The sequence below is a fragment of the Kiloniellales bacterium genome (assembly GCA_030064845.1).
GTDB lineage: Bacteria > Pseudomonadota > Alphaproteobacteria > Kiloniellales > JAKSDN01 > JASJEC01.
In genome coordinates this window covers 1-57029 of the sequence record JASJEC010000016.1, presented here as the reverse complement: position 1 = coordinate 57029, position 57029 = coordinate 1, and the positions used below count along the sequence as shown (strand labels likewise).

General features: G+C 67.8%; 50 protein-coding genes (1 of these 50 running past the window's edge). 20 read left to right on the top strand and 30 right to left on the bottom strand.

Translation table 11 applies throughout. From position 1 onward, the window contains the following. The 3 genes in view from QNJ67_08525 to cysE are tightly spaced (at most 43 nt apart) and all read right to left on the bottom strand, a layout consistent with a single transcriptional unit that may run on beyond the window. On the bottom strand, positions 1 to 967 hold the 5' portion of the coding sequence (locus QNJ67_08525; protein MDJ0609011.1) for a cysteine desulfurase family protein. It extends 152 nt beyond the left edge of the window; only the first 967 of its 1119 coding nucleotides appear in the window; it begins with the start codon at positions 965 to 967; the stop codon falls past the left edge of the window. A gap of 5 nt (positions 968 to 972) precedes the next feature. Continuing rightward, positions 973 to 1437, bottom strand: coding sequence for an Rrf2 family transcriptional regulator (locus tag QNJ67_08520; GenBank protein MDJ0609010.1), 465 nt, complete (start codon positions 1435 to 1437; stop codon positions 973 to 975). A gap of 43 nt (positions 1438 to 1480) precedes the next feature. Beyond that, entirely contained in the window at positions 1481 to 2251 is a 771-nt protein-coding gene (gene cysE / locus QNJ67_08515) for a serine O-acetyltransferase (GenBank protein ID MDJ0609009.1), read from the bottom strand. Between the two features lie 239 nt (positions 2252 to 2490). Between cysE and QNJ67_08510 the strand changes: the two genes are divergently transcribed. Next, on the top strand, positions 2491 to 3159 hold the full coding sequence (locus QNJ67_08510; protein ID MDJ0609008.1) for an alpha/beta hydrolase: 669 nt from the start codon (positions 2491 to 2493) through the stop codon (positions 3157 to 3159). A gap of 200 nt (positions 3160 to 3359) precedes the next feature. Then, complete coding sequence (locus tag QNJ67_08505) at positions 3360 to 4355, top strand: hypothetical protein (protein MDJ0609007.1); 996 nt, start codon at positions 3360 to 3362, stop codon at positions 4353 to 4355. On the opposite strand, the gene QNJ67_08500 is transcribed toward QNJ67_08505, so the two are convergent. The 5 genes from QNJ67_08500 to QNJ67_08480 all read right to left on the bottom strand — a co-directional run bounded on the left by QNJ67_08500 (position 4352) and on the right by QNJ67_08480 (position 10245). Continuing rightward, positions 4352 to 5662: a TRAP transporter large permease subunit gene (locus QNJ67_08500; GenBank protein ID MDJ0609006.1), complete on the bottom strand. Its 1311-nt coding sequence runs from the start codon at positions 5660 to 5662 to the stop codon at positions 4352 to 4354. The two genes, QNJ67_08505 and QNJ67_08500, sit on opposite strands and share 4 nt — an antisense overlap. Positions 5663 to 5671: 9 nt before the next feature. Beyond that, complete coding sequence (locus tag QNJ67_08495) at positions 5672 to 6205, bottom strand: TRAP transporter small permease (protein ID MDJ0609005.1); 534 nt, start codon at positions 6203 to 6205, stop codon at positions 5672 to 5674. A 72-nt stretch (positions 6206 to 6277) separates the two neighbouring features. Continuing rightward, entirely contained in the window at positions 6278 to 7279 is a 1002-nt protein-coding gene (locus tag QNJ67_08490) for a TRAP transporter substrate-binding protein (protein ID MDJ0609004.1), read from the bottom strand. Between the two features lie 31 nt (positions 7280 to 7310). Further along, positions 7311 to 8564, bottom strand: a complete 1254-nt coding sequence (locus tag QNJ67_08485) for an FAD-binding oxidoreductase (protein ID MDJ0609003.1) — start codon at positions 8562 to 8564, stop codon at positions 7311 to 7313. Between the two features lies 1 nt (position 8565). Further along, positions 8566 to 10245, bottom strand: a complete 1680-nt coding sequence (locus QNJ67_08480) for a thiamine pyrophosphate-binding protein (GenBank protein ID MDJ0609002.1) — start codon at positions 10243 to 10245, stop codon at positions 8566 to 8568. Positions 10246 to 10412: 167 nt separating this feature from the next. Here QNJ67_08480 and QNJ67_08475 point away from each other — a divergent pair, with 167 nt between their 5' ends. Beyond that, on the top strand, positions 10413 to 11180 hold the full coding sequence (locus QNJ67_08475; protein MDJ0609001.1) for an aspartate/glutamate racemase family protein: 768 nt from the start codon (positions 10413 to 10415) through the stop codon (positions 11178 to 11180). A 217-nt stretch (positions 11181 to 11397) separates the two neighbouring features. Next, positions 11398 to 12651: a tyrosine--tRNA ligase gene (tyrS, locus tag QNJ67_08470; GenBank protein ID MDJ0609000.1), complete on the top strand. Its 1254-nt coding sequence runs from the start codon at positions 11398 to 11400 to the stop codon at positions 12649 to 12651. A gap of 40 nt (positions 12652 to 12691) precedes the next feature. Here tyrS and QNJ67_08465 read toward each other — a convergent pair whose 3' ends face one another. Further along, positions 12692 to 16066: an AsmA-like C-terminal domain-containing protein gene (locus tag QNJ67_08465; GenBank protein MDJ0608999.1), complete on the bottom strand. Its 3375-nt coding sequence runs from the start codon at positions 16064 to 16066 to the stop codon at positions 12692 to 12694. A 249-nt stretch (positions 16067 to 16315) separates the two neighbouring features. Here QNJ67_08465 and QNJ67_08460 point away from each other — a divergent pair, with 249 nt between their 5' ends. From QNJ67_08460 to QNJ67_08445, 4 genes are all read left to right on the top strand, one after another. After that, positions 16316 to 19306, top strand: a complete 2991-nt coding sequence (locus tag QNJ67_08460) for a bifunctional [glutamine synthetase] adenylyltransferase/[glutamine synthetase]-adenylyl-L-tyrosine phosphorylase (protein ID MDJ0608998.1) — start codon at positions 16316 to 16318, stop codon at positions 19304 to 19306. Next, positions 19306 to 20469 carry a Xaa-Pro peptidase family protein gene (locus QNJ67_08455; protein ID MDJ0608997.1) on the top strand — a complete coding sequence of 388 codons (1164 nt, stop codon included), beginning with the start codon at positions 19306 to 19308 and terminating at the stop codon, positions 20467 to 20469. Before QNJ67_08460 ends, QNJ67_08455 begins: the two co-directional genes overlap by 1 nt. A gap of 129 nt (positions 20470 to 20598) precedes the next feature. Continuing rightward, positions 20599 to 21690 carry a Zn-dependent alcohol dehydrogenase gene (locus QNJ67_08450; protein MDJ0608996.1) on the top strand — a complete coding sequence of 364 codons (1092 nt, stop codon included), beginning with the start codon at positions 20599 to 20601 and terminating at the stop codon, positions 21688 to 21690. Between the two features lie 73 nt (positions 21691 to 21763). Then, positions 21764 to 23293, top strand: a complete 1530-nt coding sequence (locus QNJ67_08445) for a cryptochrome/photolyase family protein (protein MDJ0608995.1) — start codon at positions 21764 to 21766, stop codon at positions 23291 to 23293. On the opposite strand, the gene QNJ67_08440 is transcribed toward QNJ67_08445, so the two are convergent. Both QNJ67_08440 and QNJ67_08435 read right to left on the bottom strand, forming a co-directional pair. Further along, positions 23290 to 24480, bottom strand: coding sequence for a mandelate racemase/muconate lactonizing enzyme family protein (locus QNJ67_08440; GenBank protein ID MDJ0608994.1), 1191 nt, complete (start codon positions 24478 to 24480; stop codon positions 23290 to 23292). The genes QNJ67_08445 and QNJ67_08440 overlap by 4 nt on opposite strands. A gap of 152 nt (positions 24481 to 24632) precedes the next feature. Next, positions 24633 to 25586 carry an NAD(P)-dependent oxidoreductase gene (locus tag QNJ67_08435; GenBank protein MDJ0608993.1) on the bottom strand — a complete coding sequence of 318 codons (954 nt, stop codon included), beginning with the start codon at positions 25584 to 25586 and terminating at the stop codon, positions 24633 to 24635. Positions 25587 to 25808: 222 nt separating this feature from the next. On the opposite strand from QNJ67_08435, the gene bcp reads away from it, so the two are divergent. Further along, the gene (gene bcp / locus QNJ67_08430) at positions 25809 to 26273 is read left to right on the top strand and encodes a thioredoxin-dependent thiol peroxidase (protein MDJ0608992.1); all 465 of its coding nucleotides are present in this window, start codon (positions 25809 to 25811) and stop codon (positions 26271 to 26273) included. Positions 26274 to 26297: 24 nt separating this feature from the next. On the opposite strand, the gene QNJ67_08425 is transcribed toward bcp, so the two are convergent. From QNJ67_08425 to QNJ67_08410, 4 genes are all read right to left on the bottom strand, one after another. Beyond that, complete coding sequence (locus QNJ67_08425; protein ID MDJ0608991.1) at positions 26298 to 26726, bottom strand: DUF4399 domain-containing protein; 429 nt, start codon at positions 26724 to 26726, stop codon at positions 26298 to 26300. Positions 26727 to 26794: 68 nt separating this feature from the next. Next, the gene (locus tag QNJ67_08420) at positions 26795 to 27313 is read right to left on the bottom strand and encodes a GNAT family N-acetyltransferase (protein MDJ0608990.1); all 519 of its coding nucleotides are present in this window, start codon (positions 27311 to 27313) and stop codon (positions 26795 to 26797) included. A 4-nt stretch (positions 27314 to 27317) separates the two neighbouring features. After that, positions 27318 to 28925 carry a rhodanese-like domain-containing protein gene (locus QNJ67_08415; GenBank protein ID MDJ0608989.1) on the bottom strand — a complete coding sequence of 536 codons (1608 nt, stop codon included), beginning with the start codon at positions 28923 to 28925 and terminating at the stop codon, positions 27318 to 27320. Then, entirely contained in the window at positions 28922 to 29521 is a 600-nt protein-coding gene (locus QNJ67_08410) for a cysteine dioxygenase (GenBank protein ID MDJ0608988.1), read from the bottom strand. The genes QNJ67_08415 and QNJ67_08410 overlap by 4 nt, the downstream gene beginning before the upstream one ends. A gap of 79 nt (positions 29522 to 29600) precedes the next feature. On the opposite strand from QNJ67_08410, the gene QNJ67_08405 reads away from it, so the two are divergent. Then, positions 29601 to 30404, top strand: coding sequence for a ferritin-like domain-containing protein (locus tag QNJ67_08405; GenBank protein MDJ0608987.1), 804 nt, complete (start codon positions 29601 to 29603; stop codon positions 30402 to 30404). Beyond that, positions 30401 to 31339, top strand: coding sequence for a DMT family transporter (locus QNJ67_08400; protein MDJ0608986.1), 939 nt, complete (start codon positions 30401 to 30403; stop codon positions 31337 to 31339). The genes QNJ67_08405 and QNJ67_08400 overlap by 4 nt, the downstream gene beginning before the upstream one ends. Before the next feature lie 3 nt (positions 31340 to 31342). Here the strand turns inward: QNJ67_08400 and QNJ67_08395 are convergent, their stop codons facing one another. The 4 genes from QNJ67_08395 to QNJ67_08380 form a co-directional block, all read right to left on the bottom strand. Next, complete coding sequence (locus QNJ67_08395) at positions 31343 to 32029, bottom strand: hypothetical protein (GenBank protein ID MDJ0608985.1); 687 nt, start codon at positions 32027 to 32029, stop codon at positions 31343 to 31345. 135 nt (positions 32030 to 32164) lie between these two features. After that, positions 32165 to 33299 (bottom strand): peptide chain release factor 2 gene (prfB, locus tag QNJ67_08390; protein ID MDJ0608984.1). Its coding sequence is split into 2 segments (ribosomal slippage): positions 32165 to 33229 and positions 33231 to 33299, totalling 1134 coding nucleotides; the frame shifts between segments, so codons are not numbered across the junction. Between the two features lie 64 nt (positions 33300 to 33363). Further along, positions 33364 to 35805: a penicillin-binding protein 1A gene (locus QNJ67_08385; protein MDJ0608983.1), complete on the bottom strand. Its 2442-nt coding sequence runs from the start codon at positions 35803 to 35805 to the stop codon at positions 33364 to 33366. A gap of 90 nt (positions 35806 to 35895) precedes the next feature. Next, a complete protein-coding gene (locus QNJ67_08380) occupies positions 35896 to 37098 on the bottom strand; it encodes an N-acetylmuramoyl-L-alanine amidase (GenBank protein ID MDJ0608982.1) in 1203 nt (400 codons plus the stop codon). Positions 37099 to 37699: 601 nt separating this feature from the next. Here QNJ67_08380 and QNJ67_08375 point away from each other — a divergent pair. Further along, positions 37700 to 40321, top strand: coding sequence for an Rne/Rng family ribonuclease (locus tag QNJ67_08375; protein MDJ0608981.1), 2622 nt, complete (start codon positions 37700 to 37702; stop codon positions 40319 to 40321). Positions 40322 to 40324: 3 nt separating this feature from the next. Here the strand turns inward: QNJ67_08375 and QNJ67_08370 are convergent, their stop codons facing one another. Both QNJ67_08370 and QNJ67_08365 read right to left on the bottom strand, forming a co-directional pair. Then, entirely contained in the window at positions 40325 to 41479 is a 1155-nt protein-coding gene (locus QNJ67_08370) for a pyridoxal phosphate-dependent aminotransferase (GenBank protein MDJ0608980.1), read from the bottom strand. 22 nt (positions 41480 to 41501) lie between these two features. After that, positions 41502 to 43070 (bottom strand): gamma-glutamyltransferase, encoded by a 1569-nt coding sequence (locus QNJ67_08365; protein ID MDJ0608979.1) that lies wholly within the window; start codon positions 43068 to 43070, stop codon positions 41502 to 41504. 85 nt (positions 43071 to 43155) lie between these two features. Here QNJ67_08365 and QNJ67_08360 point away from each other — a divergent pair, with 85 nt between their 5' ends. The 6 genes from QNJ67_08360 to aat all read left to right on the top strand — a co-directional run bounded on the left by QNJ67_08360 (position 43156) and on the right by aat (position 48532). Beyond that, a complete protein-coding gene (locus QNJ67_08360; protein MDJ0608978.1) occupies positions 43156 to 44508 on the top strand; it encodes a M48 family metalloprotease in 1353 nt (450 codons plus the stop codon). A gap of 89 nt (positions 44509 to 44597) precedes the next feature. Beyond that, positions 44598 to 45362, top strand: a complete 765-nt coding sequence (locus tag QNJ67_08355) for a DsbA family protein (GenBank protein MDJ0608977.1) — start codon at positions 44598 to 44600, stop codon at positions 45360 to 45362. A 138-nt stretch (positions 45363 to 45500) separates the two neighbouring features. Beyond that, positions 45501 to 45959 carry a type II 3-dehydroquinate dehydratase gene (aroQ, locus tag QNJ67_08350; protein MDJ0608976.1) on the top strand — a complete coding sequence of 153 codons (459 nt, stop codon included), beginning with the start codon at positions 45501 to 45503 and terminating at the stop codon, positions 45957 to 45959. Continuing rightward, entirely contained in the window at positions 45959 to 46405 is a 447-nt protein-coding gene (gene accB, locus QNJ67_08345; protein MDJ0608975.1) for an acetyl-CoA carboxylase biotin carboxyl carrier protein, read from the top strand. The genes aroQ and accB overlap by 1 nt, the downstream gene beginning before the upstream one ends. A gap of 16 nt (positions 46406 to 46421) precedes the next feature. Next, positions 46422 to 47762 carry an acetyl-CoA carboxylase biotin carboxylase subunit gene (accC, locus tag QNJ67_08340; GenBank protein MDJ0608974.1) on the top strand — a complete coding sequence of 447 codons (1341 nt, stop codon included), beginning with the start codon at positions 46422 to 46424 and terminating at the stop codon, positions 47760 to 47762. A gap of 122 nt (positions 47763 to 47884) precedes the next feature. Next, entirely contained in the window at positions 47885 to 48532 is a 648-nt protein-coding gene (aat, locus tag QNJ67_08335) for a leucyl/phenylalanyl-tRNA--protein transferase (GenBank protein MDJ0608973.1), read from the top strand. Here the strand turns inward: aat and QNJ67_08330 are convergent. From QNJ67_08330 to QNJ67_08305, 6 genes are all read right to left on the bottom strand, one after another. Beyond that, the gene (locus QNJ67_08330; protein ID MDJ0608972.1) at positions 48463 to 48876 is read right to left on the bottom strand and encodes a DUF2155 domain-containing protein; all 414 of its coding nucleotides are present in this window, start codon (positions 48874 to 48876) and stop codon (positions 48463 to 48465) included. The two genes, aat and QNJ67_08330, sit on opposite strands and share 70 nt — an antisense overlap. A gap of 10 nt (positions 48877 to 48886) precedes the next feature. Beyond that, on the bottom strand, positions 48887 to 49129 hold the full coding sequence (locus QNJ67_08325) for a hypothetical protein (protein ID MDJ0608971.1): 243 nt from the start codon (positions 49127 to 49129) through the stop codon (positions 48887 to 48889). A 99-nt stretch (positions 49130 to 49228) separates the two neighbouring features. Continuing rightward, a complete protein-coding gene (locus QNJ67_08320; protein ID MDJ0608970.1) occupies positions 49229 to 49999 on the bottom strand; it encodes a methyltransferase domain-containing protein in 771 nt (256 codons plus the stop codon). A 19-nt stretch (positions 50000 to 50018) separates the two neighbouring features. Continuing rightward, a complete protein-coding gene (gene mlaD, locus QNJ67_08315; GenBank protein MDJ0608969.1) occupies positions 50019 to 50480 on the bottom strand; it encodes an outer membrane lipid asymmetry maintenance protein MlaD in 462 nt (153 codons plus the stop codon). 45 nt (positions 50481 to 50525) lie between these two features. Further along, a complete protein-coding gene (locus QNJ67_08310; protein MDJ0608968.1) occupies positions 50526 to 50984 on the bottom strand; it encodes an MlaD family protein in 459 nt (152 codons plus the stop codon). 18 nt (positions 50985 to 51002) lie between these two features. Further along, complete coding sequence (locus QNJ67_08305) at positions 51003 to 51383, bottom strand: NADH:ubiquinone oxidoreductase subunit NDUFA12 (protein MDJ0608967.1); 381 nt, start codon at positions 51381 to 51383, stop codon at positions 51003 to 51005. 127 nt (positions 51384 to 51510) lie between these two features. On the opposite strand from QNJ67_08305, the gene QNJ67_08300 reads away from it, so the two are divergent. Both QNJ67_08300 and QNJ67_08295 read left to right on the top strand, forming a co-directional pair. Beyond that, positions 51511 to 52527 (top strand): DUF6352 family protein, encoded by a 1017-nt coding sequence (locus QNJ67_08300; protein ID MDJ0608966.1) that lies wholly within the window; start codon positions 51511 to 51513, stop codon positions 52525 to 52527. 456 nt (positions 52528 to 52983) lie between these two features. Next, positions 52984 to 53637 carry an OmpA family protein gene (locus QNJ67_08295; protein ID MDJ0608965.1) on the top strand — a complete coding sequence of 218 codons (654 nt, stop codon included), beginning with the start codon at positions 52984 to 52986 and terminating at the stop codon, positions 53635 to 53637. Between the two features lie 16 nt (positions 53638 to 53653). Here the strand turns inward: QNJ67_08295 and QNJ67_08290 are convergent, their stop codons facing one another. The 3 genes from QNJ67_08290 to QNJ67_08280 all read right to left on the bottom strand — a co-directional run. After that, positions 53654 to 54763, bottom strand: a complete 1110-nt coding sequence (locus QNJ67_08290) for a 2OG-Fe(II) oxygenase (protein MDJ0608964.1) — start codon at positions 54761 to 54763, stop codon at positions 53654 to 53656. 96 nt (positions 54764 to 54859) lie between these two features. Next, complete coding sequence (locus tag QNJ67_08285) at positions 54860 to 56068, bottom strand: M24 family metallopeptidase (protein ID MDJ0608963.1); 1209 nt, start codon at positions 56066 to 56068, stop codon at positions 54860 to 54862. Positions 56069 to 56234: 166 nt separating this feature from the next. Next, on the bottom strand, positions 56235 to 57029 hold a 795-nt coding region (locus tag QNJ67_08280), incomplete at its 5' end, for a lytic transglycosylase domain-containing protein (GenBank protein MDJ0608962.1).

The following is a 57029-nucleotide window of genomic DNA, read 5'->3' as shown; positions in this document are numbered from 1 at the left end:
GCACGTGGGAGGGCTGCACCTTGCCCGACGAGCAGGCTGATCCGGCGCTGACCGCGACACCCGCGAGGTCGAGCGCCATGACCTGGGTCTCGGCGATCAGGCCCGGGGTCGAGAAGCAGGTGGTGTTGGGCAGCCGAGGGGCCTCCCGGCCGAAGATACGGGACCGGGGAGACAGGGCCAGGACCTCGGATTCCAAGCGGTCGCGCAGCGGCGCCAGGGCCGTTGCCGACGGCAGGGCAGCCAGAGCCGCCGCGGCCGCCGCGCCGAAGCCGGCCGCACCCGGCAGGTTCTCGGTGCCGGCTCGCCGCCCGCGCTCCTGGCCGCCGCCCCTGAGCCCCGGGTCGACCGTCCGTCCCGGCCCGAGAACCAGGGCGCCGACGCCCGGGGGACCGCCGAGCTTGTGGGCCGAGAGGCTCACCAGGTCGAGGTCGAGCGCCGCCATGTCGAGCGGAATCTTGCCGGCGGACTGGACCGCGTCGCAGTGCACCAGCGCCCCGGCCTCGCGGGCCAGGGCGACGATCTCGGACAGGGGCTGAATGACGCCGGTCTCGTTGTTGGCGTGCATGACGGACACCAGGGCGGGCGCGCTCTCGGCGGCCAGCAGGTCCCGCAGGGCCGCTAGATCGACCACACCGTCGGGCCGGAGGGGGACCCGCTCGGCCCGCGGCGCCGCCCGGAGCACGGAATCGTGCTCGCCAGCCGAGACCAGCAGGCGCCGCCCGCCGCCGGCGAGCGCGAGGTTGTTGGCCTCGGTCCCGCCGCTGGTGAAGATAACCTCCTGGGGCCGCCCGGAAACCAGGGCCGCCACGGCCTCGCGCGCCTCTTCCAAGAGACGGCGCGCCACGCGGCCGGGGGCGTGGACCGAGGAAGGATTTCCTGTGACCGCCAGCGCCGCGGCGACCGCCGCCGCCGCTTCCGGGCGAACCGGCGCGGTTGCGTTGTAATCCAGGTAGACGGTGCCCGACATCGGCCTCAGGACGGCGGCGCGGTCGGCTCCCCGCCGTCGGCTGCGGGACCGGTCGGGCCAGTCTCGCGCCCGATTACGTCGGCCAGGGTTACGGATTCCAGGTAGAGAAAGATCTTGTTATCCAGCTCTTCCCAGAGGTCGTGGGTCGCGCAGCGCACCGGGTTGTCGCGGCAGCCGGCGGGCTGCACCGGGGTGCAGCGCGTGGTGGGAACCGGTTCATCGACCGCCGCGACGATATCGGAGATACGGATCTCCTGCGGGTCGTGCCCCATCAGGTACCCGCCGCCGGGTCCGCGAACCGCGTTGACCAGGCCCCCGCGGCGCAGCTTGGCGAAGAGCTGCTCCAGATAGGAGAGCGAAATCTGCTGGCGCTCCGCGATCTCCGCGAGCGCGGTCGGACGGCCGCTTTCCGCGCCGGCCAGCTCGACCAGCGCCATCACCGCATAACGCCCCTTGGTGCTGAGTCTCAAGGCTGGGAATCCTCAAACATCGTGGCGGACGGGCTGGTTCCGGCTAGAACTTGCCCCGTGTCGGCTCTTCGGCGCCGCCGGCCTCTTCCGACGGGCCTTCGACGCCGATCGGGTCGATATCGCCGCCGCGCTCCAACTGCTGTTCTAGTTCTCCGACCCGCGCGCGAAGGCTCTGCACCTCGCCCAGGAGGCCGTCGATCGCGCGGCTGACCGGATCGGGAACGTCGCCGGTCGGCGTCCCGTAGGCCACGAAACCGGGATCCTTGTCGGCCGGCTGCCGGCGCGTTGCGACCGCCTTGGCCGGGATCCCGACCACCGTGGTGCATTCCGGCACGTCCTTGGTGGCCACCGCGTTGGCGCCGACCCGGGCACAGCGCCCGACCGTGATCGGCCCCAGCACCTGGGCCCCGGACCCGACGATGACGCCGTCCTCGAGGGTCGGGTGCCGCTTCTGCTCGCGCTGGCTGTGACTATCGACGCTCGGCGCTACCCCGCCCAGCGTCACGCCGTGATAGAGCGTGACGTCGTCGCCGATATGGGCGGTCTCGCCGATCACGACGCCCATGCCGTGATCGATCACCAGGCGGCGCCCGATGGTCGCGCCCGGATGGATCTCGATGCCGGTCATCCAGCGCCCGAACTGGGAGACCCAGCGCCCAAAGAGGTGCCAGCCTCGCCGCCAGAGCACATGCGCGCAGCGGTGGAACAGCAGCGCCTGGAACCCAGGGTAGAGCAAGACCACCTCCAGCCTCGACTTCGCAGCCGGATCGCGGGCGATGATCGCGTCGACATCCTCGCGGAGATTCTTCAGCATCTAGGCGCCTTGCGTGCTATATTCCCTGCGCGCCGAGCCCCAGGGGCCACGGCCACGGGGGACAGGCGGGTACATGGGATGAGCCTTGGCTTCTCATATAGATAACACGACCAATTTGGTCAAGTTTACTCGTCCAGCATCAACAGCTTGTGACCGGCTGGGCGGGGGCCTTTCCGGCCCCCGCCATTCGGGCTATGCGATCCGTTATAGAGGAACCATGAAGCAGGGTAGTGAAGGACATGCCTGAGGTGATCTTCAACGGCCCCGAAGGCCGCCTGGAGGGTCGGTATCATCATAACCGGGATCCCTCGGCGCCGATTGCGCTGATGCTGCATCCGCATCCACAGTACGGCGGGACGATGAACAACAAGGTGGTCTACACCATGTTTCACGCCTTCGTCCGCCAGGGCTGCTCGGTGCTGCGCTTCAACTTTCGCGGCGTCGGACGGTCGCAAGGCGAATACGACCGGGGCGAAGGCGAGCTCTCCGATGCAGCGTCGGCCCTCGACTGGCTGCAGTCTTACAACGAGAACGCGAACATCTGCTGGATCGCTGGCTTCTCGTTCGGCGCCTGGATCGGCATGCAGCTGCTGATGCGGCGGCCCGAGATCACCGGCTTCGTCTCGATCTCGCCGCCGGCCAACATGTACGATTTCAGCTTCCTCGCGCCCTGCCCCTCTTCGGGGCTGGTCATCCAGGGTGCCCAGGACGAGATCGTGCCCGAGGCCTCGGTCGCCAAGCTGGTCACCAAGCTGTCCAGCCAGCGCAACCTGGAGATCGACTACCGGATCGTCGAGGGCGGGAGCCACTTCTACGAGGAGCACCTGGAGACCCTGAACCTCCATCTCGACGACTATCTGGCGAAGGTGCTCCGCCAGGGCCAGCAGCCGCTCTCGGCGGCGAACTAGAAAACCAGGATCTGGATACGCAGGTCGCGGGCGCCGCGAGGCGGAAAACGGCGCTCCGCCTGCCATAGACCCGACAGAACCAGCCGAGCGGCCATAAGATGCGAAAGCTTACCGCCTGCATCCTGCCCTTGTTGTTCGCGACGGCCTGCGCGACGGCACCCCCGGAGCCCTCCATTCTATCGCTGTCCGATCCCTCCTCGGTGACCGAAGAGAACGTCACGGTCAACGCGGATTCCTACATGGACAAGCAGCGCCAGAATGTCTTCTTTCGCGCCTCGTTCCCGGGAGAGTCCGTCCTCGCCGTCCACCTCTCGATCGAGAACCAACGGAAGGCGCCGGTGCGTATCGACCCCTCGGCGGTCACCGTCGTCCTGCCCGACGGCAACAGCCTGCGCCCGAAAGAGAGCAAGATCCTGGTCGATTTCCTGGGGATCGCCCCCGAACCGCCGCCGCTCTTCAGCATGGAAGCCTTGGCTGATGCGTTTTCGATGCCCGTGCGAAGCTCGCCTCTGTTACTACCGCGCGACAATCCCTACGCCATCCCTGTGGCTCAGTCCCGTGAGCACCAGTGGCGGATAAGACGGTGGATTCTCGCCAAGTATGAGGGGATGCAGTTGAAGGGCCAGGTTATCGGCCCGGGCGGCACGGCATCGGGCTTCGTCTACTTCATCGACACCGAGGCGCGGGATCAATTCAAGCCCGCGCTCCTCCGCCTGCCCATGGCTGAAGAGCATCGGTCTGACGGGACCGACCTGGTGATCCCCAACATAGGCGCGGCGGGCGGCCACTCAATTCCCTTCAACCGGAGTCCGCGTGATCTTGACAGCGGCCCCAGCCGCGGCACGGCTGCCGTGGTCCTTCTGGGTCCTGGCGACGTCGCGCCGGCTGCCGCGACCGGCAAAGAGCCGCTCTACCAGCCGTGGCAGGTTCGCGGCTATCTCCTTCGCCACAAGGTCCGCTTCAAGACCGTGATGGCCGACTATAACCAGCAGCACAGGATCGTGGTCGACGAGCGCGGTGAGACGAGGCTCGCGGCGATTTACAGGACCAAGATCAAGGAAACCAGGGGCGACCGAGTGGTCCTCGGAGTCGGGCTGGTCGTCGGCGTGGGCGTGAACGAAACCTCCGACGAGGTCGACATTGAGTTCGAATGGCGGGACAACCATCTCGTTGCGGTGGGCCCCGCGGGCGGCTAGCCCGGCCCCGGCCGCATGTTGTTCGGCAGGAAGGTGGCGATCTCCGGAAAGACCACCAGGATACCGACCATGACCACCATGAGAAGGAACATGGGGATCGCGGTCCGGGCGATGTAGTTGATCTCGTGGTGCGTCATGCCCTGCATGACGAAGAGGTTGAAGCCGATCGGCGGGGTGATCTGCGCCATCTCCACCACCACGACGATGAAGATGCCGAACCAGATCACGTCGATCCCAGCCTGGCGGATCATCGGCTCGACCACGGCCATGGTCAGCACGACCGAGGAGATGCCGTCCAGGAAACAGCCGATGATGATGTAGAAGATCATCAGCGCCAGGATCAGCAGGTAGGGCGAGAGCTCCATCGCCTCGATCCACCCGGCCAGGCCGCGCGGCAGGCCGGTGAAGCCCATGGCCAGCGACAGGAAGGCCGCGCCGGCCAGGATCAGCGCGATCATGCAGGAGGTGCGGGTCGCGCCCAGCAGGCTTTCCATGAAGGTCTTGCGGCTGAGCGATCCCTGGGCGGCGGCCAGGGCGAGCGCGCCGACCACGCCGCACGACGCGGCCTCGGTCGCGGTCGCCCAACCCAGGTACATGGAGCCGATGACGAAAAGCACGAGCAGGATGACCGGCCCGAGGAAGCGCGCTTCCTGGATCTTGACCAGCAGGCTCATGCGCGGCTCGGGCGGCGGCACCTGGTCCTTGCGCACAAAAGACCAGACCGCGACGTAGCCCATGAACAGGCTGGCCAGGACGATGCCCGGCAGGATCCCGGCGATGAACAGCTTGGAGATCGACTCGTTGATGGTCACGCCGTAGACGATCAGCGTCAGCGAGGGCGGGATCATCAGGCCGAGCGTCGCCGCGCCGGTCAAGGTGCCGATGATCATGTGTTCGGGATAGCCGCGCTTCCTCAGTTCCGGAATCGACATCTTGCCGACCGTCGTAAGGGTCGCAGCGGAAGAGCCTGAAACGGCGGCGAAAACCGTGCAGCCCACGATGTTGGTATGGAGCAGGCGCCCGGGCAGGCCGGCCATCCAGGGCGAGAGGCCGCGGAACATGTCCTCCGACAGGCGGGTGCGGAAGAGGATCTCGCCCATCCAGATGAACAGCGGCAGCGCGGTCAGCGACCATGACGAGGACGACGTCCAGATCGTCGTGATCATGGCGTCGCCCGCCGGGCGGCTGGTGAACAGCGTCATGGCGACATAGGCCACGCCGAGCAGCGCCAGGCCGACCCAGACACCGGAGCCGAGCAGCACGAAGAGCGCGAGGAGCAGCACGCCGGCGAGTGGCAGGAGTTCCATGGGTCCGTCCTACTCGCTGTGCTGGTCCGCCGCCGCCTGGTCGCCCAGCCTCCCGGTGCCGCCGAACAGGATGCGGCAGAAGTGGTCGGCCAGGGCGAGTGCCAGCACGGAGACGCCGACCGCCATGGAGAGCTGGGGTATCCAGAGCGGCGTTGCGTCCTGGCCCTGGGAGATGTCGTTCAGCTTGAACGACCAGTAGGTTCCCTTGATCGCGTAGTAGGCGAAGTAGCCGGCCAGGACCGTACCGATGCCGAAGCACCAGAGCTCGGCCCAGCGGCGCCGGTGGCCGAGACGCGACAGGAACAGGCTGACCCGGATGTGGGCGCCGTGGTTGAGCGCGTAGGCCATGGCGAAGAAGGAGGCGCCGGCCATGGCGTAACCGGCGTAGTCGGTCGAGCCGGGCACGGTGAACCCGGTCCAGCGCGCGACCATTTGGACCACGATGATGCAGAGGATCAGGAGCAGGAAGATCGCCCCGATGCCGCCGCAGAGATTGTAGACGAAGTCCAGGATCGGCCTGAGCCGCCGTCCGAACGAAAGCATTCGACTGCCCCCTCGCGCCCGCTGGCAAGAAGGGGCGCCGGACCCGAAGGACCGGCGCCTCTTATCGGGTGTCTACTGAGCGGCCTTGAAGGCCTCGACGATCTTCTTGCCGGTGTCGCCGGTCTGACCGAGCCACTCCTCGGTCATGGTCGCGCCAATGCCCTCGAGGTCCTTGCGCAGGGCGTCGCCCGCAGGCTGGACGGTCATGCCGTTCGCTGCCAGCTGGGTCATGTACCAGTCGGTCAGCTGCTTCGACTGCGTGGTGCCGGCCCTCTCGGCGAGCATGGCCACACCCTTGACGATGTTGCGCGTACCCTCGTCGAGGTCCTCCCAGGCATCCTTGTTGACCATGACGTAGTTACGCGGCAGCCAGGCATTGACCTCGTAGAAGTGGCTGAGATGTTCCCAGACCTTGCGGTCGTAGCCGGTCGAGCCGGAGGAGATGAAGGCCTCGGCGACGCCTGTCGCCAGCGCCTGGCTCAGCTCCGCCGCCTCTATCTGCACCGGCTGCATGCCGGCCAGCTCGGCCAGCCGGGCGGTCGCCGCGTTGTAGGCGCGGAACTTGATGCCCTTCATGTCGGCCACGCCGCCGATCTCCTGCTTGAAGTACATGCCCTGCGGCGGCCAGGGCACCGAGTAGAGCAGCACGAGATTCTGCTTCTCGAGGATCTGCTCCATCTCCGGCCTGACGATCTGCCAGAGCTTCTCCGAATCATCGAAGGAGGTTGCCAGGAACGGCACGGAGTCGACGCCGAACATCGCGTCTTCGTTCTGGTGCGCCGACAGCAGGCGCTCGCCGATCGGCGCCTGGCCGGTCTGCACCGCGCGCTTGATCTCGTTCCCCTTGAACAGCGAGCCGCCGCCGTGCACCACGATCTCCAGTGCGCCGCCGGTCGCGACCTTGACCGCCTCGGCGAAGGCCTTGCCGTTCTGGGTGTGGAAGTTGCTGTCGGCATAGGCCATGGCCATGTCCCACTTTTCCGCGGCCCGGGCGCCCGAGACCGCGATCCCGAGGCCGAGTGCGAGGCCGGCCGCCGCCAGAGGCAACGACCTTGGGAGCTTCGAATACGTCATTGCAGTCCTCCTCCGTAACAAGTTGGTTTTCTTAAGCAAAGCGATCGACCCTATAGGGCGTCAAGTCGAGATTGGGTTTGCGCCCCGCGATCAAGTCGGCGATCAGGCGGCCGGTCTTGGGACCGCTGGTCAGGCCGACGTGGTGATGGCCGAATGCGCAGTAGAGACCGCGCCGCTCCGGCGCCTCGCCGAGGAACGGCAGGCTGTCGATCGGCGCGGGGCGATGACCCATCCATTCCCGCGCCTCCTCATAGTCGAGCTTGGGGAAGAGCTCCTTGATCCGCCGCTTGAGCATGGCGAAAGGCCGCGCGCTGGCTGGGGCGTCGAGCCCCCCGAACTCGACCAGGCCGGCGACGCGCAGGCCTTCGGCCATGGGGCTGGCGAAGAACTTGCCGGACGCCAGGGCGATCGGGCAGCGCGGCATGACAGAAGGTTTGAGGAGCTCGATGTGGTAGCCGCGCTCGCTCTCGAGCGGCGTCTTGAAACCGAGCCGCTCGGTCAGCTGCGCCGACCACGCGCCGCCGGCGATGACCGCAGCATCGCAGTCCAGCCGGTCCCTGTCGGTCACTACCGCGGTCACCCGCCCCTCGGCCATGACCACGTCCCTCGCCTCGCCCATCACCAGGGCGCCGCCCTGGGACACGAAGTGGGCGGCAAGATCCTTGACGTAGTGGGAGGGGTAGCGCACCGCCCCGTGGTCGCGCAGCAATACCCCGCACTGCACCTTGGGCCCCAGCGTGGGCTCCAGGTCGAGCAGCCGTCGGCGGTCGAGCACGTCCCAGGAGAAGCCGTTCTCCCGCCGCAGGTTCCAGGTGTAGGCGTCGGCCTCGTAGGCCTGGCGGTTAGCGTAGGCATAGAGGATCTCGCTGTCGATCAGCCATTTGGCCGCCGCCGTGCCCTCTGCGAGCTGGCGGTGCTGCTCGACCGAGTCAGCGACCATGGGTGCGAGCCGCGCCGCGATCTCCGCGGCCTTGCTGGCGGTGGCGCAGCGCAGATAAGGCACCAGCCACGGCACCAGCTTCGGCAGGTAGCCCCAGCGCAGGTAGAGCGGGCTGTCGGGATCGAGCAGCAGGCCGGGCACCTTGGCGAGCAGGCCGGGCACGGTCACCGGCACCACGCTGGAACAGGCGACGATGCCGGCGTTGCCGTAGGAGGTCGCTTCGCCCGGCGCCTGCCGGTCGAGAACCGTGACGTCGTGGCCGTCGCGCTGCAGATGCAGGGCCGCGGAGATGCCGACGATGCCGGCACCGATCACCACGACCTTGCGCTGCTGGCCGTTCTCCATGCTAGGCGACCCACTCGCTGACCGGGGCGCGCGCCTCGTGGAGCGGCTGGCACACCACGTCGACCAGGCAGGGTCCGCCGTGCGCCACGGCCCGGCCCAGGACGCCGGCCAAGTCCTCCGGGTCTTCGACCCGCCAGGACTCCAGACCGAAGGCCTCGGCCACGGCCGCATGGCGGGTCTCGGAGAAATCGACCGAGAAGTAGCGCGCGCCGAAGCCGGCCTTCTGGCCCGCCTTGATCCAGCCGAAGACCGAGTTGGAGATGACGACCATGACCACCGGCACCCGGAGCCGCCCGATGGTCTCCAGCTCGCCGGACGTAAAGCCGAAGGAGCCGTCGCCCATGACGGCGACGCAGAGGCTATCGGGCCGGCCGAAGGCGCACCCCACGGCCGCCGCCATGGCGTAGCCGAGCGCGCCGTGCGCCCGGTTGGAGATGAAGTGGCGGCCGGCCAGGCGCTGTTCGTAGAAGGCCGAGAAGTAGGGACAGGGCGTCCCGGGATCCGCTACCAGAACCGCGTCGTCGGGCAACACGCTCTGCAGGGCGGCAACCACCCGCTCGGGAAGAATCGGCGTCTCGCGGCTGTGCGACAGCGCGCTGAAGTAGTCCGCCTTCTCGCGCCTGGCCCGCCCCGCCCGCTCGGCGCCGCCGAAGCCGGCAGGACGGTCGTCCAGCGCGCGGTTCAGCGCCAGGAGACCGAGGCGGGCGTCGCCCACCAGGGCGACCTCGGTCGGGTAGTTGGCGCCGATCACCGCCGGGTCGGAGTCGAGGTGCATGATCCGGGTGCCGGCGCCGGGGTGACGCCAGCGCTCCGTCGTCACCGAGCCGGCGCGGCAGCCGATGAAGAACACCAGATCGGCCTCTTCCAGCACCGCCCGGGTCGCCGGCACGCCACCGTTGGAGCCGACCACCCCGACCGCGCAGGCGTGGGTCTCCGGCAGGCTGCCCTGGCCGCTGATCGTGGTCGTGACCGGAATGTCGAGCCGTTCGGCGAAGCTCTGAAGGGCGGACTCGCCGCCGGCGATCACGACACCGCCGCCGCAGACCAGGACCGGCCGCTTCGCGGTGGCGAGCCCGTCCAGGGCGGCCTCGACCGCTGCAGGATCGGGGCCGCTCGGTAGGGCCGGGAAGCGGCCCAGCTCGTCCTGCGCCCAGATCTCGGACTCCGGCACGGGCGCCTTCTGCACGTCGAACGGCAGCCCGAGGTGGGCGGCACCGGGTCGGCCCGTGGTCATGGCGCGGAAGGCCGCCCGCACCGCCGCCGGAAGCCGCTGCGACTGGTCGACCACCGTGTTCCATTTGGTCAGCGGGCGGAACAGACCGCCCTGGTCCAGTTCGGTCAGCGCGAAGCGGCCGCGCGCGCCGACTGAGATGTCGGTGGTAATGCCCAGGACCGCGATGGAGGACTCGTTGGCCTCGACCAGACCCGGCAGGATATAGGTCGCGCCGCCGCCGCTGGGACCTTCGCAGACGCCGACCCGCCCGGTAACACGCGCGTAGCCGTCCGCCATGTAGGCGGCCGAGCGCTCGTCTCTGGTCAGGACATGGGTCATGCCGTGGTCGAGCCGCTGCAGCGCGTCATAGAAGGGCAGCGAGGTGTCGCCGCAGAGGCCGAAAACGTGCTTCACGCCGTAGAGCTGCAGCATACGGACCAGGGCTTCGGCGCCGGAGAACTGATTCATCCGCGCCGGCCCCCGCCGCGCGCCGGCCGTCCGGATCGACCCGCCACGCCAAATCTCCCCCAGTCCCAGGCTACCTGCGATAGATTAGGGCCGGCGCCCTGCAAGACACAAGGACCCTGGACCGCGGCCCCGCCCGGCGGTGGCTCTCGGCCCGGGAGGATCGACCCATGACCAAGCCCCTCGAACGAACCCGACCGGCCCTGGCCCACGGCGGCAAAACCGTCTACGGCGCGGCGGTCGGCATCCTCATGCTGGAAACCCGCTTCCCGCGAATTCCGGGTGACATCGGCAACGCGATGACCTGGCCCTTCCCGGTGCACTACCGCGTGGTGCCGGGCGCCTCGCCCGACAAGGTCGTGCGCCGGCGCGCCGAGGGCCTGCTCGACGCCTTCGTCGAGGCGGGGCGCGCGCTGGTCGCCCAGGGCGCCGACGGCGTTACCACCAACTGCGGCTTCCTTTCGCTGTTCCAGGCGGAGCTGGCGAGCGCGCTCGGCGTGCCGGTCGCGACCTCTTCACTGATGCAGGCGCCTCTGATCCAGAGCCTGCTGCCGCCGGAGCGGCAAGTCGGGATCATCACGATCAGCCGGGAAAGCCTGACAGCGGACCACCTGCGCGCGGCCGGCGTCGATCCTGCCGTCGAGATCGTCGGCACCGAAGGCGGCCGAGCCTTCAGCCGGACCATCCTGGACGACGAGGAGACGCTGGACGTAGAGGCCTCGCGCCTGGACCTGCTCGATGCGGCGGCCGACCTCGTGGCGCGCCAGCCCGCGACCGGCGCCATCCTACTAGAGTGCACGAACATGGTGCCTTATGCGGCTGATATCCGGATAAAATTCAACCTTCCGGTCTATTCGATCTACAGCTTCGTCCAGTGGTTCCAGGCGGGCCTGCTGCCCCGCGCGTTCGCCGGCGCCCTGGGCGACCCTCGGAGCTAGAGCGGATCATGTTTAGATGGAACCACTTCGTGGTCTCCAACTAATCATGTGAATCCGCTCTACATCTAAGGTTTAGAGCAGATTCACCGGGTTTGATGGATCGCCTCCGGCGATGCAGTCAAACCCGGATCTGCTCTAGACGCGGTTTGTGCCCACCGGGGCTTTGTGTTAGAGCAGCCCGCGTTTCAGGCCAGCGCCCGCCATCCTGTGAAAGACCATGAGCACACCACGTTCCGAATTCCTTCGAACGCTGCAAGAACGCGGCTTCATCCATCAGTGCACGGACGTGGAGGCGCTCGATAAGCAGGCGCTGGAAGGCGGGCTGACCGCCTACATCGGGTTCGACTGCACGGCCGACTCGCTCCATGTCGGCAGCCTCGTGCAGATCATGATGCTCTACTGGCTGCAGCGCAGCGGCCACAAGCCAATCGTGCTGATGGGCGGCGGCACGACCAAGGTCGGCGACCCCTCGGGCAAGGACGAGGGCCGCAAGCTGCTGAGCAACTCCGACATCGCCAGGAACATGGCCGGGATCAAGGGCGTCTTCGCCCAGTTCCTGACCTTCGGCGAAGGACCGAGCGACGCGCTCATGGCCAACAACGCGGACTGGCTCGACGCGCTGGCCTACATCCCTTTCCTGCGCGACGTGGGCCGGCACTTCACGATCAACCGCATGCTGACCTTCGATAGCGTCAAACTGCGGCTCGACCGCGAACAACCAATGACCTTCCTGGAGTTCAACTACATGATTCTCCAGGCCTACGACTTTCTCGAGCTGGCCCGGCGCCATGACTGCGTACTGCAGATGGGCGGCTCCGACCAGTGGGGCAACATCGTCAACGGCGTCGAACTGGGCCGGAGGATCGACCAGCGCAGCCTTTTCGGCCTGACGACGCCGCTGATCACCACGGCCTCGGGCGAGAAGATGGGCAAGACCGCCGCCGGCGCGGTCTGGCTCAACGAAGCGCGCCTCGCGCCCTACGACTACTGGCAGTTCTGGCGCAACACGGAGGACGCCGACGTCGGCCGTTTCTTGAGGCTCTTCACGACGCTTCCTCTCGACGAGATTGCGCGCCTCGAGGCGCTCGAGGGCTCGGAGATCAACGAAGCCAAGAAGGTGCTGGCCGACGCCGCAACGGAGTTGTGCCACGGCAGGGCCGCGGCCCAGGCCGCCGCGGAAACCGCCCGCAAGACCTTCGAGCAGGGTGTGTTCGCCCAGGACTTGCCGAGCCTGGAGGTGGAACGCAGCGAGCTCACCGACGGGATTCCGGCTTTCGAGCTTTTCCGCAGGGCCGGGCTGGCCGAGAGCAACGGCGCCGCGCGCCGGCTGATCAAGGGCGGCGGAGCGCGCCTCAACGACAAGGTGATCAAGGAGGAGACCGCCTCGGTGGCGCTGGGCGATCTGACCGAGGAAGGAGTGGTCAAGCTCTCGGCCGGAAAGAAGCGCCACGTCCTGATCCGGCCCGCGTGACGCCAACGCCGCGGCCCCTCTCGATCCGAAGCGATGCCCTTTATCGTTGGGGTCCGGGCGGAAACACGGTGGGCGGGTCGCCGCCGGAGCGGCCGAAGATGCCGCGGAGAAATCCCGGCGTCAGCAGCGACAGCGGGTTGACGCTGACCTCGGGATCGTTCATCGGCCCTTCGGCGCTATAGAGCACTGCGAAGAGCCCCTCGCCCTCCCCGCCGGTCAGGAGGACGCCGACCAGAGGGATCTTCTCGAGCAGCTGGTTGACGCTGTAAGCCGGCACGATCGTCCCCTCGAGGTCGACCGCTGCGTCGTCCAAATCGATGTCGCCGCGCGCCGTGATTCCGAGGCCGGGACCGTAGACGCGCAGAAGCTCGGTCTTCGCCGTGCCGTCAACAAGCACGAAATCACCCTTCATGCGTTCGAAACGGATGCCGTTGCCGGTCAAAGTATCGAGCAAGCCGGTGAACGACGCGACCGAGAGAAGGTTGGCCAGCAAGGGGGTTTCGACCAGCTTGAAGTTGCGTACGCGGATCTTGCCCGCCAGGTCGTTCTGCGGGATCGGTCCGTCGCTCGCCGCGCTGATGCTGAGGCGTCCGCCTTCCACAGTGTCGTTCAAGTTGAAGGAATACAGCAGGCCGCCGACATCGTCGGCGTGAACCGTCAGATCGAACCGCCCATTATCGGCAGGCCCGTAGTCGAAGGTGAAACTGCGCTCCTCTTCGTTCAGCCCCATCTCCTCGATCTCGGCCTCGGCCTCCTCCAGGGCCACGGCGTTCTCCTGGCGGTTGGCCAGATCGTCCTGGTCCAGCTTGGTGTTGCCGGCCCGCTGCATCGACATGTCACGGTCGGGGTCGACGTCCATTCCGACCGTCCAGGCGTCTTCGGGAACCCTCCCCGAGATGACCAGGCGCTGCCAGCCGCCGTCACGGCGATCCATCAGGAAAGAGACGTCCTCCACTCTGCGGCCTTCTCCAAAACGCACGGAACTGAGATGAGGCGCCGAGGCGAAGAGATTCGGCAGCTCCAGCATCTCGTCCGAGGCTTGGTCCGCAGCGCCGTTCGCCGCCGGCCGCTTTGTGACGGTCGTCATGAAGGGCTCGGCATCGAGCTCACCTTCGCCGAGCACGACCCTCATGCCACCCGGCTGCCACTCCAGGTCGATCGACGACAGCCGGTTGCGTCCCAGCCGAACGTCCTCGAGCATCACCCGGCGCAAGGAAGTGCCGGTCTCGTCGAACTCACCCCGACCCCGCGCCGCGAGGGTCCCCGCTTCGAGGCGCCGCAACTCGAAATCGACGAAGCGCTCTCCGCTAACCCCGAGCGAGCCTTCGAGGCGGCCCGGAACGTTGCGCGGCTTCAACCACTTGAGGTCGTCAATGATCAGCCGCGCGGTCAGCAGGTCGGCCTGCATGTCGATCCTGCCGTTGCGTTGCGCGTCCAGCTTGATCTCGACGGAACCCGCCAGTTCACCTTCCAGGTAACGCAAGAGGTCGAGCCCGAAGGCGTCCAGGTCCTTCTCGTCGATACTGTCGAACTCGACCTTGAACACGCTCTGGAAGGGCGCCTCCCTCCCGAAGTTCTCGGTCCAGTCCATTAGGATCGGCACGCCCCCGAAGACGATCGGACCGCTCACGGTCATGGACTCGTTGTCGACCGTCAGGCGCACGTCGCCTTCCGTCACATCCTGGTCGAGGGCGATGGAATCTAGGCGGAGCCTCTTGATCTCAGCTTCGGCCCCGACCCGGATTTCCTCGAATGTCAGGTCCTGGATAAGCGGAAAGGAAAAGTGGACCTCGGCCTTCGCATCGCCCGCGGTTCGCGCCGGATCGACGCCGAGTTCGGACATCAAGCCCAGACTGTCGTCGTTGAGCAGCGTCAGCGCGTCGCGGAGCGGTCCGCCGATCTTGATGCGCAACTCGAGTTCCTGATCCTCCTTGTCGAGGCCGAGGACCGCGACCTTGCCCGACTCGACCTCGATCCCGTCCAGCCTTCCCGTCTCGGGGATGAAGACCATTTGCTCGACATCGAAGGTCGCGGTCCCGGATATGTCGACGACCGGCGGCAGCGGCTTCTGGTAGTAGACCGTCAGGTCCCGATATCGGAGGGTTCCGGACAGATGCTCTACCGTTGTCGCCTCGAGGTCGTCGGTGGGAATCCAGAGACCCGCCGTTATGTCTGCCGTCTCGACCTCGCCCTCGCTGATGTTCTCGACGGTCCAGTCCCGCGCGTTCTTGGCGACGGGAAGAGGCCAGAACAGACCAATGTCGCCGGCCGAGACCCGACGCACCTCCCCGCCGAACTCCAGGCGCAACCCCTCGTCGAGAAAGCGGGCCGAGGCCGAGAAGGACAGGGACGCGGCGGCGTCGATGTCGCCCTCGAAGCCGTGCGGCGAAACGGTCGCGGCCACCTCCTCCATTTCCAGGGCGCCCGCCTCGGGCTCCCAGGCGCCCTGCAGCGAGAGGGCGTGGACGGCAACCGGCTCGGGCAGCCACTGGGGCAGGGTCAGGGAACCGGGAGCGGCGGTTATCTTGTAGCTCATACTGCGCAGACGACCGTTGGCGGCCAGCGACGCCTCGAGGGATCCGCTCAGGGGAAGATCAAAGCCGGCGACCGGCGCCATGTCCGCGCTGAAGAATCCGAGGGAGGGCGCCCGCAGGTCGACGAGCCGCGCCTCGAGATCGATCGACTCGTTCTCGGCCTGATAGAACAGTGACAGGTCCAGTTCGCCGGTCTCCTGCACATCACTGAACGATAGCGTGACCCGTGCCGCCAGGCCGCTGCTCAGGCGCTGCACGGAGATATGCGCCGAGGGCGCGTGCCAGACCGAATTGATGGAGCGGTCGATGATGAAGAGCGAGCCGTCGACGATGCGCACGGCGCGGAGGAAGGACAAGGGATCGGTCCGCTGCGGATCGGCATTCATCTGGGCGATGAACTCGGGCACGAACTGGGAGATATCAAGCTGCGCCGCCTCGTCCGCCGTCTCCTCTTCCGGCAGGCCGTAGGACTCGAAATCGAAGCCGCCGTCTTCCTGTCGAACCAGCGTCACGCTGGCGCCGAAGGCTTCGATCCTGGAGGGCGCGATCTGGCCGACCATCAGCGCCGCCAGGCTTATGTTGACGGAGAGCTCGGGCAGGCTGATCAGCGGAAGTCCTGCCTCGTCGACCAGTTTCACGTCGCGCAGGCGGACATCCATGGCCCGAGACCAGTCGGCCCAGATCAGCACCGTCTCGCCGATCTTCAGTCTCGACTTCTCCTCCGTCCCCAGCCTTACGGCGCTCTCCAGGTAGGGGGTGAGGAAGTCCAGCTTGACCGGCCCCTGGGCGAGACGCCAGGAGCCCGCGCCAACCAGCACCGCGCCGAGCACGGCGAGGCCGGCCAGGGTCTGAAGACAGATTCTCAGCGACCGCTTAATCATTGCGGGAGACGACCCGGCCCGCGGCCAGACGCCGCCCGCGGGTCCCGAGGCGTTCCGGGGAGCGACGAGGCGCGACCGTGACCATTAAGACATCCACAAAACGGGCTGTGCGGCGCCCTGCTCTGGCCAAGGCCCTTGGCAGCGCCCGCGAGACCTGTTGATCTGATGATCGGGGAGGGCCGCATAGCACGGACGGCAGCGATGACCAACCAGAAGGTTGCGCGACCCTCATTGTTACACGCCTGAGCCATGAGCCTGTCGCAAGACCTTCATTTCCTGGACACCGATTCAGCCTTGGCGAGCAAGGCCGACGAGGGACGCGTCGCCATCGGATACGAGCGCTGGCGCGAGGGCGTCGCCAAACTCGAAGATCCGGACAGCAGCAGCCTGGCCGGCGCACTGGCGAATGATCGGCGCGGACAACGACTGCTTAACGGGATCTTTGCCAACAGCCCTTTCCTGACCGAGTGCGCTCTCGGAGATATGGGGTTCTTTACCAGCCTCTTGAAGCTGGGCGCCGACAAAGCTTTCGCCGACCTTATGGCTGCGGTCGACGGCGCCGCGCGCGAACGGCCCGACCGGCGCGCCCTGATGGCCGCGCTTCGGCGGCTGAGGAAACGGGCCGCGCTGACCGTCGCTCTGGCCGATATCTGCGAGGTCTGGTCCCTGGCGAGGGTCTGCGAGGCGCTGAGCGCCTTCGCCGACGCTGCCCTGACCGCAGCCGCAAGCCACCTTATCCTGACCGCCGCCGAGCGCGGACACTTGGGGGTGCGGAACCCGGAAGAGCCTCTGGAAGGCTGCGGCTACGCCATCCTCGGCATGGGCAAGCTCGGCGCCCGGGAACTGAACTACTCCTCCGACGTGGATCTCATCGTGATCTACGACCCGGCCATGATCGATTATCGCGGCCCCTTGAGCGTGCAGGAGGCCTTCGTGCGGCTGACGCGGGACCTGGTCACCCTCATGGAGGAACGAACCGGCGACGGCTATGTCGCGCGGGTGGACCTGCGGCTCCGGCCCGATCCTGCGGCCATGCCGCTCGCCATCGCCTACAACACGGCCATGTCCTACTACGAGAGCATGGGACAGAACTGGGAACGCGCCGCCATGATCAAGGCGCGACCGGTCGCCGGTGACCTGGCGCTCGGCGCCGAGTTTATTACCGAATTGAGGCCCTTCGTCTGGCGCAAGCACCTGGATTTCTGGGCAATACAGGACGTGCACTCGATCAAGCGCCAGATCAACGCGCAGAAGGGTAGCCGGGACATCGGCCTCGCCGGTCACAATGTCAAACTCGGTCGCGGCGGAATACGGGAAATCGAGTTCTTCGCCCAGACCCAGCAGCTGATCTACGGCGGCCGCGCCCCCGAACTGCGCAGCGCGCGGACCGAGGACGCCCTCCGCGCTCTGGCCGACGCCGGCCGGATCGATCCGGAGATCGCCATACAATTGGGAGAATCATATCGTTTTCTGAGGAAATTAGAGCACCGTCTTCAGATGATGGATGATCACCAGACCCACTCGATCCCGAAGGAACCGGCCGGTCTCGAACGACTCGCCGCCTTCATGGGCCATGCAGAGCTGGCGCCGTTCGAACGCGAGTTCCTGACCCACCTGCGCGCCGTCGAAGCCGCCTACGCCGAGCTCTTCGAACAGGCGGAGCCCCTGTCGGGACCCGGCAACCTGGTTTTCACCGGCGGCGAGCCGGAGGCGGCCACGCTGCAGAGCCTGGCCGAGCTGGGTTTCAAGGACGGGGCGCTGGTGTTCAACACCGTCAGAGCCTGGCACCACGGACGTCATCGCGCCACCCGCTCGACCCGTGCGCGCGAGATCCTGACCGAGCTGATGCCGAAACTCCTGGAAAGCCTCGGCGGGACCGTCAACCCCGACGGGGCCCTGGTAAAGTTCGACGAGTTCCTTTCCGGTCTGCCGGCCGGCGTCCAGCTTTTCTCGCTGCTGCAGGCCAATCCGACCCTGCTCGAACTTCTGGCCCGGATCATGGGCAGCGCGCCGGCCCTGGCCGAGCATCTGAGCCGCAAGCCCAGCCTGCTCGACGCCGTGCTCAGCCAGGACTTCTTCGAGCCCGTGCCGCCGTTGCCAAACCTCCGCGGCGAGCTCTCGGCGACGCTAACGCAGGCGCGCGACTTCCAGGACGTGCTCGACCTGACCCGTCTCTGGGCCGGCGACCGGAAGTTCCAGGTCGGCACCCAGATCCTGCGTCGGAGCGCCGACGTCGCGGAGGCCGGCCAGGCGCTCAGCGACATCGCCGATGCCGTGATCGGCGCGCTGGCCGGCCCGGTGGCCGAGGAGATGGCGCGAAGCCACGGGCGGGTCCCCGGACCCGGCCTCGCCGTCCTCGCGCTCGGCAAGCTGGGCAGCCGCGAGATGACCGTGAGCTCCGATCTCGATCTGGTCTTCCTCTATGAAGCCGACCCGGATTGCGAGGCCTCCGACGGCCCGAAACCCCTGCCGGTCAGCCAGTACTTCGGCCGCCTCGCCCAGCGCTTCATCAACGCGCTCTCGGCGGCGACCGCGCAGGGCCGGCTCTATGAGATCGACATGCGTCTCCGCCCCTCGGGTGCCGCAGGCCCGATCGCCGTCTCGGTTTCCGCCTTCCAGCGATATCACGAGAAGGAGTCCTGGACCTGGGAGCAGATGGCCTTGACCCGAGCGCGCGTTGTCTCCGGCGACGACGGTCTCGCCAGCCGGATCGAAGCGGCGCGCCTCGCGACCCTGACACGGCCCCGAGATCCGGCGGGGCTCCTGCGCGACGTCGCCGAGATGCGCGACCGGATCACCCGCGAGCACGGTGCGAAATCGGCATGGAACGTCAAGCACCTGCGCGGCGGACTGGTCGACCTGGAGTTCATCGCCCAGTACCTGCAGCTGCGCCACGCCGCCGAGCGGCCGGAGATTCTTGACGCCTCGACCGAGGCGGCGTTCCGCAAGAGCGCCGAAGCCGGCCTGATCGGCCGCAGCCTCGCCGGCCGCCTGATCGAGACGATGCAGCTGCTTCGCCAGGTGCAGTCCTTCCTGCGGCTGACCTGCAAGGAAGACTTCGACGAGGAGACGGCGCCCGACGGCCTCAAGGTCGATCTCGCCCGCGCCACGGGCTGCGCCGATTTCCCCGCCCTGAAGGACCGCGTGATCATGGCAGCGCAGCAGTCGGCGGAGGCCTATTTCGAGATCATCGAAGGCCCGCGCGGGGAGCTGCCGGATCCGTCGGGCGCGGGCGACTGATGCGCGCCCTGTCGAAGCGGCACACCGCAGCGTTCCAGGAGCGTCTGAGAAGCGCCGAGATCGATCTCGCCGTCATTTCCGACCAGGACTCGATCGCCTATCTCGCCGGACTCTGGGGCTACCTGGGACCCGAGTTCGGCCGTCCGACCCTCCTCCTGGTGCCCTCGGCCGGCGCGCCGATGATCATCACGCCGCTCATGGAGCTGGAGATGGCACGCGCCATGACCTGGATCGAGGACCTGCGTCCCTGGCAGGACGACGGCCCCGATCGCTGGGAGGCCGTGCTGGCCCGGACCCTCGACGAGAGCCGGCCCGCCAGCCTTGGCTGGGACGAGTTTCAAGCTCCGCCCATGGTGGCCGCCGCGCTCGCCGAGGCGAGCCAGCCCGGCGCGCGCCGCGATGTGTCGCCGATCCTGGCCGAGATGCGCATGATCAAGAGCGCCGAGGAAATCGAGATCATGCGCCAGGGCGGCCAGATCGCCGTCGCCATGGTGGAGGCGGCCAAGGCGGTCATGGCGGAGGGCGTGCCGGAATACGAGATCGCCCTCGCCGCGCTCCAGGGCGGAACCCGCCAAGCGGCCGGCTTCCTGAGCGGCGCGGGTTGGGACGCCTTCGTGTCGCCCCTGATCTATGACCTCCAGATCATGCAGAGCGGTCGCCATACGGCGATGGTGCATCGCCGGGCGAACACCCGCCGGCTGGAAGTCGGCGATCCCGTCTACATGTGCTTCTGCAACATGGCGAAGTTCAAGCAATACAAGCTCGGTTTCGATCGCCAGTTCTTCATCGGCAGGTGCAGCGAGGAACAGGGCCGGGTCTATGAAACGACGATCGAGGCCCAGGCCGCCGCGCTGGCGGCGATCCGGCCCGGCGTCCTGGCGGAGGCCGTGCACGAAGCGGCCGAAGCGGTCTACCGGGGGGCGGGCTTCAGCGCCGGCTACCGGACCGGCCGCGCCATTGGCATCTCCTACCTGGAGGCGCCCGAACTGAAGGCGGGCGACAAGACGGTCCTGCAGCCGGGCATGACCTTCGCGGTCGACGGCGGCATTACGGTGACCGGCTCGTTCGGGACGCGCGTCGGCGATTCCATCGTCGTCACCGAGACCGGTCACGAGGTCCTGACACCCTACCCCAAGGAGCTCTGCGTCATCGGCGCCGGTTGAGAAGCTCTTGTTCGAGCATGATTATTTGCGAGAAATGGCGGATTCCGGGGGGTTTTGACGGTTCCAGGCTAGCGGCTCCCGATGCGGGTCTCTACACGACGATCGTCAAATCCGACTGGGAAGCACGCCATGAAAGCCGCCGTCTGTCACGACTTCGGAAAGCCCCTGGTGATCGAGGATCTCGACCTCGATCCACCCCGTCAGGGCGAGATCAAGGTGAAGCTCGCCGCCTGCGCCATCTGCCACAGCGACATCCACTACATGGAAGGCGCCTGGGGCGGCACCCTGCCGGCGGTCTTCGGCCACGAGGCCGCGGGCGTGGTCGAGGAGGTCGGCCCGGGGGTACGCGATATCGTGCCGGGCGACCACGTTCTCGTCACCCTGCTGCGCGCCTGCGGATCCTGCTTCTATTGCGATCAGGGCGATCCCAACATGTGCGAAACGGCGCTTCCTCTGGACGAGCAGGGTCCGCTGCGCGCCAAGGACGGCTCTGCGATCAAGCAGGGGCTCAGGACGGCGGCCTTCGCGGAGTACGTGGTGGTCGACCAGTCCCAGAGCGCGGTGATTCCCAAGACGGTTCCCCTGGACAGCGCTTCGGTCCTGTCCTGCGGGGTCATCACGGGGCTCGGCGCCGTGGTCAACACCGCGAAGGTGTCGCCGGGCAGCAGCGTGGTCGTGATCGGAACCGGCGGCGTCGGCCTGAACAGCGTCCAGGGCGCCGCCCTGGCCGGGGCCCAGCTCGTGATCGCCATGGACCTGTCTGACGCCAAGCTCGAGGCGGCCCGGCGCTTCGGGGCCACGCACACGGTCAACCCGACCCACGACGACCCGGTCAAGGAGGTCAAGGCGCTGACCGAAGGCCGGGGCGCCGACTACGTCTTCGTCACCGTCGGCAGCATCACGGCGATCGAGCACGCCGTCGACCTGCTCCGCCGGGTCGGCACGCTGGTCATCGTCGGCATGCCGCCGGAAGGCGCCAAGGCGGCCTTCGAGCCGCTCGATCTGGCCGACCACGGCAAGCGCATCCTGGGCAGCAAGATGGGCAGCACGCGCCTCCGGGTGGACATCCCCAAGCTGATCGACCTCTACGGCCAGGGCCGGCTCAAGCTCGACGAGCTGATCTCCAACCGTTACCCGCTGGAGCAGATCAACGAGGCGATCGCCTCGGTCAGGACCGGCGAAGCCCTCCGGAACGTCATCGTCTTCGATCACCAGGCCTAGATCCGACGACCGGAAGACCGGAACCGCCTTTGCGACGTAGAACAGCTGTTCATCACGACAGCGAGCAAGGCCGATGGCCGACGGCGACCTCATCCTGGTGCTGGGCGACCAGCTCTCCCATTCCCTGCCCTCCCTGGCGGCGGCGGATTCCGAGCGGGACCGCGTCCTCATGGCCGAGGTGCGGGACGAAGCCACCTACGTCCGCCACCACAAAAAGAAGCTGGCCTTCGTCTTCTCTGCGATGCGCCACTTCGCCGCCGAGCTCCGCGCGGCCGGCTGGACGGTCGACTACGTTCCGCTCGACGCGGCGGACAACAGCGGCAGCTTCACCGACGAGGTCGCCCGTGCGCTCGAACGCGAGAGGCCGGCCCGCATAGTCGTGACCGAGCCGGGCGAGTGGCGGGTCCGGGAGGCAGTGGAGAGCTGGTCCGAGGCCTTCGGCCTGCCGGTGGAAGTCCTCGAAGACCGGCGATTCATCTGTTCCCGCGCCGCGTTCGAAGGTTGGGCCGAGGGGCGCAAGCAGCTGCGGATGGAGTTCTTCTACCGCGAGATGCGGCGCGAGACGGGGCTGCTCATGGACGGCGAGGAACCCGAGGGCGGCCGCTGGAACTTCGACGCCGAAAACCGCAAGCCGGCCGGGGCGGACCTGGACATGGCGGGCCCCGCGCGTTTCGAGCCCGACGCTGTGACCCGAGAGGTCTTGACGCTGGTTGCCGAACGCTTCCCCGACAACTTCGGTGACCTGGAGCCCTTCTGGTTCGCCGTGACGGCGGCCCAGGCCGAGGCGGCCCTGGACCACTTCATCGAGACCGCCCTGCCGACTTTCGGCGACTACCAGGACGCCATGCTACGGGACGAGCGCTTCCTCTATCACTCCATCCTGGGGCTCTACATCAACGCCGGCCTGCTCGACCCCTTGGCGGTCTGCCGGCGGGTCGAGACCGCCTATCGCGCCGGCCGGGCCCCGCTCAACGCCGCCGAGGGCTTCATCCGCCAGATCATCGGCTGGCGCGAGTACGTGCGCGGCATCTACTGGCTCAAGATGCCGGAGTACCGCGAGCGGAACTTCTTCGCCGCCTCGGGCGACCTGCCCGGCTTCTACTGGACCGGCGAGACCGACATGGCCTGCCTGGAGGCCGCGATCAGCCAGACCAAGGAGGAGGCCTACGCGCACCATATCCAGCGCCTCATGGTGACCGGCAACTTCGCCATGCTGGCGGGCGTCGATCCCAAGCAGGTGCACGAGTGGTACCTCGCGGTCTACGCCGACGCCTACGAATGGGTCGAGCTGCCCAACGTGCTGGGCATGAGCCAGTTCGCCGACGGCGGCCTGCTCGGCTCCAAGCCCTACGCGGCCAGCGGCAACTACATCAGCAAGATGTCGGACTACTGCGGCGCCTGCCGCTACGACGTGAAGCAGAAAACCGGCGAGAAAGCCTGCCCCTTCAACCCGCTCTACTGGGACTTCCTGGTGCGGAACGAGGACAAGCTGCGCGGCAATCCCCGCCTCGCCCAGGTCTACCGCACCTGGGACCGCATGGCGGACGAGAAGAAGGCGGCCTACCGGGAGAGCGCGGCCAGAGTGCTGGAAAGTCTTTCCTAAGGCAGCACTGGATCCTGCTGCATCTCCAGGTGCAGCTTGTCGCCCTCGTAGGGATGCTTGGCGGCAACCGCCTCGTCGAGCTCGATACCGAGGCCGGGCTCGCTCGGCGGGATGATGTAACCGTCCTCCCATCTGAGCGGCTTCTTCAGGATCTCGCCGTGGAATCCTCCCCAGTCCTGGATGCTCTCCTGGATCAGGAAGTTGGGCGTCGCGGTGCACAGCTGGATGTTGGCCGCGCCCTCGACCGGGCCGCAGTAGAGGTGCGGTGCGATCTGGGCGTAGTGGGCCTCGGCCATGCCGGCGATCTTCTTGGCCTCGAGTATGCCGCCGACCCGGCCGAGCGCCATCTGCAGGATCGAAGCCGCCTGCTCCTCCAGCACCCGGGCGAACTCGTACTTGGTCGTCAGTCGCTCGCCGGTGGCAACCGGGATCGTCGTCTGGCGGGCGACCCGCGCCATCTCCTTCGGGTTTTCCGGCGGGGTCGGTTCCTCGAACCAGAGTGGGTCGAAGGGCTCGAGCCGGCGGGCGAGCCGGATCGCGCCCGCCGGGGTGAGCTGGCCGTGGGTGCCGAACAGCAGGTCGCAGGACCCGCCGACCGCCTCGCGCAGGGTCTTCACGAAGCGCTCGGAGTGCTCGAGCATCTCCATCGATAGCTGGCGCGGATCGAACACCGTATAGGGCCCAACGGGATCGAACTTGACCGCGGTGAAGCCCTTGGCGGCATAGGCGGCGGCGCGCTCGCCGGCCAGGTCGGGGTCGCTGTAGACGTCGCTCTTATCGCCCTCTTCCGGATAGATGTAAGTGTAGGAGCGCAGCCTCTCGTGCACCTTGCCGCCGAGCAGGGCGTAGACCGGTTTGTCCAGCGCCTTGCCCATGATGTCCCAGCAGGCGGTCTCGATGCCGCTCAGGACGCCCATCAGCGAGGCGTCGGGCCGCAGCAGGTAGCCGCTGCCGTAGACCCGGCGCCACATCTTCTCGATGTCGAAGGGATCGTTGCCGATGACGTGGCGCTCGCAGACGTCGAGGATCATCCGCTCGACGGTCTTGGGCCCGAAGGGCACGGAGTAGACCTCGCCGATGCCGGCGACCCCGCCGTCGGTGGTCAGCTTGACGAAGATCCAGTAGCGCCCGCCGAAGTGCGGCGGCGGGTTGCCGACCACGAAGGTCTTGGCGTCGGTAATCTTCATGGTCGATCTCCCCTGTCGAACCGCAGCACAGGTGCGAACCTGGCACCATCACCCTTCGACAGGCTCAGGGTGAGGGCGATATGTGTCCAACCTTGACCCTCATCCTGAGCCTGTCTAAGGATGACGGCGATCAAGATCTCAAGAGCTTCTCTCTAAGTCCGCACCACGACTTCCGCGCCGGGCACCTCCGGCTCGTCGTCGACCAGCTCCTCGGGGAAGCCGGGCGCCCGCAGCTCCATGCCGCAGGCCTCTTCCAGACGACGCACGATGCCCGAGGACCAGGCGCGCGGGCCGTAGCGCTCCTGTCCGTCCTTGAAGATGTCGAGCACCACGGGCGAGAGCTCGAGCGGGACGCCGGCGCGCTCGGCGACGGTCTGGAACAGGCTCATATCCTTGATCACGAGATCCATGGTGAAGTTGATGTTGTAGCTGCCGTTCAGGATCACCTGGCTCTCGGTCTCGTGCACGAAGGAATTGCCCGAGGAGATGCGGATCGCCTCGAAGGCCGTGTTGAGGTCCATGCCGGCCTGCTTGGCGACCGCGAGCGCCTCGCCGACCGCCACCAGATGGACCGAGGCCAGGTAGTTGGTCACCACCTTGAGCACCGAAGCCGAGCCCAGGGGGCCGGTGTGGAGAATGCGTCGGCCCATGACGGTGAGCGCCGGCAAGGCCCGTTCGAAGGCCTCGCGCGCACCGCCGACGAAGATCGAGATGTTGCCGGTGGCCGCCCGGTGGCAGCCGCCGGAGACGGGGGTCTCCAACGGCAGGGCGCCCTTGGCCTCGACCAGCGGCGCCAGGCGCTTGACCTCGGCCTCGTCGGTCGTGCTCATCTCCATCCACAGCTTGCCGGGCGAAAGGCCCGCGATGACGCCGTCCTCGGCCTCCATCACCTGGCTCACGGCGGCCGGCGACGGCAGACAGGTGATCACGAGATCGACCGCTTCGGCCATGGCCTTGGGGCTCTCGGCCCAGTCTGCGCCCTGGTCGAGGAAGGGCTGGGCAGTGGACCGGTCGAGGTCGCGTACGGTCAGATCGAAGCCGTTGCGCTGCAGGCTGCCCGCCAGCTTGCCGCCGACGTTGCCGAGGCCGATGAAACCGATCTTCATTCACTTTTCTCCAAAAGGAGCCGGGCGAAGCGCCCGGCCGTTGCTTGGACGCAGTGTGGAAGAGACCCGGAAAAAATCAAACGGAATGCACCGGACCGCAACGCCCAGGGCTCGAACGCCGGCCGTCCCTTGACCTGGCCCGCGCACCGGCCATCTGTGATCCGGGACGAGGTCCGCGCCGTAGCGGACTCCAAGCCACCCAGAACTGGAGGAGAGACAGGGATGACGACGGAAATTGGCGCGCCCGCGCCCGACTTCACCATGGCGACCGACGGCGGCGGAGAGGTTTCCCTCTCTGAGCTCAAGGGAAGGAAGGTCGTGCTCTACTTCTATCCGAAAGACGATACGCCGGGCTGCACCAAGGAAGCCTGTGGGTTCCGCGATGCCCTGCCGGACTTCTCGGCGGTCGACGCCGAAATTGTCGGCGTCTCCAAGGACAGCGTTGCCAAGCATGACAAGTTCAAGAACAAGTACGACCTGCCCTTTCGCCTCGCGTCCGACGAAGACGGCAGCGTGTGCGAGGCTTACGGGACCTGGGTCGAGAAGTCCATGTACGGCAAGAAGTACTTGGGCATCGACCGGGCGACCTTCCTGATCGACGAGCAGGGCGTGCTGCGCGCCGAGTGGCGCAAGGTCAAGGTGCCCGGCCATGTCGAGGCCGTGCTGGAAGCGGCGAAGGAGCTTTAGCCCCTCGCCACCAGGCTGGGCGCCTTACTTCACCGTGATTTCGATCACCTCCGACATGATCGGCGGATCGTGCGGAATGTGGTTGTGGTCGCCGACCAGAAGCTGGAGCTTGTGCGGTCCGGGCGAAAGGGTGAGTTCGACCTCGGTCTGACCGCCGCCGAAGTGGACGTGGTTGTCGTCCGCCGGGATCCCTTCGTCGAGCGGCGGAAGCGGCGTGTTGATCAGCAGATGGTGATGCCCCGTCTTCGCCTTCTCGACGCCGGCCGGCGCGACCCCCATGCCGGAGAGGCCGAACACGACCTTCACAGGGTTCTCGACGACGGCGCCGTTGGTCGGCTCCACGAAGTAGACCTTTGCCCCCGCCGGTGCGGGCGTTTCGCCGGCCCGGACGAGCCCGGTCATGGCGGTCAGCGCCAAGGCGGCGCCGAACAACAGTCGAATGTCTGCTCTCATCTGATCCTCCCTCTATCGCGTTTCTGACGAACGCCCGGTCCATAATAGACGACCACCGGCATCCAACGTCACTTTTCAAATACGCCGCGTTCGATGGCGTAGACCAGGGCGTCAACGCCATCGAGGGTCGTCGCGCCGCAGTAGCTCTCGCCGAGCCGCTCGGCGACCCGGATCGAGGCGCGGTTGTCCGGGTGTATCAGGCTGATCACGCGCTCGACGCCGACCCGCTCGAAGGCGAAGGCCAGGGCGGCGCGCCCGCCCTCGGTCGCGAAACCCCGTCCCCAGGAGTCCTGGCCCAGCAGCCAGCCGACCTCGAGGCCGGGCCAGCCTTCGGGATTGATCAGCCCGAGCCGGCCGAGCAGCCGGCCGCTCGCCTTCTCCTCGGCGGCCCAGAGCCCGTAGCCGCGCAGGTCCCAGTGCCCGAGCGCCCAGGCCATATCGTACCAGGCGCGCTCGCGGCGCCTCGGCCCGCCCATGAAGCGCATCACCTCGCCGTCGGCGACCATGGCGGCGTAGGCCTCGAGGTCGCTGTCCCTAAAGCCCCGAAGGATCAGCCGTTCGGTCTCGACTCGCGGGATCTCGACCACGGCGTCAATCGAACCGGCGGAACCCGGCGTCGCCGTCGCGCTCTATCTGCTCGACCAGGGCGATCTCCCAGGTTAGATAGTTGCGCATCTCCTGCTCGACCGCCGACCTGTTCTCGTAAGGCTTGTACCAGACGTCGTCGGTCTCCGAGAGCGGCCGGGTCATGCCCTCCTCGATCGGGTAGCCGGCGGCCCGCCACGCCGCCAGGCCGCCATCCAGGACCGAGACGGAGAGCGCCGGATGGCGGGCGCGAAGGTCCTCGGCCGCGAGATCGGCCAGGGCGGTCTCCTCGGCGGTCAGGACCAGCTGCTCCAGGTTGGCCAGGTCGCGGTCGAGTTCGCCGAGCCGGGCCCGCGTGGTCCAGGCCGCGCCGGGCACGTGGCCCTGCCGGTAGCTCGGCGAGCTCGATAGGTCGAGCAGCAGAACCACCTGTCCGGAAGCCTGCAGCGCCTGCAGAGCAGCCGGCGAGATGCGCGGCGCCTCGGGGTCCGCGCCGGCCACCAGGGGGCTCGGCGCCGGCCCCCGCTCCAGGGGCCCCTCGAGGCCACCCTCGAGCACCGCGACCTCTGTCCAGCCCATCTGGACCAGCCAGGACGCGGTCATGGTCGCCCGAATCCCGGTGTCGTCGATCAGCACGATCCGAGCCCCGAGCACGCCGACGTATTCGTCGGTCGCCTGGACCAGCTGCCCGCCCGGCGCCGAACAGGACCCCGGCAGGTGGCCGGCCTCGAACTCCGCCGGCGAGCGCACGTCGAGCAGGAAGAGCGTTCGCGTGTCGTCCGCCCGCCAGGCCGCCAGATCCGCCAGCGAGATCCGCGTGACGCCGAAGCGCTCGGCGACCCGCGCGGCCGCCGCCCGGGCCCTGGCCAGACCTTCCGCGCTGGGGTCGGGAGCCCTGCGCTCCTGGCCGTGCTCGAGCGTCAAGCCTGCCAGGTGCCAGCCCATGGTGCCGTCCTTGAGCGCCGCCACCCGGTTCGGGATGCCGGCGTTGACCAGGGACTGGGCGCCGATGATCGAGCGGGTCCGGCCGGCGCAGTTCACCACGACCAGAGTCTCAGGATCCGGGGCGAGGTCGTGCACCCGGTAGACCAGCTCGGCGCCCGGCGTGTCGATCCCGCCGGGGATGCTCATGCGGTGGTACTCCTCGAAGGGCCGGCTATCGAGGACCACCATGTTCGCGCGCTTCCCGATCAGGCGGCTCACCGCCTCGGCCTCCAGGTGCGGCGTTCCGTAGGTCACCTCGACGAACTCTCCGAAGGCCTTGCTCGGCACGTTGATGCCCGTGAAGACCTCGTAGCCCGCCTCCTCCCAGGCCGCCACGCCGCCCTCGAGCACCTGAACCGCCCGGTAGCCCAGGCGGGCGAGGCGTTCGGCCCCGCGCGCCGCCAGGTCGTCCCGGCCGCCGTCCATCACCACGACCGGCGTTCCCTTGCGCGGCACCAGCCGCTCGACGTCCAGCTCGAGCCTGCTCAGGGGCAGCGAACGGGCATGGAACAGATGGGCGCCGGAGAAAAGGCCCTGCTCGCGCAGATCCAGAAGCGCCAGCTCGCCGCCCGCCCGGAGCTGCGCCTTGAGCGCCGGCGCCGTGATCCGCCCGGTCGACGCCGCGCTCATCCGGCCCGCCGGTCGATGATGTCGTCCTGGGGCGCGAAGACCTTCCAGGCGCCCTCCTTCGCCGACCAATACTCCCGCTCGAAGAGCCGGTCGAGCGCGAGGCCGTACATATGGAAGTTGCGCACCGGATCTGCCCCGTGGATATGGATCGAGTGGATCTCGTCGGGCAGGAAGGCGACGCCCTGGCCGGGGCCGACCGCCTGCCCGCCGGTCCTGGTCGCGCCGTCATCGCCGCGCCGGTAGAAGCGGTTCTCCTCCTCGCCCTCCAGTCCCACGATGCAGGCCCAGGTGGTGTGGTTGTGCGGCGGCACGTCGAAACCGGGCCGGCAGGCCTGGAGGTAGAGAGCGAAGCGGTGGTCCGGGTCCTCGGAGAGCAGGTAGAGGGCGTAGGGCGGCTCGGCGCCCGCATCGGGCGCCGGGAAGGCTTCGGCCGAGAAGAGCTCGGCCGATCCGGCCAGCGCGATCAGCTCGTCCTTGATCGCGGCGAGGCCCTCCGGTGTGACGCCGTGGGTCCTCTCGTGGTCTCGGATCCGGTCGATCGACCGGGCGACGGCTTGCCGGCGGCGCTCCAGTGCGCTCCCCGTCTGATCTGGCATGGCGGCGATTCCCTTTGTGCCTCGCTCTTCCGGTCATCTTGTGTCATGTCAGGGCCGACGCCAAGAGTCCCGGGACCTCATGTCCGAAGCCGATACCCTCGTCCAGGCCGCGCTGGCCGTGTTGGGCAGCGCCGAGCCGGAAGACAAGGTCCGCCTGTCGCGGAACGCCGCGGCCGCCTGGCGCACGGGTCAGCTGACGCTGGGCGACCCGCTCCCGGTGCCGCGGCGTCCCGCCCGTCCCGAGCGTCCGGTGCTGCGCCGGCCCGGCGACATGCCGAAGCGCCGCGCTGCCGGCGGGGCGGGCCGGATCGCCCTGCTCCACGCGCTGGCCCACATCGAGCTCAACGCCGTGGACCTGGCCTGGGACCTGATCGCCCGCTTCGTGGCGGACCGGATGCCGCGCGACTTCGCCGACGACTGGGTCCGGGTGGCCGACGAGGAGGCGCTGCATTTCTCCCTACTGGCGGTGCGCCTGGCGGACTTGGGCGCGGCCTACGGCGACCTGCCGGCCCATGACGGCCTCTGGCAGGCCGCCGAGGACACGTCCCACGACCTGCTCGCCCGGCTGGCGGTGGTGCCTCTGGTGCTGGAGGCGCGCGGCCTGGACGTGACGCCGGCGATGATCGCCAAACTGCGCAAGGCCGGCGACCGGGAGAGCGCCGAGACCCTCGAGACTATCTACCAGGACGAGATCGGCCACGTCGCTACCGGACAGCGCTGGTTCGCCTTCGCCTGCGCCCGGCGCGGCCTCGAACCGGCGGCGGCCTGGGGCGACATGGTCCGGACCCATTTCAAAGGCGCCCTGAAGCCGCCGTTCAACACCGAGGGCCGGGACGCCGCCGGTTTGCCAGAGGCCTATTACCGCCCCCTGGCTGGAACATGACAGTGGAGGCGCGCGAGGGAGATCGCGCCGCGGCCCGATCCCGACAGGTCGCCCTGGTCCTGCTGTTCGTGGCTCCGGCGCTCTTCGCCAGCAACATGCTGACGGCGCGCGCGACCCACGACTTCATCCCGCCGGTTGCGCTCGCCTTCTGGCGCTGGAGCGTAACCCTGATGCTGCTGCTGCCGCTGACGGCGGCGGCCCTGCTGCGGGCCCGGTCGGTCCTGGCGCGGGAGTGGCCGGACCTGCTGGTCCTCGGCGGCCTGGGCATGGGCGTCTGCGGCGCCTTCGTCTACATCGGCGCCGACACGACCACCGCGACCAACATCGGCCTGATCTACGCCGCCTCGCCGATCCTGATCGTGGTCATGGCGCGGCTGTTCTACGGCGAGGTCCTCGGGCCGCGGCAGATGGTGGGCGTGGCGCTCAGCCTCGCCGGCGTGCTGGCGGTGATCTGCCGCGGCGACCTCGCGGTCCTGCTTGGCCTGCGCTTCACGGTCGGCGACCTCTGGATCGTCGCCGCCATGATCGGCTGGGCGCTCTACTCGATCCTGCTGCGCCACCGGCCGAGCGCCCTGCCGCTGATGGTCCGCTTCGCGGCGATCACCACGGGCGGCGTGGTGGTGCTCCTGCCCTTCACCCTGGCCGAAGCCTGGTCCGGCGACCTGCCCAGCCTGGACGGCCGGACCATCGGCGCCGTTCTGTTCCTGGCCGTGGTCGCCTCGCTCGGCGCCTACCTGGCCTACGCGCGCATCCAGGCCGTGCTCGGCGCGGGCCCCGCGGGTCTGCTCATGTACCTGATTCCGCTCTACAACGGGCTGCTGGCCTTCCTGCTGCTCGGCGAGCGCCTGGAGCTCTATCACCTGGCCGGCGCGGCGCTGGTCCTGCCGGGGGTTTATCTGGCGACCCGAAAGCCGCCGCTATCGGCCCGAGACTGACGGCTACTCCCGCCACTTTACCTGGTCGAGGCCCTTGCGGCGCACGCGAAGGTAGAACGCCAGCCAGAGCGCCGACCAGAACAGCAGGGCCACGCCCATGCTGGCCATTACGGCGACGCGATGCAGTTCCAGGCTCCAGTAGGACTTGCTCTTGCCGGCGATTGCGGTGATCTGGTCGATGTTGTCCGAGCCGAACACCAGAATGATCCCGACGCCCGTGATCAAGGAAAAGGCGGCGTAGACCTTCGACAGGTGGCAGGCGTACTTCACCGTGGCGCGCTTGTGGTTGTGGCCGCGGATCGGCACCCGTTTCATGGATATGGGCTGGCGCGAGACGATGGTGAGCACCCGGATGAAGGGAATCAGGGCAAGAAACGCACCACAGCCGATCACGACCCAGTTGATCGAGTAGATGTGCTTGGCCATCTCGGCGCCCATGCCGCCGGCGGCCTGGCTCAGGTTCTCCGAGAAGCCTTCGATGCTCGGCACCACCGAGGCGATGAAGTTCACCGCCGGCAGGGCCATGCCGCTCAGGCTGACCCAGAGGTTCGGCTCCTCGTCGATCAGATGAAGCACGACGAGGTTGTAGGCCACGCAGATCGCCGCGGTCGACAGGAAGACCAGGAAGATGGCCTCCGACGCCCGTCGGAAATCGAGCCGGCCCCTGACGAAGAGCATGCTGGGCAGCAAGACTTCCACTCCCGAACCTGACGGATCGACGGCCCCCGGCCGGCAGCGGCCCAGCCCCCGAAAACCCCAGTAGGCCAGTAAGATGCGGCCGCTAGCGTTGAAAAAGCGTGAACGGAGCCCACAGGGCGCGGCCGATCAGGCCGGCGGCGCCTCTTCGGCGCCCGCCTCGCCGCCGGCCAGCTTGTGGGCCAGCGCGGCCTCGAGGAAGCTGTCGATCCCGCCGCCCAATACGCCCTGAGTATCGCTGGTCTCGACCCCGGTGCGCAGGTCCTTGACCATCTGGTAGGGCTGGAGGACGTAGGAGCGAATCTGATGACCCCAGCCGATGTCGGTCTTGGCGTCGGCCTCGGCCTGGGCTTCGGCCTCGCGCCGCTTCAGCTCGTGCTCGTAGAGACGCGCCTTCAGCATGGCCATGGCCTGGGCACGGTTCTTGTGCTGCGAGCGGTCGTTCTGGCACTGCACGACGATGCCGCTCGGCAGGTGGGTGATCCTGACCGCGCTGTCGGTCTTGTTAACGTGCTGGCCGCCGGCGCCGGACGACCGGTAGGTATCGACCCTAAGGTCCTTGTCCTGCACGTCCACCTCGATGGAGTCGTCGACCACGGGATAGACCCAGACGCTGGCGAAGCTGGTGTGGCGCCGGGACTGGGAATCATAGGGCGAGATGCGGACCAGGCGGTGCACGCCGGACTCGGTCTTCAGCCAGCCGTAGGCGTTCTCGCCGCTGATCTTGAGGCTGGTCGACTTGATCCCTGCCTCCTCGCCCGGGCTCTCCTCGAGCCAGGCCACCTTGAAGCCCTGGGAGTCGGCCCAGCGGGTGTACATGCGCACGAGCATTTCGGCCCAGTCCTGCGCCTCGGTCCCGCCGGCCCCCGCGTTGACTTCCAGATAGCAGTCGTTGGCGTCGGCCTCACCGGACAGCAGGCTCTCGAGCTGGCGCTTCTCGGCCTGCTCCTTGAGCGCTAGGATCTGCTGCTCCGCCTCTCCGGCCGTGTCCGTGTCGGATTCGGCCTCGGCCAGCTCGAGCAGGGTCAGGGCATCGTCGAGGTCCTGCTCGAGCTTATGGAAGCCGGTGATCGAGCGGTCGAGGCGATTGCGCTCGCGCATCACCGCCTCCGCGGCCTCGGGCCGGTTCCAGAGCTCGGGATCCTCGGCCCGGGCGTTCAGCTCGTCCAGGCGTCGTGTCGCGGCATCCAGGTCAAAGATGCCTCCTCAGCAGGGCCAGCGACTGCCTTATGTCGCCGACCGCCGCTTCGATCTCGGCGCGCAAGGGCTACCTCCTCGAAAAGGCTGGTTCATCGAAAGATCGGGAGCTTTTAGACCGGCACACCGCGTCAGTACAAGCCGTCGGTGCCCGGCACGCTGCTGCCGCCGACCCGCGGGTCGTAGCCGCCGTCGATCAGCGCCTCTCGGCCGTCTGGCACGGTGCCCTGCTTGAAGGCCTCGAGGATCACCCGCCGGTCGCCCGCCCTGGCCGGCTGGCCGGTCTCCAGGTTGACCCGGACCAGACGGATACCCGGCGGGATACGGAACGGGATCGCCGGCTCCTCGGCCAACGCCCCGGCCATGAAGTCGCGGAAGATCGGGGCCGCCACGCTGGAACCAGTCTCGCGCGGGCCGAGCGGACGCGGCACGTCGAAGCCGACGAAGACACCAACCGCCAGGTCGGGGGTGAAGCCGATGAACCAGGTGTCCTGGCTCTCGTTGGTCGTTCCCGTCTTGCCGGCGAGCGGCTTGCCGACCGCCGCCACGCGCCGGCCCGTGCCGCGCTGTACGACGCCCTGCAGCATGGAGACGACCTGGTAGGCGCTCTGCGGATCGGCTACCTGGTCGCGCTCGTCCGGCAGCCGGGGCACCGCCTGCTGGCCCCAGATCTCGGCCTCGCAGCCGGCGCAGAGCCGCTGGTCGTGGCGGTAGATCGTGTTGCCCTTCTTGTCCTGCACCCGGTCGATCAGGGTCGGCATGATCCGCTTGCCGCCGTTGACCAGCATGGCGTAGGCGGTGGTCAGCCGAAGCAAGGTGGTCTCACCGGCGCCCAATGCCATGGCCAGCTCGGGCCGCATGTTGTCGACCACGCCGAGCCGCTCGGCGGTCTCGATAATCGGATCCATGCCGACGGTCCTGGCCAGGCGGACCGTCATGAGATTACGGGACTTTTCGATCCCGACGCGCATCGGCGTCGGGCCGTAGAACTTCTTCGAGTAGTTGGCCGGCTTCCACTTGCCGCGGCCCTCGCCCTGGTCGATCACGAAGGGCGCGTCGAGGATGATGGTCGACGGCGTGTACCCGGCGCTCAGCGCGGCGAGGTAGACGATCGGCTTGAAGGCCGACCCCGGCTGCCGCTGCGCCTGGACCGCCCGGTTGAATTCGCTGCGCTCGAACGACCAGCCGCCGCTCATGGCCAGCACCCGTCCGGTGTGCGGGTCGAGCGCCACCAGGCCGCCCTCTATCTCGGGCACCTGACGCAGCGCGTAGTCTTCACTGGGCAAGCCCTCGTCCTCGACGCCGAGCGCCTCGACGCCCAGCGCTTCGACTAGGACGACGTCGCCCCGGGTCAGCACGTCGGCGGGCAGCTTCGGCTCGGGGCCGACCTTCTGGTCTTCCATCCAGGGGCGCGCCCAGGCCATCTCGGCGAAGGGAATCCGCCCGACCAACCCGTCCTTGAATCCGATCTGCGCGCCCTCGTCGTCCAGGTCGAGAACCATCGCCAGGCGCCACGCACCGGCGCCCAGCGGGGGTTCCAGGTCGACCATGGCCTCGCGCCAGTCGCTGGCCAGGAGGTCGATCCGCCGCAAGGGGCCGCGCCAGCCGTGGCGCATGTCGTAGGCCATGAGCCCGGCACGCAGCGTGCTGTCGGCGATCTCCTGCAGACGAGGATCCAGGGTGGTGCGCACCGACAAGCCGCCCTGGTAGAGCTTCTCGTCGCCGTAGAGCCGGACCAGATCGCGGCGCACCTCCTCGGCGAAGTACTGCGCCTCGGCAACCTCGGTCGCGCTGCGCGCGCGCACTTCCAACGGCTCCTGCCAAGCCAGCTCGGCGTCGCTCTCGCTGATCACCCCGTCCTTCAGCATGCGGCCGATCACCCAGTTGCGCCGGGCGATCGCAGCCTCGCGCCGCTTGATCGGATGATAGTTGTTGGGCGCCTTGGGCAGCGCCGCCAAATAGGCGGCCTCCGCCAGGGTGAGCTCGTCGAGCGACTTGTTGAAGTAGTTCAGCGCCGCCGCCGCCACGCCGTGGGAGCCGAAGCCGAGGTAGATCTCGTTCAGGTAGAGCTCCATGATCCGGGCCTTGGAAAAGGCCCGCTCGATCCGGAAGGCCAGGATCGCCTCACGGATCTTGCGCTCGATCCTGAGTTCGTTGCTCAGCAGGAAGTTCTTGGCGACCTGCTGGGTGATGGTCGACGCGCCGACCGGCCGCCGGCCCTGCAGCAGGTTGCCCACGTTGGTCACGACGGCGCGGCCGATGGCGAAGAAGTCGACCCCGCGGTGGTGGTAGAAGTTCTGGTCCTCGGCGGAGATGAAGGCGTTGATCAAGCGCTGCGGGATCACCTCCACCGGCACGAAGACCCGCTTTTCCACCGCATACTCGGCCAGGATGCGCCCGTCGCCGGCGTGCACCCGGGTCACGGTCGGCGGGTCGTACTTCGCCAACTGCTTGTAGTCGGGCAGGTCTTGCCCGTATTCGTAGAACACGTAGACGAAGGCGCCGGCGCCAATCACCGCCAGGATCAGGCCTCCGGTGAACAACGATGCCAGAATGCGCAGTGTGAGCGTCATGGGGCTTCCCGCGATAAAGGCCCGGTCGGGCGGACCCTAGGTCTCGAACTGCAAAGAAAGCGTTTAGAATGTGGCCAAGTCATGACCTTGTCACGTGCGGCTCATTCTTTCGTGCCATTCGAAGTAGCTGTCGATCGCCCTGACCATGGCGGCGGTGAGCTTGGTGCGATGCGCCTTGCTGCGCAGCGCCTTCTCCTCTTTTCGGTTGGTCATGTAACCGATCTCCACGAGGATAGACGGAACGGTAGGCGACTTGAGCACCGCGAAGCCGGCCGAACGGTGCGAATTGCGCAGCATCCTGGTGGAGCCGGCGAGCTTGGCCACCATGGTATTAGCCAGGCGCTTGGAAAGATTATCGGTTTCACGCCGAGCCAGGTCCAGCAGAATGATCGTCACGTCGTCGGTCTGGCCGTCGAGATTGACGCCGGCGAGGACGTCGGCCTTGTTCTCTTTCGCCGCCAGGGATTCGGCCTCGGCGTCGGACGCCTTCTTCGAGATGGTGTAGACCGAAGCGCCGCGGATCTTGCCGCTGCGGTGCGTGTTGGCGTGGAGCGAAATGAATAGGTCGCCTTCCGCCTGCTCGGCGATCGCCGTGCGGGTGCGCAGCGGTAGCACCACGTCGGCGTCGCGGGTCATGACCACCCGGTATCGCCCGGTTGCCAGAAGCTGCTTGCGCAGCTCCCGTGCGTAGCGCAGGACCAGATCTTTCTCATAGGCCCCGGAGACGCCGATGGCGCCGGGGTCAACGCCGCCATGCCCGGCGTCGATCACCACGGTCGGACGGCGGTCCCCTTCGGGCGCGGCCTCGAGATTGGCGGGGCTCGCAGACTGCACGCTGGGCAGCGGCTGCTTCGAAGTGATCGGCCGCCGCTCGCTGGCGAAGAAGGTCACGCGCTCGATGGTGTGCAGATCGATCACCAAGCGATGGCCCTGCTTGCTGTTGCCCGGCGGCAACGTGCGCACCCCCGCCACACGGACCGGCACCGAGACGTCGAGCACGACGCGGCTGCGGCCCGGCGCGAAGAGGCCGAAGCGCAGGTCCTGAATGATGCCGACCCCCTGCGGAACGCCGCCGCGCGGCAGGCGCCACGCCACCTCGGGTAGATCGATCACGACGCGGAAGGGGTCCGGCAGGGTGAACACCCGATAGGGCGTGGCCTCGGAAATCTCGATGACGAAGCGGGTCTTGTCCGGATGCTCACCGATTCTGGCCGCGGTCACGCTGGGCTTGGCGTAGCCGACCTGCACGGAGGCCAGAAGCAAGACGGCCGCGGCGGCCAAGAGCCTCACCATGGAGCGCCGAACCTCACCGTTCCGTCATCCCTCGCTTCATGTCTTGCCAGAGGTCTCGTCCGACCGGCCTGGCCGCCGGAAACAGCCGCTATTCGAGGCAGTTGCCCGATTGCGACCGCCATTATTGCATTGAGATAGTCCGATTCTCTGCTTATGTTAAGCGGGTTACCACGACGCAGCCCCAACTGCCAACTCAATCGCCCGGTAACGGGCGCTCGGGAGACGGGCTCGCCAAGGCCGCCATGGCCCGGAGCCGTCGTCTGCGAGCAAAGATTGTAGTGCGCCTGGGTATCGCCTAGGGTAACACCGCATTCTCGGCGGATCCTGGTCCGCCGTCCGGCCCGAACAGATGCCCACTCACCGGGTGCCTGCCGGGCGGAGAAGGATGGCGCCGCAGGGCGCCGGGAAGACACGACAGACATGAACAGTGACGCGACGCTCCGCAATTCCATGATGACGCATCGAGGATGCGGAGTCGCAGTCGCGCCGCGACGACCCTCGCCAGCAGTCGACCGACCCCGTGGGAACACCTTGTTCCCGCGCGGTACCGGCTCGGCTTCCGGCGGTGTCCTCGCCGGGCGCGTATCGGAGTTAAATCTTTATGGTCAAGCGAATCCTGATCGACGCATCCCATGCGGACGAGACGCGCGTGGTGGTGCTGAGCGGCAACCGTCTCGAAGAGTTTGATTACGAATCGACTGCAAGGACGCAGCTTAAAGGCAACATTTACCTCGCGAAAGTTACGCGGGTCGAGCCCTCCCTACAGGCCGCCTTCGTCGAATACGGCGGCAATCGCCACGGCTTCCTGCCTTTCAGCGAGATCCACCCGGACTACTACCGTATCCCCATCGCCGACCGCGAGGCCCTGATCGCGGAAGAGAGCGCGAGCGCTAACGGCGACGACGACGTCGATACCGAGAGCGACGACAACGGCGAAGGCAACGGAACCGCGACCGCCGCCGACTCGGAAGACGAGTCGGGTGCCGGGTCGTCGGACGAGGGCGAGAACGGCGGCGGCAAGGTCCAGGAAATCGCGGTCGAGACCAAGGTCGACACGGTCGGCGGCGACGACGTGGAGGACGCCGCGCGCAAGCGGGCCAAGCTCCTGCGGCGCTACAAGATCCAGGAGGTCATCAAGCGGCGCCAGGTGATCCTTGTCCAGGTCGCCAAGGAGGAGCGCGGCAACAAGGGTGCGGCGCTGACCACCTACCTGTCTCTCGCTGGGCGCTATTGCGTCCTCATGCCCAATACCGGCCGCGGCGGCGGTATCAGCCGCAAGATCGGCAGCGCCGCGGACCGGCGGCGCCTGAAGCAGGTCGTGTCGGACCTGGACATCCCCGACGGCATGGCGGTGATCGTGCGGACTGCCGGCAGCGAGCGGAGCAAGGCGGAGATCCGCCGCGACTACGAGTATCTGATAAGGCTCTGGGACCAGATCCGCGAAGAAACCCTGCAGTCGACCGCGCCGGCGTTGATCCATGAGGAAGCCAACCTCATGAAGCGGGCCATCCGCGACCTCTACGACCGGGACATGGAGGAGATCCTGGTCCAGGGCGAAGAGGGCTACAAGGCGGCCAAGAACTTCATGAAGAACCTCATGCCAAGCCACGCCCGCAAGGTGAAGCTCTACAAGGACGGGGGCGTCCCCCTGTTCCTCAAGCACAACGTCGAGAGCCAGCTGGACGCGATGCACAGCCCCTCGGTCCAGCTCAAGTCGGGCGGCTACATCGTGATCAACCCGACCGAGGCCCTGGTAGCCATCGACGTCAACTCGGGCAAGGCGACCCGCGAGCGCCACATCGAGGAAACCGCCCGAAACACCAACATCGAAGCCGCCGAGGAGGTGGCGCGGCAGCTTCGCCTGCGCGATCTCGCCGGCCTGATCGTGATCGATTTCATCGACATGGAGGAGCACCGCCACAACCGGGACGTCGAACGGCGCTTCAAGGAGGCGATGCGCCACGACCGGGCCCGGATCCAGCTCGGCCGCATCAGTCCCTTCGGGCTGCTCGAGATGTCGCGTCAGCGCCTGCGCCCCAGCCTGTTCGATACCTCCACCCAGCCGTGCAGCCGGTGTCACGGCACCGGCCGCCTCCGCACCGACGATTCGGCCGGTCAGCAGATCCTGCGCAGCCTGGAGGAGGAGGCGCTGCGCCGCGGCGGTGGCGAGCTGAACGTCGCGATGCCGCCGGACGTCGCGCTCCACCTGCTCAACGAACGCCGGCACCGCCTGGTCGAGATCGAACAGGAGTACGGCCTGCAGATTCGCGTCGAGAGTGACGGGTCGCTGGTGCCCCCGGAATTCAAGCTGGAGCGGCTCACCACCACGGAGTCGCCACGCCTGCCGGCCGAGGAGCTTCCGGAGGTCGCGGAAGAGGAAGACGGCCAGCGCCGACGCCGCGGCCGGCGCCGGCGCCGGCGCAAGGACGACGAGGCGCCAGCCGCGGCCAGCGAGGAGTCGGCCGCCGAGGAGTTCGAGACCGGCGCCGACGAGGATGCCGAGGACGGGATCGAGGCCTCCGACGAGGAGGAGCGGCGCAAGCCGCGCCGCCGGCGCGGCAAGCGGGGCGGCCGCCGGCGCGCCAAGCGCCGTAACGGCGAAGATCAGGAGAGCTCGGCCGAGGCGATGCCGGCCGAAGCCGGCGAGGAGGAAGCCGGCCAGCCGGTGATCGCGGAGACGGCCGCCGACGAGCTGGCCGACACGGAAGCGGCCGACACGGAAGCGGCCGATGCGCAAGCGGTGGATGGCGAGACCGAAGAGACGCCACCCAAGTCCCGCCGGCGCAGCCGGCCGCGGCGCGGCGCCAAAGCCGACACGAAGAGCGCGGAAGGGGCGCAGGCGGACGGTGGCGCGGAAAGCCCCGAGGACACCCCCGAGCCGGTGGTGGCGGGGGACGCCGAGGCGGCGCAGCCGGAGGACCGCGCACCGAAGCGGCCGCGACGTCGGACCCGGGCGAAGCCGCCGGCGTCGGCGGTCGAGGACGAGCCGTCGGCCGCACCGGCCATGGGGCAGGAACCGGATCAGCCCGCGGTGCCGCTGGCAGCCGCCACCCCCGAGGTCCGGCCGGCGGAGCCGGCGCTCGGCGAGGCCGAGATCCCGGGCGCCGGGCCGCAGCCCGACACGTCCCTGCCCCCGGCTGAGCAACCGCCAGCGGTCAGCGAGCCGCAGGACGACGAGGCGGATCGGCCGAAGCGCAAGGGCTGGTGGCAGCGCTGGAACTGAGGTTCAGTCGCCCCTTATCCAGCTCTCCAGGCGGTTGCTGGCCTCCGCCATGTCGGCTTCGCGGCCGGCGAAGGAGAACCTGACGAAGCGGTGGCCCCGCGCCGGGTCGAAGTCGACGCCCGGCGTCGCCGCGACGCCGGTCTCCGCCAGCATGCGGGCGCAGAACTCCCGGCTGTCGTTGGTCAGCGCGCCGACATCGGCATAGATGTAGAAGGCGCCGTCGGCCGGGGCGAGCCGGTCGAAGCCGGCCTTGGGAAGGCGATCGAGCAGCAGGGCGCGGTTGCGGGCGTAGGCGGCGACGTAAGCGTCCAACTCGTCGTGGCAGTCGAGCGCGGTCACGCCCGCGATCTGGGAAATGGTCGGCGGGGAAATGAAGAAATTCTGCGACAGGCACTCGATCGGCCGCCGTAGCGCCTCGGGCACGATCATCCAGCCGAGTCGCCAGCCGGTCATGGAGAAGTACTTCGAGAAGCTGTTGATGACCACGGCCTCATCGCTCAGTTCGGCGGCGCAGACCGGTTCCCTGCCGTAGCTGATGCCATGATAGATCTCGTCGGAAATTAGGCGCACGCCCCGCTCGGCGCAGTAATCGACCAGAGCGCTCAGTTCCTCGCGCGACAGCATGGTGCCGGTCGGATTGGACGGGCTGGCGATGATCAGGCCGTCGAGCGGGCCGTCGACACGGTCGAGCAGGTCCGGCGTCGGCTGAAAGCGATGCTCGGCATCGGTCTCCAGGAGTACGGACTCGACCCCTAGAGCGTGCAGGATGTTCCGGTAGGCCGGGTAACCCGGCGCCGCCAGGGCGACCCGGTCGCCCGCATCGAACGCGGACAGGAACGTCAGGAGGAACCCGCCCGACGATCCGGTGGTCACGACCACGCGTTCGGCCGGCAGGTCCAGCCCGTAGACACGCCGGTAGTGCTCGACGATCGCCCGACGCAGGGGCGGCGTGCCGAGGGCGACGGTATAGCCCATGAGATCGGCGTCCAGCGCCTGCTTGGCGGCCTCCAGAACCCGCCTCGGAGCCGGGGTGCCCGGCTGCCCGACTTCCAGATGCAGAACGTGGTCGCCGGCCTGCTCGCGTTCGGCGGCGGCCTGCATCACGTCCATCACGATGAAGGGCGGTACGCCCCCGCGGGAAGAAACTTTCAGGGCCATGCGCCGCCTCCGGAGTTTTGGGTCACTGGGCCCGGATCGTGACGCCCCGGCCGCGCGGGTCCGAGGCGACGCTGCAGCCGTCGTCGCTGTCGGCGACGCCGTCCGGGCACTGCAGGGCGTTGACCCGGCCAAGTTCCGCCGCCTCGACGACCCGGTATCCCCGCGCACGCAGCAGACCCACGGCGCTAGGGGCGGTTCCAGGTTCAAAGAACACCGCCCGCTCGGTCGCGCTGAAGTGGAGACGCGGCGCCGCGACCGCGGCATCGAGCGGCTGGCCATCGCCGATGTGGGCCAGGAGCACGCGGACCAGGGCGTTCACCGCGGGCGATCCGCCTGCCGCGGCGACCGCGAGGTGGGTGTCGCCGTCCCTGGGGTCGGCCAAGAGCGCGATGCTCGGCATGAAGTTTCGAGTCGCCGCGGTGGTCGGACGGCCCGGCAGGACCAGACCCATGCCGCCGACCGCCCGCCCGGCTCCGAACAGGCCGTTCATCGTGGTGCCGCAGGCGACCGCGTCACCCCATCGATCCGCGATCACGAATGAGGCGCCGTCGCTCGGGGGCGCCCGCCAGGGCTCGAGCCGCGCGGCGCCGTTGGTCGGCCCGATCACCGGCGCGCTTCTGGTCTGCAGCAGGGTCTGCAGCCGCTCCCGGTTGAGCAGCCCCGCCACCTCGCCTTCGCCAAAGGGATCCGACCCGCCGGCGCGTTGCCAGCGGCGTACCTCGGCGTAGGCCAAGTCCGCGGCCTCGACGAAGATGCCGGGGCGCTGCTCGGGAGGAAGCGTGGGATAGGCGCGGATGTCGTTCAGCAGGCGCCACATCGTCGCCGCAACGGCCCCGTCGGCGCCGATCGGCAGGGAGAAATAGAGCCGCCGGTCGCCGATCGCCAGGGCATTCGCCTCGGAAGTGAGCGGCAGGGCGGCCCGAAGCTCCTCGATCGTCATGACATGCCCACTCTCCGCCGCCGCGGCCGCGAGCAGGGCCGGGAAAGCCCCGGCGTGGAAATAGGCGGCGCCCTGGGTCCGCACGCCGGAGATCACGGTAGAGACCTCGATCTGAGACAGGTAGTCGCCCTGTCGCGGCAGCGCCCCGGACTTCGTCACGAAGAGCCGCGACATCAACGGATCGCGCCGGATCACCTCGGCGCTTCGCGCCAGATCCCGGGCGAAGGCCTCGCTCACCACGTGACCCTGACGGGCGAGGCGCTCGGCCGGCTCGATCAGCGGTCCCCAGCGGACACGGCCGTGCCGGGCATGCAGAATCGCCAGGGCCCGCACGGTACGCGGCAGGGCGGCACCCTGCGTCCCCGCGCGCGGCAGGAACTCGAAGACTTCCGCTGTTCTGCGTTCGTTCGAGTAGACGAGACAGACACCGCCCCCGAGGAGCCCGACCCGCGACGGCATGGTCACGGTCATGGTGAAGAAGCTGGCAACCGCGGCATCAGCGGCGTTGGCGCCGTTGCTCAAGAGATCGCGGGCGATCAGGGCGGCGTGCGGCTCGTCGACCGCCACCATCCCGGCGAACCCGTCGACCGCCTGCAGGTCGACGAAGCCTTCCGGCTCGGGATTGCACCCCCAGGCCAGAAGGAGCCACAACACCACCGCCGGAAGGAGAGCGGAGTTTCGTTGAATTGGCCCTTGGCCACGGCTACCTTTAGGAAACACTTGGAATGGGCCCCCGATGAACCGTCCAGTCGCCTGGATCTTGCTGCTCCTGCTCTTCGCGTTGAGCCTGCCCGTACCGGCCGACGCGCGCGGGAGGATCATCCGCGATGCCGAGATCGAGACCACCGTCCGAGACTACGCCACGCCGCTGCTGCAAGCCGCAGGTATCACGCCGTCCAGCGTCAAGTTCTACCTGATCGACAATCGCAGCCTCAACGCTTTCGTCACCGGCGGCAACAGGATGTTCCTCCACACCGGCCTCTTGATGCGCGCCGAAAACCCTCAGCAGGTCCAGGGCGTGATCGCCCACGAAATCGGCCACATCGTCGGCGGCCACATCGTTGGCCGTATCGAAGAGATGCGCAACGCCCAAATCAAGTCTCTCGTCTCCTATCTGCTGGGCATCGGGCTCGCCGTGGGCTCAGGTCGCCCAGAGGCGGCTCCGGCGGTCATCAGAGGCGGCCAGGACGTCGCGCTCCAGGGGTTGCTGTCCTTCTCGCGCGGTCAGGAGCAGGCGGCCGACCAGACCGCGGTGCGCCTGCTGAAATCAATCAGGCAGCCCCCGCTCGGCCTGCTCGAGTTCATGCAGTACCTCGAGGATCAGGAGATCCTGCTGGGCGCGAACCAGGACCCCTATCTCCGGACCCACCCCCTGACCCGCGACCGTATCGCGTTCATGGAGAACGCGCAGAGCAAGTCGCGGTACGCCAACGCCAGAGAACCACAAGATCTTGTGGTCCGGCACGATCGCATGCGGGCGAAACTGACCGGCTTCCTGGAAGCGCCGGGCCGGGTGTTCCAGGTCTATCCTGAGGACGACACCAGTGTCCCGGCCCGCTACGCCCATGCGATCGTCTACTTCCTGCGCGGCGAGCTGAGCCTGGCGCTTCCGCTGATCGACGGGCTGATCGCGGAGTATCCCGGCGACCCCTTCTTCCACGAGCTCAAGGGGCAGATGCTGTTCGAGAACGGCCGGCTCGAGGAAGCGCTGCCGGAGTACGAAGAGGCCGTGCGCCTCCTGCCGGGATCGCCCCAGCTGCTTCTCTCCCTGGCACACCTTGAGATAGAACTAAACAGGCCAGACCTCAACGAGAGATCGCTGAAACATCTGAACGCCGTGCTGCAGCAGGAACCGCGCAACGGTATGGCGTGGCGCCTCGCCTCGACCTCCTACGGCAGGCTTGGCGACAAGGGCATGACGTCCCTGGCCCTGGCCGAGGCCGCCTTCTCGCGCGGCGGCTTCGGCGAAGCCCACCAGCGCGCCAGCCGGGCCCAGCAGCTTCTGACCGAGTACTCGCCGAGCTGGCTGCGCGCCCAGGACCTGGCCAACGAGGCCAAGCGGCTGGAAACCAAGCGCAGGAACCGCTGACCCCAGGGCGCCCGCCCCGGGCGCGTGCCAAACGCCCAGGGAACCGCTATAATCCCCCACCCGCCTCCCTTACCGACCAAGGAATACTCATGGTTGCACAATTGAGTTCGCGAGCCGCTCTCTCCGCCGCAGCCTTGCTGCTGATCGCCTCGGTCTTCGGGTCCGCCGGCGCCGAGGAGCGGCGCTTCGATGCAGCCGATCAAGATGAAATCCGCGAGATCGTGCGGGAGTACCTGATTGAGCATCCCGAGGTCATCGTCGAGGCGATCAACGTCTATCAGGAACGTCAGAGGGTCGCCGCCAAGGAACGCCAGCAGCAGGCGGTCGTCGCCTTGCAGTCGGCCTTGGCCGAAGATCCCGATGCCCCCGTCCTCGGCAACCCGGACGGGGACGTGATGGTCGTGGAGTTCTTCGACTACAACTGCGGCTACTGCAAGACGGTCGCCGAGGGCATCCGCCAGACCATCGCCGAGGACCCCGGCATACGTCTCGTGATGAAGGAGTTCCCGATCCTGGGACCCGATTCGCAGTTCGCGGCCCGCGCGGCGCTCGCCGCCGCCGAGCAGGATCGCTACGAGGAGCTCCACTTCGCGCTCATGACCGCGCCCGGCCGCTTGAATCAGCAGAAGGTCATGTCAGTGGCGGGTAGCCTCGGCCTGGACCTCGACAAGCTGCGGCGGGACATGAACAAGCCGGAGGTCGACGCCGCCCTGCGCCGTAACTTCGAGCTCGCCGAAGGCCTCGAGATCACCGGCACGCCGGCCTTCGTGATCGGCAGCCAGGTGTTTCCGGGCGCGCTCAACATGGAGACGCTACGCCAGGTGGTCGCCGAAGCGCGGGCCAACCCCAGCTGAGCCGCCGAGCAGCGCGGGAATGGCGCTCTTGGCCGTCCCCGGCCACTTTACGGCCGGCGCGTCGTTGCGCCGGCGCGCGTCGGCATGCTACCGCTAGCGCCCGTGATTCGAGACCAACGACCTTGGTGAGGCACGAGCGTGGCGAAAGCCCCGGCGGTCCTGATCCTGAACGGCCCCAACCTCAACTTGCTCGGCACCCGCGAGCCCGCGACCTATGGCCACGTCAGCCTCGCGGATATCGAGAAGGCCTGCCGGGCGCAAGCGGCCACGCTGGGGTTGACGGTGGAGTTTCGCCAGTCGAACAGCGAAGGCACGCTGGTCGATTGGATTCAGGAATCGGCCGGCAAGTACCAGGGTATCCTGATCAACCCCGCGGCCTACAGCCACACCTCGGTGGCGATCCTAGACGCCCTCTCGGCCTTGGAACTGCCGGTAGTCGAGGTCCATCTGTCCAACATCCACAAACGCGAAGCCTTCCGCCACCACTCTTACGTGTCCCGTGTGGCTTGGGGGGTCATCTGCGGCTTCGGCGCCGATAGCTATCGCCTGGGCCTGACGGCGCTCGCCACCTTGCTGGTAGAGGAACAAGAAACCTGATGTCGAAACTCGAACTGGACGAAGAACTGGTGCGCAGGCTCTCGGCGCTCCTGGACGAGGGCGGTCTGTCGGAGATCGAATACGAGACCGGCGGCCACCGAATCCGAGTTGCCCGCGCCCTTCAGGCCGCGGCCCTCGCGCCGGCGGCTGCGGCACCTGTCGCGGTGCCCGCCCAGAGCGGTGGCGGAGAGGCCGTCGGCGACCCGATTCCGGCCGGCGCCGTCACCGCGCCCATGGTTGGCACGGTCTACGTGGCGGGCGAGCCGGGCGCAGCGCCTTTCGTCAAGGTCGGCGACACGGTTTCGGAAGGTCAGACCCTGGTGATCATCGAGGCCATGAAGGTGATGAACCAGATTCCGAGCCCCCGTTCCGGCCGGGTCAGCCAGATCCTGATCCAGGATGGCCAGCCGATCGAGTACGGCGAGCCGCTCATGGTCATCGAATAGCCCTTCCCTAAAGACCATGTTTGAAAAAGTCCTGATCGCCAATCGCGGCGAGATCGCCCTGAGGATCCACCGGGCCTGCCGGGAAATGGGCATCCAGACCGTCGCCGTCCACTCCACCGCCGACGCCGACGCGATGCACGTGCGCCTGGCCGACGAAAGCGTCTGCATCGGGCCGCCGCCCGGGGCCCAGAGCTACCTCAACATCCCCGCAATCCTTTCGGCCGCCCAGATCACCGGCGCTGAGGCGATCCACCCCGGCCTGGGCTTCCTGTCGGAGAACGCGAACTTCGCCCAGATGGTCGAGGAGCACAATCTGGTCTTCATCGGCCCGCGATCGGAGCACATCGCCTTGATGGGCGACAAGGTGGCGGCCAAGAAGACCGCCCAGGACCTGGGCCTGCCGGTGGTGCCCGGCTCGGAAGGCGCACTGGAGAGCCGCGAGGCGGCCAAGGCCACGGCGCAGGAAATCGGCTATCCGGTCCTGATCAAGGCCTCGGCAGGCGGCGGCGGCCGCGGCATGAAGGTGGCGCGGGACGAGGACTCGGTGGTCACCGCCTTCGACCTGGCGCGGAGCGAGGCCAAGGCGGCCTTCGGCAACGACGAGGTCTACATGGAGAAGTACCTCGGTCGGCCGCGCCATATCGAGGTCCAGCTGCTGGCCGACGGCCAGGGCAACGTGATCCACCTGGGCGAGCGGGACTGCTCCATGCAGCGGCGCCATCAGAAACTGATCGAGGAGGCGCCCTCGCCCGCCCTCAACTCGGAGGAGCGGGCCAAGATCGGCAAGCTCGTGACCAAGTCGATCGGGAAGATGGGCTACCAGAACGCCGGCACCGTCGAATTCCTCTACGAGGACGGCAAGTTCTACTTCATCGAGATGAACACCCGGCTCCAGGTCGAGCACCCGATCTCGGAGGCGATCACCGGGGTCGACGTGGTGCGCGAGCAGATCCGCATCGCCGCCGGCATGCCGATGAGCATCAAGCAGAAGGACATCACCTTCGAGGGCCACGCCATCGAGTGCCGGATCAACGCCGAAGATCCCGAGACCTTCGTGCCCTCGCCCGGCCGGGTCACCGACTACCACGCCCCCGGCGGGCTGGGAGTCCGGGTCGATTCAGGGCTCTACGCCGGCTACCGCGTCCCGCCGCACTACGACAGTCTGATCGCCAAGCTGATCGTCCATGGCCAGACCCGAAACGAGTGCCTGATGCGCCTGCGCCGCGCCCTCGAGGAGTTCGTGGTCGAGGGCATCAACACCACCATACCCCTGCACCAACGGCTGATTGCCGATAGCGATTTTATTAACGGCGACTACGATATCCACTGGCTAGAACGCTACATGCAGGGCGGCTGAGGCCCCGAGGGGGCGCCGACCGGGACGCGCCTTGCCGGGGCGCGCCGGCGAGCCATTTTTCGATTCCAATAGGGTACTTCCCTGCTACCCTTGTACAGTGTGCGGACCCGGTAGCGAGGACGATGGAGCTCAAACCCGAATTGCTCTTGAGGGCCTATGCCGTGGGCATCTTCCCAATGGCGGAAAGCCGCCACGACGAGGAGATTCACTGGATAGACCCGGACTACCGGGGGGTCCTGCCGCTCGACAAGGTCCATGTGCCGCGCAAGCTGCGCAAGATCCTGCGCCGCGGCTGCTTCGACGTCCGCTGCAATTCGGCTTTCCCCGAGGTCATCAAGGGCTGCGCCACGCCCGCGCCGAGCCGGCGCGACACCTGGATCAATCCGACGATCGAGCGGCTATACTGCGACCTCCATGCCATGGGCTTCGCCCACTCGATCGAATGCTGGCAGGAGGCGCGGCTGGTCGGCGGCCTCTACGGCGTCAGCCTGGGCTCCGCTTTCTTCGGTGAATCCATGTTCAGCCACGTCGACAACGCCAGCAAGGTCGCGCTCATTCACCTGGTCGCCCGCCTGCGCAAGGGCGGCTTCACGCTGCTCGACACCCAATTCGAGACGCCCCATCTCCGCCAGTTCGGGGTGGTCGAGGTTCCGCGGGAGGAATACCGCGAAGCGCTGGGCCGCGCCGTGCGCAAGCCCGCTCAGTTGCCCTCGGAGTTTACCGCCTCAGAGATGGAGGCGTTCCTGCAGTCGATCACCCAGACGTCGTAGACCGGGTGCTCGACGGCCGACAGCGCCGGCGAGGACGCGAACATCCACCCGGTGAACAGCGGGGCCGGTTCCGAGTCGGGCCGAGCATCTAGAATCTCGAGGAAAGCCGCACTTTCCGGGGTTTCCTCAGGCGGCCTCTTGTTGCAGGCCCGCACCGTGATCTCGAAGGTGCCGAAACGGACCAGCTCGCCGACCGGCGCCTCGAAGGTCGAAATGCGCGCGGTAATCTTGTCCAGGCCCTGAAGCAGCGCGACGTTGAGGTAGCCGTGCTCGCTGGCGGCGCGCACCGGGGCCGCTGCGATCAGCAGGATCGATAGGTTGAGGGCCAGACGGGTCAGGCGCAGCAGCATAGGGTCAGGGCTCAGCCTTCTGCGGATAGGGGTTCTCGAGCGAGTCGACGAGCATGCGCAGCACGGTGCGGAACTGGCTTTCGTCGCAGCCGATCAGGACGGCGTCCTCAAGGGCGTCCTGGGCCAGTTCCCGGATCTCCTCGAGGTTCTCGTTCAACACCTTGATCTTTTCCCGGCACGAAACAGGTACCCCGTCCGGCTGCAGCCACGTCGGGAAGTCCAGCTTGCTTTCCTCGCGCTTCTCCACGGTGCCTCCGAGTTCGATTTGGGCCGGGAAATCCTAAGATTCAACAAAGGACCCGAAATGTCTTACGAGTTCGGGCTCGACCCCGCAAGCCGCGCCGGGTCAGGCGGGCTTGAGGGCGCGGAAACGCAGCCGCACGTAGTCGGCCCGCCAGCGGCCCTCCCGATCCCGGAGGTCCTCGCGGAGCAGGTCACTGACCTCTTGCAGCAGCGCCGGCTGTTCGGCCTCGGGCACAGCGGTCAGGAAGCTCTTGGCGAAGATCCCGAGCCAGTCGGTCATCGCTTCCGGCAGGTCGGTCGGGCGGGAGAAGAGATCGATGTCAGTCACCGAGAAACCGACCGCTTCCAGGCGCCACTTGTAGTCTTCCGCGGTGGGAAAGTACCAGGGATTGAGCGCCTCGCCGTCGATTCCCCGGCGGCCGACGGCGGTCATCAGGGCGCCCACGATCAGCTTGACGTTGCCGTCGCCGCCCATCTCGCCGACGAAACGGCCGCCCGGCTTGAGGGCGCGCCACACGCCGCGGATCACGGCGTCGGGGTCGCGCATCCAATGCAGGGCGGCGTTGGAGAAGACCGCGTCGAAGCGTCCGTCAAAGCCGAGCGCTGCGCCGTCGGCGACCTCGGCGCTCAAGCCGCGCGCGCGGGCGGCCGCGACCTGGTCCTCACTGGCATCGACCCCCAGCACCTCACAGCCGGCCGCGACCAGCTTCTCGGTCAAGGCGCCCTCGCCGCAACCCAGGTCGAGAATGCGCTCCCCGGGCCTCGGTCCAAGAAGCCCGAGGACCGGAGCGCCGAGATCGCTTACGAAGCCAGCGCCTTCGGCGTAGCGCTTCGGGTCCCAGGACTGCGCCGGACCCGGCCCGCGCGCCGTCATCTCCCGCCGGCCGCGGCGCTCACTGCGTCGAGCCCTGGTTATCCGCCGCCGACAGAACCAGCTTTTTCAGCAGGTCGACCAGATTGATCGCGCCCTGGGTGTGCTGGAAGTGCCCGCCTGCCAGGATCGTGTCTTCCTCGCCGCCGATTCCGATCTCGATGTAGTTCTCGCCGAGCAGGCTGTTGGGAATGATCCGCACGGAGCTGTCGCTGGGCAGCTCGATATCGTCTGAGATCGTCATGGTGATAGTGGCCCGGAAGGTCATCGGGTCCAGGTTCTGGCCGACCACGCTGCCGACCTTGACCCCGGCGAGGCGGACGTCGCTGCCGATCTCCAGACCCGAGGCGTCGTTGAACTCGGCGGTCAAGGTGTAGCCGTCGTTGGCGCTTAGCCCGCTGGTGCGGAAGGCGAACACGATGAAGGAGATGGCGACGAAGAGAACCACCGCCCCCATGACGGTCTCGATCACGTTTCGTCTCACGGTGCAGCCTCCTTGGCGGGTCTCGGGCGGTGCGGCCGCCGGCCTTCAGTCACTGCCGGCGCCGCCGAAAATCGCCGTGCCTATGGCGTCGATGATGTTGGTCGAGTCCACGGTGCGCTCGATCCGGCCGCCGGAGGGGATTGGTTCCTCCGACTTTCCGGGCTCGAGCCAGATGACGCTGCGGTCGAGCAGGCCCTTGGTAACGATGCTCGCCTCGGTATCGGCCGGAAGGACGAAGCGAGGATCGATGTCGAGGGTCAGGATGGCCGCGAAGATCTCGGTGTCGAGCCGCCGGTCCACCACCTGCCCGATCCGCAACCCAGCCATGTGGACTTCCGTGCCGACATTCACGCCGGAGATGTCGAGAAACTCCGCCTCGACTTGGTAACCGCTATTCGACTTGACGCCGCTCGAGCTGAAGGCCGTGGCGATGAAGAGGACGGCGACGGCCAGCGTCGCGCCGCCCAAGGCAACCTCGATCTTCTGCTTCGATCTACCCAGCATGTGCGCGTCCGTTCGCGCTCAGTCCGGGGTCCAGGGTTCGTAGTCCCCGGTGGCCGAGGCCCTGCGGCCGCCGCTCAGGACGTGGCCGGGCGGGCGATAGGCCTCCTCCGTGCCGGTCAGGTTGGGCTGGTGCTCGCGCTGCCAGGGCCGGCGCGGCGGTCCGCCCTCCGGCGGCGGCTCGTCGGTGGTGTGGTGCAGCCAGGCATGCCATTCGGCCGGCACGCGGCTCGCTTCCACATCGACCTTGTACATCACCCAGCGCCGCTCCTTGCGAAGGCTGTCACGGTGCACGCGCCCGCCGCCCTTCTCGCGAAAGTACCGGTTGCCTTCCGCGTCGCGTCCGACCTCCTCGCCTCTCAGCCAAGTATAAAGACGCGTTCCCAAGGTTACTCCGGGCATCGAAGACCTCCGCCGCCGAATCAGCGCGGCGACTATTGCACCTCGCAGGGCGCTCGTCCAGTGGGCTGACTTCGCCCCCAGGCCCTCCTGGACAAGGCGGGCGACCGGCGACTACAACCCTCTTCCCATGACAGATTTCTGGCGCGATTCCGGCTATCACCTGCTGCAGCCCTCGGCGGACCGCCGGCTCGCGGTGACCGACGACTTTCTGCGGGCCTACTTCATGCGGCCGGAGGTGCGGCCCGTCGAGGAGTCTTGCGCGGCCGAGCGGGCGCTCCACGAAAGCCTGATCCGGAACCCGCGCGAGGCGGTCTCGCCGGAGCGGCTCGCCGCCCTGGCGGACCCGGACGCGCGCGACAACTACCGCGTCGTGCTCGACTTCCGCGACCGCCTGGTCCAGGCGGGCACGGTCGAAGACTGCTATCTCGGCCTCTTCCTCGAGGGCGGCGCGGTCCCGGTTCCGCCGCTCTTCCTGGATCACATGGTCCACGTGGTGTTGCGGCACCTGCTCGATCGGACCGAGGATCCCTTCCGTGCCCGCGCGGCGGAACTGCTGTTCCGCGAGCAGCGCGTCACGATCAGGGACGAGGCGATCGTGAGCGCCGACGCCGAGACCGTCGAGCGCCTCGCTAGGACCGGGGGCTTCGGCCGCCTGGGCGAGCTGGTCGCCGAGGCCCAGACGCCGCTGCGCGGCGCCGAGCTCGACGTGCTGAACGAGCAGAACGCCGGGATCTACTGGAACCGCGACCAGCTCTACGACACCGCCCTCGTGCTCAACTTCGCCGGCGAAGGCCTCGACGCCCTCTGCCGCGTGCTGGAAAGCTGGATCGGGCACTTCCTGGACATCGAGGTCTCGATCCAGCCGGTGCAGAAGATCAGCGACGAGCGTTGGGTCTGGCACCTGGGGCTGGACGCCGAGGGCACCGCCCTGCTGAACGACCTCTATAACGGCGTGGACGTCGGCGGGGACCGGATGAAGCGCCTACTCTCGCTATTTCGGCTCGATTTCAACGACCCCAGCGTCATGCTGCGCGAAGTGGCCGGGCGCCCGGTCTATCTCGCCATGGCCATGACCGAAGAGGGTAGCCTGCGTCTCAAGCCCCAAAACCTCCTGGTCAACCTGCCGCTCGGGCCGCGCGCCTGACGCGCTGCCGCCTCGGCGCGCGGCCCTCGGGCTCTCGGATGCCTGGGCCTTATTGGATGGCGGTCGGTTCGAACACGCCGAAGGCCCACATCGCGCCGACGATGACGATGAAGGCCGCGACGGTGGCGCCGGTCCAGATCGCCGACTTTTTGGTATCCTCTCTCATGATTCTCACCTCAGAGTCAGTTCGAGGGATTGCCGGGAGTCTGACCTCTCGGCGCCGGACCGGGTTATGCAAATCCCGCAAAGCGTCGATCGCGAGCCATGCCTCCCGGGTATGGCGCGGCGGCCCTGCCCGCCGTCTCGGCGACCGCCGGCGTGGGGCAAATCCCGCGGTGCCCGGACCCTCGATGTCGTGTAAACTCTTGGGACGGCAGGGTCTCTCATCCCTGCGCGGCGGGCATGAAGGGGCTCGGGACGGCTATGGGTGCTTCGCTGAAGAAACTTCGTTCGGCCATGCAGGCCGCCGAAAGGCGGGCGGCGGCCGACGAACGCGCGGCTGCCCAAGACGAGCGGGGCCGCGGTCTGCGCCGGCTGTTGCGGGGGCTGCAGCTGGTCCTGCTCTCCGTCAGCTGGGGCGGTCTCGCCGGGCTGGTCTGGTACCACGCGGAGATCGCGCGCGGCCCTCTGGAAGGATGGCCGCGGACCCTGGCCGAGGTGATCGGGCTGCCGGCCGAGACGGCGCCGCCACTGCGCCTGTCGAAGCTGGTGGCGCCGCCCGAGGCCACGGCCATAGAGGTCTCTTTCGCGCCCGGCTCCGACCGCCTGAGCCGGGACGCCAAGCGGCGCCTGGCCAACTTCGGACTGGCGCTCAAGGGCCCGGCCTACCGGGATCGAAGGATTCGCGTCATCGGCCACGCCGATTCCGCGGGCCCGGCGGACTTTAATCTGGCCCTGTCACAGCGCCGCGCCGCGCGGGTCCGGGACTTCCTGGTACGAGAGAGCGGCCTGAGCCCGGCGCGCCTGCTGGCGGTCGGCCGGGGGGAAGCCGCACCGCTCGATCCGTCGAGGCCCGACACGCCGGCCAACCGCCGGGTGCAGATCGTCCTGGAGGCCGGGCCCGCAAGCTGGGGTTCCGCGCGTTCGGCGCAGGGGCGGGCTGTCCAATGAGCGATTCGGGAGGGGGCTACCGGGGAAAGCGGTCGTTGTAGCGACGGCTCTCTTCATCGAACATGAAGGTCAGCAAGGCGTAGCGCCGACCCCAGGTCACCGGCGTCGCCTCGTGCAGCAGTGAGCAGGAGAAGATGACAGCGTCGCCAAGGCCGGGCGCGTAGAGATCTGGCCCGAATTCGGGAAACCGCAGCGCGCCGCCTTCATAGTCGCCAGTGTTGAGATTCAAGGTCATGGCGAAACGCCGGTGAGCCTGGGGTTTGGTCAGGTTGTCCCGGTGCGCCCTGAAGAAGCCGCCTTCTTCGCTGTCGTAGCGCACCACCTTGTATTCCTCGACGCCGGTGACTTGCCGGGTGAAAGCCTTGGCGATCGCCGGCAGGACGCGGCGGCCCAGCCGGCGCTGGATACCGTCGACCAGCACCGGATCCTCGACCAGGAAGTCGCGGCGGACTTTGTGCGACTGGTCGATCACCGCCGCAGCTTCGCCCGGTCGTCCCTCGGCTTGATAGACACCCGTAACGACTCCGCCATGCCGTTCGAAGGCGTCGATCAGGGTCCGGCAGAACTCGGGCTCGAAGACGCGCGGCACAAGCAGCACCGGGGCGAAAGCGCCGAGGTTCCGCGGCTCGGGCGTCGGCTGAGCGCGCAGGAACTCCAGCGCCGCCTCGGCCGGATCGGCCACGTCAGATCCCGACAGGATACGCAGGATACGCCAGTCGACGTCGCCGACAACGGCGGTCAGAGCGCCCTGGGCCGCAGCGGTCGTGGCCCCGACGCCGCGGGCCACCATGGCCTCGACATCCGACATTAGCGAGAAAGGCAGACCGGCCTCTGCGACGAAGCGGGCGTTCCGCTCCGGCGTGCAGTTGGTGATCGCGAACAGGCAGGCCATAGGACTTAGGTCTTCGAGCCGCCGCGCGAAGCTCTCGAGCCCGGCCCGGCAGGCCGGCAGAAACGGATCGGGACAGAGCAGCAGAACCGGCCTGCGGGCATCGACGTTTAGGGCGAACTGGACCAGCTCGCCGCGCTCGTTGGGCAGCAGCATATCGGGCAGCGTGTCGCCTTCGACCAGGGGCACCTGCCCCGCGCCGGGCGCGCTCCTCGGTTCGGCCCCTGCCCCACTCATGGCTCTGTCAATCCGCCTTCCCGTGTCTCGACCCGGCAACCTAGGAGACCGCTCGTGGTTTTGGCAAGCCGCGGTTGTCGCCGGGCGTGCCCGGCATCAAGCCCCCACGACGTTGTGCTCCGGGCCGTAGGGAAACCCGGTGATGTTGCGGTTGCCGTCCTCGGTCACGATCAGGATGTCGTGCTCGCGGTAGCCGCCGGCGCCTGGCTGGCCCTCGGGCAGCATGATCATGGGCTCCATGGAGACCACCATGCCGGGCTCGAGCACCGTCTCGATGTCTTCGCGCAGCTCGAGCCCGGCCTCGCGGCCGTAGTAGTGGCACAGCACGCCGAAGGAATGACCATAGCCGAAGGTGCGGAACTGCAGCAGGTCGTGCTCGAGATAGATCTCGTTCAGCGCGCGGGCAATATCGCAGCAGCGGGCACCGGGCTTGATCAGCGACTGACCGGCTTCATGGACCTTGCAGTTGACTTCCCAGAGGTGCTGGTGGGCCCCGGAGCAGGTCTCGGCGAAGAGCGTCCGTTCGAGCGCGACGTAGTAGCCCGCTACCATAGGAAAGCAGTTCAGGCTGAGGATATCGCCCCGTTCGATCTTCCGGCTGGTAACCGGGTTGTGCGCCCCGTCGGTGTTGATGCCGGACTGGAACCAAGTCCAGGTGTCCATCAGCTCGGCGTGCGGCCAGGTCTTGGCGATCTCGCGCACCATGGCCCGGGTGGCGTGCAGCGCCACCTCGTGCTCGCCGGTCCCGACCCTGATCGCCTCGACGCAGGCGGCACCGCCCACATCGGCGATCCGGGCCATCTCCGTGATGTGGGCAATCTCCTCGTCCGACTTGATCATGCGCATCCGCATGGCGGGCTCGGCGATATCGACGCAGCGGGTATTGGGCAAGGCGGCCTGCAGCTTGTCGGCCATCTGAAGGCTCATGTGATCGCGCTCGACGCCCAGGGTCCCGCCGTCCTTGACCAGCTTCTGGACCGCGCGGAAGTAGTTGTCCCGCTGCCAGTCGGTAAAGACGACGTTGTCGCCGAAGCTGCGCCGCCAGGGCTGACCGCCGTCGATGTTGGCGGAGATCGTGGTCGCGGCGTTCTGCGTCACGACGAGGCCGTAAGGGCGGCCGAAGGAGCAGTAGAGGAAGTCGCTGTAGTAGCAGATATTGTGGTAGGACGTGAAAAGCACCGCGTCCATGCCGGACTCGGCCATGCGCTGGAGCAGGCCGTCCAGCCGCCGCGTCATCTCGGCGTCGGAGAAGGTGCCCTTCGCCTTGCCGCCGTTGCGGATCGTCATCACCTGAGGCATTTCCATTTCGTCGGGTCCCCTTGTCGCCGGGCCCGTCTCCCGCGGGCCTCATACCGCGGGACTTAAGGCACTCGGCCCGTGCTGCGCAACGGCAAATTGACCTGAAGGCCATCCATCGGCGAGGCCGAGGCGAGACGAACCGGGTCTTGTTCTTGGGAGGCGCCCGAGCCGGTCAGTCGAAACCGAACAGCGACCAGAAGGAGCGCTCCTTCTGGTCCTCGGCGGACGCGGATACCTGGGTCTTGGGCGCCACGCCATCGCGCTTGGCGTAGCGCGGCACGTGGCCGTAGGCGACATCGGCCAAGGTGGGCGCCTCCTGGTCGAGGCGCAGGCGGTAGACCCAGAGATTGGTCACCACGTGCTTGACGAACTCTCGGGTCTCGCGGACCGGTATGCTCTCGATGAAGACCAGCGGGTCCGTGTGATTGATCCGCCGGTTCCAGCTGCGCAGGTTTCCGGGCCCGCCGTTGTAGGCCGTGGCCACACGAAAGATGTCGCGGTCGATGTAGGGATACTTCATGAGCTGCGACAGGTAGCGCTGGCCCAGCTCCATGTTGAGCTCCGGATTGTAGAGCTTAGCCCGCTCGGCGCCCTGGAAGCGGTAGCCGCGCGCCAGGCCGCGCGCCGTGCTGGGCAGGAGCTGCATCAGCCCGCGGGCGCCGTCGCGGCTGCGGGCGTAACGCTTGAACTGGGATTCCTGCCGGATCACCCCGAAGATCAGCGCGCGGTCCAGCTTGAAGCCGTTCCTGGGCTTCCAGGGCGGTATCGGGTAGAGCGCCGCGTCGAGCGGCGTCTTGTCCCAACTGCCCTCCTTTCCGGACGCCAACCGCAAGGAGATCCTCAGCGAGAGCGCCGGCAGGCTGGCCTCCTCCGCGACCGCCATGATGGCCTCCGCCACGGCCGGCTCGCGCCAGCCTTCGAGGACGTTCAGCTCTTTCTCGACGCGCCGGTGATCGCCGAGCTTGAG

Coding starts and splice junctions, on each gene's coding strand:
- cysE (MDJ0609009.1), bottom strand. CDS start 2,251: ATGCTGAAGAATCTCCGCGAGGATGTCGACGCGATCATCGCCCGCGAT.
- QNJ67_08510 (MDJ0609008.1), top strand. CDS start 2,491: ATGCCTGAGGTGATCTTCAACGGCCCCGAAGGCCGCCTGGAGGGTCGG.
- QNJ67_08500 (MDJ0609006.1), bottom strand. CDS start 5,662: ATGGAACTCCTGCCACTCGCCGGCGTGCTGCTCCTCGCGCTCTTCGTG.
- QNJ67_08495 (MDJ0609005.1), bottom strand. CDS start 6,205: ATGCTTTCGTTCGGACGGCGGCTCAGGCCGATCCTGGACTTCGTCTAC.
- QNJ67_08490 (MDJ0609004.1), bottom strand. CDS start 7,279: ATGACGTATTCGAAGCTCCCAAGGTCGTTGCCTCTGGCGGCGGCCGGC.
- QNJ67_08485 (MDJ0609003.1), bottom strand. CDS start 8,564: ATGGAGAACGGCCAGCAGCGCAAGGTCGTGGTGATCGGTGCCGGCATC.
- QNJ67_08480 (MDJ0609002.1), bottom strand. CDS start 10,245: ATGAATCAGTTCTCCGGCGCCGAAGCCCTGGTCCGTATGCTGCAGCTC.
- QNJ67_08475 (MDJ0609001.1), top strand. CDS start 10,413: ATGACCAAGCCCCTCGAACGAACCCGACCGGCCCTGGCCCACGGCGGC.
- tyrS (MDJ0609000.1), top strand. CDS start 11,398: ATGAGCACACCACGTTCCGAATTCCTTCGAACGCTGCAAGAACGCGGC.
- QNJ67_08465 (MDJ0608999.1), bottom strand. CDS start 16,066: ATGATTAAGCGGTCGCTGAGAATCTGTCTTCAGACCCTGGCCGGCCTC.
- QNJ67_08460 (MDJ0608998.1), top strand. CDS start 16,316: ATGAGCCTGTCGCAAGACCTTCATTTCCTGGACACCGATTCAGCCTTG.
- QNJ67_08455 (MDJ0608997.1), top strand. CDS start 19,306: ATGCGCGCCCTGTCGAAGCGGCACACCGCAGCGTTCCAGGAGCGTCTG.
- QNJ67_08450 (MDJ0608996.1), top strand. CDS start 20,599: ATGAAAGCCGCCGTCTGTCACGACTTCGGAAAGCCCCTGGTGATCGAG.
- QNJ67_08445 (MDJ0608995.1), top strand. CDS start 21,764: ATGGCCGACGGCGACCTCATCCTGGTGCTGGGCGACCAGCTCTCCCAT.
- QNJ67_08440 (MDJ0608994.1), bottom strand. CDS start 24,480: ATGAAGATTACCGACGCCAAGACCTTCGTGGTCGGCAACCCGCCGCCG.
- QNJ67_08435 (MDJ0608993.1), bottom strand. CDS start 25,586: ATGAAGATCGGTTTCATCGGCCTCGGCAACGTCGGCGGCAAGCTGGCG.
- bcp (MDJ0608992.1), top strand. CDS start 25,809: ATGACGACGGAAATTGGCGCGCCCGCGCCCGACTTCACCATGGCGACC.
- QNJ67_08425 (MDJ0608991.1), bottom strand. CDS start 26,726: ATGAGAGCAGACATTCGACTGTTGTTCGGCGCCGCCTTGGCGCTGACC.
- QNJ67_08415 (MDJ0608989.1), bottom strand. CDS start 28,925: ATGAGCGCGGCGTCGACCGGGCGGATCACGGCGCCGGCGCTCAAGGCG.
- QNJ67_08410 (MDJ0608988.1), bottom strand. CDS start 29,521: ATGCCAGATCAGACGGGGAGCGCACTGGAGCGCCGCCGGCAAGCCGTC.
- QNJ67_08405 (MDJ0608987.1), top strand. CDS start 29,601: ATGTCCGAAGCCGATACCCTCGTCCAGGCCGCGCTGGCCGTGTTGGGC.
- QNJ67_08400 (MDJ0608986.1), top strand. CDS start 30,401: ATGACAGTGGAGGCGCGCGAGGGAGATCGCGCCGCGGCCCGATCCCGA.
- QNJ67_08385 (MDJ0608983.1), bottom strand. CDS start 35,805: ATGACGCTCACACTGCGCATTCTGGCATCGTTGTTCACCGGAGGCCTG.
- QNJ67_08380 (MDJ0608982.1), bottom strand. CDS start 37,098: ATGGTGAGGCTCTTGGCCGCCGCGGCCGTCTTGCTTCTGGCCTCCGTG.
- QNJ67_08375 (MDJ0608981.1), top strand. CDS start 37,700: ATGGTCAAGCGAATCCTGATCGACGCATCCCATGCGGACGAGACGCGC.
- QNJ67_08370 (MDJ0608980.1), bottom strand. CDS start 41,479: ATGGCCCTGAAAGTTTCTTCCCGCGGGGGCGTACCGCCCTTCATCGTG.
- QNJ67_08360 (MDJ0608978.1), top strand. CDS start 43,156: ATGAACCGTCCAGTCGCCTGGATCTTGCTGCTCCTGCTCTTCGCGTTG.
- QNJ67_08355 (MDJ0608977.1), top strand. CDS start 44,598: ATGGTTGCACAATTGAGTTCGCGAGCCGCTCTCTCCGCCGCAGCCTTG.
- accB (MDJ0608975.1), top strand. CDS start 45,959: ATGTCGAAACTCGAACTGGACGAAGAACTGGTGCGCAGGCTCTCGGCG.
- accC (MDJ0608974.1), top strand. CDS start 46,422: ATGTTTGAAAAAGTCCTGATCGCCAATCGCGGCGAGATCGCCCTGAGG.
- aat (MDJ0608973.1), top strand. CDS start 47,885: ATGGAGCTCAAACCCGAATTGCTCTTGAGGGCCTATGCCGTGGGCATC.
- QNJ67_08320 (MDJ0608970.1), bottom strand. CDS start 49,999: ATGACGGCGCGCGGGCCGGGTCCGGCGCAGTCCTGGGACCCGAAGCGC.
- QNJ67_08310 (MDJ0608968.1), bottom strand. CDS start 50,984: ATGCTGGGTAGATCGAAGCAGAAGATCGAGGTTGCCTTGGGCGGCGCG.
- QNJ67_08305 (MDJ0608967.1), bottom strand. CDS start 51,383: ATGCCCGGAGTAACCTTGGGAACGCGTCTTTATACTTGGCTGAGAGGC.
- QNJ67_08300 (MDJ0608966.1), top strand. CDS start 51,511: ATGACAGATTTCTGGCGCGATTCCGGCTATCACCTGCTGCAGCCCTCG.
- QNJ67_08295 (MDJ0608965.1), top strand. CDS start 52,984: ATGCAGGCCGCCGAAAGGCGGGCGGCGGCCGACGAACGCGCGGCTGCC.
- QNJ67_08290 (MDJ0608964.1), bottom strand. CDS start 54,763: ATGAGTGGGGCAGGGGCCGAACCGAGGAGCGCGCCCGGCGCGGGGCAG.
- QNJ67_08285 (MDJ0608963.1), bottom strand. CDS start 56,068: ATGGAAATGCCTCAGGTGATGACGATCCGCAACGGCGGCAAGGCGAAG.